This is a genomic window from Rhizobium sp. A37_96 (assembly GCF_053521765.1).
The window spans coordinates 224,363-278,353 of sequence record NZ_JBNWDS010000002.1 but is presented as its reverse complement, the minus strand read 5'-3'; the positions used below and the strand labels follow the sequence as shown (position 1 = coordinate 278,353).

Genomic DNA, 53,991 nt, shown 5'->3' with positions numbered 1-53,991 from the left:
TTGGCGAGCCGATCGCCGCGGCTTCCATAGCACAGGTCCATCCGGCCGAAGTCGATACGGCCGAAGGCCGCAAACGCGTCGCCGTCAAGGTGGTCAGGCCGGGCGTGCGCCAGCGCTTCTCCAACGATATCAAGGCGATGTATCTCGTCGCAGGGATGCAGGAGCGCTTCATGCCCTCCAGCCGCCGCCTTCGACCGGTGGAAGTGACGAAGACGCTCGAGCAGACCACGAAGGTCGAGATGGATCTGCGGCTGGAAGCGGCCGCGCTCTCCGAGATCGCCGAAAATACCGAGAAGGATCCGGGCTTCCGCGTTCCAAAGGTCGACTGGGAACGCACGGGCCGCGACGTCATCACCATGGAGTGGATCGACGGCGTGAAGATGTCCGACGTCGAGGGGCTGAAGGCCGCCGGGCACGATCTCAACGCGCTTGCCGACACGCTGATCCAGTCCTTCCTTCGCCACACCCTGCGCGACGGCTTCTTCCATGCCGACATGCATCCCGGCAATCTCTTCGTCGATCCCACAGGCATGATCGTCGCCGTCGACATGGGCATCGTCGGCCGCCTGGGAAACAAGGAACGCCGCTTCCTCGCCGAAATCCTCTACGGCTTCATCACCCGCGACTATATCCGGGTGGCCGAAGTGCATTTCGAAGCCGGCTATGTGCCTGCCCATCACAATACGGAGAGTTTTGCCCAGGCCATCCGGGCGATCGGCGAGCCGATCCACGGACAGCCGGCCGAAACCATCTCCATGGGCAAGCTTTTGACCCTGCTCTTCGAAGTGACCGAACTGTTCGATATGGAAACACGGCCCGAGCTCGTCATGCTGCAGAAGACCATGGTCGTGGTCGAAGGCGTGTCGCGGATGCTCAATCCGCGCTTCAATATGTGGAAGGCCTCGGAGCCGGTCGTCGGCGACTGGATCCGCACCAACCTCGGGCCGAAGCGGATCATGACCGATCTGCGCGATGGCTTGAAAGCGGCCGTGAAGCTTGCCGAGGCAGCGCCAGAGATCGCCGCCAAGACCGAAAAGTTCCATCACGAGCTGCTGCACATGAGCGAAAACGGCCTACGATTCGACCCGCAGACGGCGGAGGCGATCGGCAGGGCCGAAGCCAAACACAGCCGCTCCGGCCGTTTCGCGCTATGGATCATCGCGCTGGCGCTTCTCTACATCGCCTGGCATTTGAGCTGACCCGCAGAGCTTCCCCGCACCCATGCATCCGTGCGTGCCGCCGCCGCGGATGCATGGCGCCTTGCCATGCCTGCCTTTCGCCTCCACGAAGCTATATAACCCGACAAACACAGAGTTGCGCCACGGCCTGACTCGCCCCAGAATTCACGTCACACGCCACCCGTCAAGGTGTTCGCCATTTGGGATATCCCATTGGCGCTAAGGCTCGCATAGCCTTGCGAAAAAGGAGAACAACAGACATGGAGCGTCAGAAAGCCGGCATCGAACTGACCGGGCAACCCCTGGGGTTCAGCGACCTGGTGCGGATCGGCGCGGGCGCCGCGCTGCCATCGGCGTCGGAAAGCGGCATGGCGCGCGTGCGGCTAGCGCGGGGCATTCTCGAAAACACGATCCAGTCCGGCCTGCCGGTCTACGGCTCCACGACGGGCGTCGGCGCCATGAAGGATGTCGAGTGGTCTCCTGAGGATCTCGATGCGTTCAATCTCGGCCTCGTGCGCGCCCATCATTTCGGCACGGGCTCGCCCTTCTCCATGTCTGTCGTGCGCAATGCCATGGCGATTCGCGTCAATACGGCCCTCACCGGTCAGGTCGGTTGCTCGCAGGAATTGATCGAAGCTTATCTGCAGCTGCTTGGCACCGATGTCATTCCCGTCGTAAGGCGCACGGGCTCGATCGGCTGCGCGGATATCGGCCTGATGGGCCAGATCGGCGCGGTCCTGACCGGCGTCGGCGAGGCCGTCTATCGTGGCCGCCGCATGCAGGCTGCCGATGCGTTCGATGCCGCCGGCATCGCCCCGGTGCGGATGCTGCCCCGCGACAGCCTAGCCTCGCTCAGCGTCAACGCCGTCAGCTTCGCCGCCGCCGCCGAGACCACCCGCAACGCCGCCTCCTCGATCCGCGTGCTGCTGGCGACCGGCATGATGGCCGCCGGCGCGCTCGGCGCCTCGCGCGATCCCTGGATTTCCGTGCGCCATGTCGGCACCGCCCGCGAAGCCTTGATCGGCGCCTGGCTCTGCAACGCCTCGGAAGAATGGCCCTGGCCGGTCGCGACCCATGTGCAGGATCCGCTGAGCCTGCGCATGATGGCCCAGGTTTTCGGCGCCGTCATCGAGAACCTCCTGACGGCCGGGCACAAGATTCTCGCCGCCACCGGCCGCTCGGACGACAATCCCGTCATCGTCGACGGTCGCGTTATGACGTCCGGGGGGTCTCTTCCGCTCGATGTCACCGTGCTCCTGGAAGGCGCCGTCATCTGCATGGCCCATGCCGCGCGCAACGCCTTCAATCGCTGCGTCCTGCTCGGCAACGGCCAGCGGCGCGGCCTGCCCGTCAACCTCGTGCCGGAAGGCAAGATCGCCACGGGCTTCGGCCCGATCATCAAGCTTGCCGGCGAGATCTTTTCGCGCGTGCTTTCCATGTCCAACCCGGTCTCGGCGCAGTCTCTGGTCGTCGCGGGGGGAATGGAGGACGAAGCCGCCTTCCTGCCGCTTGTCATCGAGCGCTTCGAGCGGCAGATGCGGGCACTCAAGCGCCTGGCGGCTCTGGAAGCCCTGCTTTCGGCCCAGGCGATCGACATTCTCGGCGACAAGCCGGAGGGCGTGGCGCGCATGCTCTACGACGTCGTGCGCAAACATGCGGATTTCTATGTCGTCGACCGGCCCCTTTCGGCCGAAGTCGAGGCGATCGAAGAGGAACTTGCTTCCGAGGCCTTCGTCTCGGAAATGATCGCCCACAAGCCGATCCTCGCCTATGATGATTTCTTCGCGCTCGGCACGCTGGAGCGGGTCGAAGAGCGGCTCTATCACGACACCATCGCTATCTGAACCAACCGACGAGCGGAGAGACTGTACATGGCCGATTTCGATCTTGTTCTGCAAGGCACCGTGGTTTTGCCTGAACGCATCGTGGAAGCCGGCTACGTCGCCGTGCGTGACGGCAAGATCGCCGAGGTCGGCATCGGCGTGCCACCGGCGGCGCGCGAGAGGCATCTGCTCGGCAAGGCGCTGATCCTGCCCGGCGCCATCGATGCGCAGGTCCATTCCCTCTCCCAGAAGGATCAGGAGGATTTCATCTGGTCAACGCGCTCGGCAGCGGCAGGCGGCGTCACCACCATCGTCGACATGCCCTATGACGAAGGCAATCTCGTCTGCTCGGCAGCGGCGGTTAAGAAGAAGATCGACCATGCAGCCCCGCAGGCGCGCGTCGATTTTGCCCTTTATGGCACCATCGATCCGGAAGAAGGCCCGGCCCGCATCGCCGAAATGGTGGAAGCCGGCGTTTCGGCGTTCAAATTCTCCACCTTCGGCACCGATCCCAAGCGTTTTCCGCGCATTCCGCCCGCCCTGCTCGACGCCTGCTTCGGCGCGATCGCACCAACGGGCCTGACCGCGGGCGTCCACAACGAGGATGACGAAGCGGTCCGCACCTATATGGAGCAGGTCAAGGCCAGCGGCGTCACCGACTACCGCGCTCACGGCCTCTCGCGTCCACCGATCACCGAACTGCTCGCCATGCACACGATCTTCGAGACGGGCGCGGATACCGGCTGCCCGGCGCATGTCGTGCATTGCTCGCTCGGCCGCGGCTACGACATCGCCCGCGCCTATCGCCGCGACGGGTTCGAAGCGACGGTCGAATGCTGCATCCACTATCTGACGCTCGACGAGGAAAACGATGTGCGGCGTCTCGGCGGCAAGGCGAAAATTAATCCGCCGATCCGCCCGCGCGCCGAAGTGGAAACCTTGTGGCGCAAGGTGGCGGAAGGCAATGTCTGGCTGGTTTCGACCGACCACGTCAGCTGGTCGGAAGGCCGCAAGAACAATCCGGACATGCTGGCGAACTCTTCCGGCGTGCCGGGACTGGAGGTCATGGTGCCGCTCTTCGTCAAAGGCGCCCTGGAGCGCGGCGTGCCGCTCACCTGGGCTGCGAAGCTGATGGCGGAAAATCCGGCCAGACACTTCCGCCTCGATCATATCAAGGGCGCGCTGACCCCGGGCAAGGACGCCGACATCGTCGTGCTGGAACCGCGCGAAACGGTCTATGACGCAGCCGCAAGCGGCAACAACGTCGTCGGCTGGAGCCCGTATAACGGCATCCGCCTGCCCTGGACGGTTTCCGCCGCCTACCTTAGAGGCAAGCAGATCACCGAGGGACAGAAGGTGCTGGCCGAACCCGGCTCCGGCAGCTTCGTCCGCCCCTTGCCTCGCCAAGTTCTTGCCGGAGGAGCAGCCTGATGAACGAACCCAAGCGCCACAACCTGCCTGTCAACGCCGACCGCATCGCCGAGGATATCGATGCCCTGGCCGGCATCACCGATCCGGGCCACCCCTGGACACGCCGCGCCTTCTCGCCGCTCTTCCTGGAAGGACGTGCCTACATCGAGGCGCGCATGAAGGCGGCCGGGCTTACCACACGCATGGACGCCGCCGGCAATCTGATCGGCCGGCGCGAGGGCGCAAAGCCCGGCCTCGGCACGATTCTTGTCGGCTCTCATTCCGACACCGTTCCCGATGGCGGTCGTTTCGACGGCATCGCCGGCACGATTGCGGCGCTCGAAGTCGCGCGTTCCCTGAAGGATCGCGGCATCGAGCTTGATCATGATCTGGAGATCGTCGATTTCCTCGCCGAGGAAGTCAGCATCTTCGGCGTGTCCTGCATCGGCAGCCGCGGCATGACCGGGCAGATCCCCGAGGCGTGGCTTACCCGCGTGAGCGGCGACCGCACGCTTGCGCAGGGCATTGCCGAGGTCGGCGGCGACCCCTCCGTGCTGCTCGCTCAGAAACGCCCGGATCTCGTCGGTTTCCTGGAGCTGCATATCGAGCAGGGTCCGGTGCTGGAGGCCGAGAACAAGGATGTCGGCATCGTGACCGCCATCGCCGGCATTACCCGCATCGAAATCACCGTCGAAGGCCGCGCCGACCATGCCGGCACGACGCCGATGGACCGGCGCGCGGATGCGCTGGTGGCAGCGTCGCAGCTGGTGCTCGACATCCGGAGCCGCGCCGCCGAACAGGCAAAGACGCCGGGCCATTTCGCCGCGACCGTCGGCGAATTCCGCATCGAGCCGAATGCCGCCAACGTCGTGCCGTCCAAGGTGGTGCTGCTGATCGACGGCCGCGCCGAAATCCGCAGCGACATGGAGGATTTCCTGGCCTGGATCGACGGCGAGGTGAAGACCATCGCCGCCGATTATGGCGTGACGATCAACCCGCCGGTGCGCGTCTCCGACAACATGCCGACGCCGGGCGCTCCCGTGCTGCTCGAGACGCTCGAGCGCGCCTGCGACACGGTCGGCGCCAAGCATCGCCGCATGGCTTCCGGCGCCGGCCACGACACGGCCTGGATCGCCAAGGTGGCACCCGCCGCCATGATCTTCGTGCCCTGCAAGGAAGGCCGCAGCCATTGCGCCGAGGAATGGGCCGAGAATGACGACATCGCCATGGGTGCGGCCGTTCTTTTCGAAGCGGTGCGCGACATGGACAAGAACCTCAAACAGAACCGGGAGTAGTCAATGGGACGCGTACTCGTTGCCAAGGATGTGGAAGCGGCCGTCAAGGGCGGCTCCGTTTATGCCGCCGGCGGCGGCGGCTGGGCCGATCACGGCCGCATGCTCGGCTATGCGGCCGTCAATGTCGGCAAACCGGAGCTGGTGTCGATCGATGAGCTCAACGACAACGACTGGATCGCCACGGCAGCCGCCATCGGCGCGCCGGCCTCCACCACGCCCTGGGAAATGCAGGGCATCGACTACGTGAAAGCCGCGCAGCTGCTGCAGGACGAGCTCGGCGAGAAGCTTTCCGGCCTCATCATCGGCCAGAACGGCAAGTCCTCGACGCTGAACGGCTGGCTGCCGTCGGCCATCCTCGGAACGAAGGTCGTGGACGCGGTCGGCGATATCCGCGCCCATCCGACCGGCGACATGGGCTCGATCGGCATGGCCGGCTCGCCCGAACAGATGATCCAGACCGCTGTCGGCGGCAATCGCGCCGAGAACCGTTATATCGAGCTGGTCGTGAAGGGTGCGACGGCGAAGATTTCGCCGATCCTGCGCGCGGCATCCGACCAGTCCGGCGGTTTCATCGCTTCCTGCCGCAACCCGCTGCGCGCTTCTTACGTCCGCACGCATGCGGCGCTCGGCGGCATCTCCATGGCGCTCGCCCTCGGCGAAGCGATCATCGAGGCGGAAAAGAAGGGCGGCAGCGCCGTCATCGACGCCATCTGCAAGACGACCGGCGGCCATATCCTCGCCGAAGGCACGATCACCAAAAAGGATGTCGTCTACACGAAGGAAGCCTTCGATATCGGCACCATCACGGTCGGCAGCTGCGACAAGGCCGTCGTCATGCATGTGATGAACGAGTACATGGCCGTGGAAGATACCGGCGGCAAGCGTCTCGCGACCTTCCCCTCCGTCATCACCACGCTCTCGCCGGAAGGCGAGCCCTTGAGCGTCGGCCAGTTGCACGAGGGCATGAAGGTTTTCATCCTGCATGTGCCGATGGACATCATTCCGCTGTCTGCCAGCGTGCTCGACCCCACAGTCTATCCCTCCGTCGAGAAGGCCATGGGGATCGAGATCGCCAAATACGCTCTGGCCGGCAAGAAGAGCTAAGGGGCGCAGGAGGCTTGAATGGGCCGCGACGCCGGTCTCGAGGAATTGCTGCGAGAAGAGCTTGGGGAACGCCCCGGGCTCAGCGAGAAAGCGATGTTCGGCGGCTGGGCCTTTCTGCTCAACGGTCATCTCCTATGCGGCGCCCGTGACGACGGGATGCTGATCCGCCTCGGCAAGGGCAACGATGCCTGGGCGCTGGAACTGCCCGATATCAAACCAATGCTGTCGGGCAGCCGCGAAATACAGGGCTGGGTCCGCGCCGGACCGGGGGCCTATGGCAACGACATGCTGCACAAGCGGCTGCTTCTGGCCGCGCTGGACTTCGTCGAAAGCCTGCCGCCGAAATGAACGAGTATTCCTCTTCTCCCCAGCGGGGAGAAGATGTCCGAAGGACAGATGAGGGGGCCGAGCGACAAAAGAGCTAGCGGCTGAGCGAAAGCGAAGACGGGCATGTGCCGCGCCCCCTCATCCGGCCCCTTGGAACCACCAACAAAGAAAACAGGGAAGGGAATTTCCATGCCGAAAGCCAATCCACGTCATCCGAAATTCCCGATTCCGGGCGGCCCGGAGCTGCGCGCCAAGGGCTGGCGGCAGGAAGCGCTGCTGCGCCTGCTGGAAAACGTACTCTCGGTCGGCGAAGACCCGGATAATCTCGTCGTCTACGCAGCCCTCGGCAAGGCGGCGCGCAACTGGGCGGCGCACAAGGGCATCGTCAAGGCTCTGACCGAGATGGATGAGAACCAGACCCTGCTTATCCAGTCCGGCAAGCCGATCGGCCTCGTCCGCACGCATGACAAGGCGCCGCTCGTCATCATGGCGAACTGCAACATCGTCGGGCAGTGGGCGAAGGCCGAGGTGTTCTACGAGCTGCAGCGCAAAGGCCTGATCTGCTGGGGCGGCCTGACGGCCGGCGCCTGGCAATATATCGGCAGCCAGGGCGTCATTCAGGGCACCTACGAAATCTTCATGCGCATCGCCGAGCGCCGCTTTGGCGGCGATCTTTTCGGCCGTTTCGTGCTGACGGCCGGTCTCGGCGGCATGGGCGGCGCGCAGCCGCTCGCAGGCCGCATGGCCGGTGCGGCGATCCTCTGCGTCGATATCGATGCGGAGCGCGCCAGGAAGCGCCAGGAAATCGGCTATCTGCAGGAAATCGCCCCGGATCTCGATTCCGCGTTGGCAATGATCGATGCGGCTGTCAAGGAGAAGCGGGCGCTTTCCGTCGGCCTCGTCGGCAATGCGGCCGAAATCTATCCCGAGATTGCCCGACGCGGCATCGTGCCCGATATCGTCACAGACCAGACCTCGGCCCACGATCTCGTCTATGGCTATGTGCCGAAGGGCATGAACCTGCAACAGGTCAGAGATCTCCGCGAGGACGGCCAGGGCCAGCTCATGGCCGCCAGCCGCGCCTCGATCGTCGAGCATGTGAAGGCCATGCTGGACTTCCAGAAGAAGGGTTCGGAAGTCTTCGACAACGGCAACCTCATCCGTACCCAGGCGAAGGAAGGCGGCGTCGCCAACGCCTTCGATATCCCGATCTTCACCGAAGCCTATCTGCGGCCGCTCTTCTGCCGCGCCATCGGCCCGTTCCGCTGGATGGCCCTTTCGGGCGAGGAAAGCGATATCGCCCGCATCGACGATCTGCTGCTGGAAATGTTCCCCGACAACAAGATCATCACCAACTGGATCCGCCTCGCCCGCCAGCATGTGCCCTTCGAGGGGCTGCCGGCACGTATCGCATGGCTCGGCCATGGCGAGCGCACGGCGCTGGCCCGCCGCGTCAACGAGCTAGTGGCGGCCGGCGAGCTTAAAGGCCCGATCGCGTTTTCGCGCGACCACCTCGATGCCGGCGCCATGGCGCATCCGAACATCATGACCGAAGGCATGAAGGACGGCTCCGACGCTATCGCCGACTGGCCGCTGATCGACGCCATGATGCTCTGCTCGTCGATGGCCGATCTCGTCGTCGTTCATTCCGGCGGCGGCGGCTATGCCGGCTACATGACGAGCTGCGGCGTCACCGTGGTCGCCGACGGCACGCAAGCCGCCGACGAACGGCTCGACCATGCACTGACCAACGACACGGCGCTCGGCGTCATGCGCTATGCCGACGCCGGCTATGAGGAGGCGCTGGACGAAGTTGCGAAAAAGGACGTGCCCTATATCCGTTTGGGATAGGCGCATCTGTTATTCTCGACATCGAAAGACTATGGTCCCGGGCAATTCGAAACGACCTGTTTTACACGCAATTCCGGACGGAAAACCGCTACACACTTTTCCTGGAATTGCTTTGGAGAATTGCCCGTGATCCCCTGGACCTTGCTCGACACTGCGAAAATCCCCGGTGGCGGCGAGCTGCGCCTGAAACAACGCGGCCAGGAATTTTCCATCATGCTCGGCACCAACGAGCTGATGAACAGCCGGCTGAGCGGCTCGGAGCGCGCGCTTGCGACGCTTTCCTGCGATAAGATCAACGGCCGGAAGGCTCCGCATATCCTGATCGGCGGCCTCGGCATGGGCTTTACCTTGCGTGCGGCGCTCGGCGAACTCGCTACGGACGCCAAGGTGACGGTTGCGGAACTGGTTCCTGCCGTCGTCGCATGGGCGCGCGGGCCGATGGCAACGCTCTTTGATGGCTGCCTCGATGATCCGCGCGTTGCCATCCACGAAGGCGATGTCCGGCCGCTCATCCGTGCGAGCAAGGCGACCTGCGACGCCATCCTGCTCGACGTCGACAACGGTCCCGACGGCATCACGTCGGAGGCCAATGACGGCCTCTACGATTATCAGGGCTTGAAGGCGGCGCGCGATGCACTGCGCCCCGGCGGTGTGCTGGCAGTGTGGTCGTCAGGACCCGACGAGCGTTTCACGAAACGCCTGCGCGACAGTGGCTTTGCCGCCGAGGTGGTCCATACGCGGGCCAATGGCAAGACGGGTGCGCGTCACGTCATCTGGCTCGCCACAAAGTCGGGATCATAACGCCTCGAATTGAAATCGCTGCCCCCTTGCTATATATCAATGTCATATCTCAAGGGAGTCATGGCATGGACACTGCAAAGATTTTCTGGTCCGGCCGCTCGCAGGCCGTGCGCTTACCGAAGGAGTTCCGCCTCGATGGCGAGGAAGTGCGCATCCGCCGGCAGGGGAAGGCAATCATTCTGGAGCCGATCGCCGAGGATTGGGATTGGCTGGAAGCTGTTACAGGGCCGGTCGATCAAGACTTCGTAGAAGCCACCGAGGAGGAACCGGCCGAGCAGCAACACCTTGAGCTGGATATCTTCAAGTGAAGTACCTGCTCGACAGCAATGCCGTTATCGCTTTGATGAAGGGACATACCGGCTTCGTGAACGAGCTTCGCAGACACAAGCCGCAGGATTTCGCGGTTCCCTCTATCGTCATCCACGAATTATTCTATGGGGCCTATAAAGGACAGCGTACTGCCGAAAACCTTGCGCGCGTGGAAGCTCTGCAATTCGAGACGCTGGATTTCGATAGAGAAGATGCCCGCAGGGCTGGCGAGATTCGCGCATCTCTTGCTTCTCTCGGCACGCCGATCGGCGCCTATGACGTTCTGATCGCGGGACAAGCTGTCGCCCGCGATCTGATCCTGATTACGCGGAATGTCAGAGAGTTCGAGCGCGTTCACCAGTTGCGTTTCGAAGACTGGGAGTCGCTGCCGGACGGCTAAAGATACCGTGTTTCCTCCGGCGCGATCGAAGCGGTCGTCGCGGCCGTCGAAATAGCCGATGGGAAGGGTGGCAAGCTCCTCGTCGCTGGCATCGTCCAGGCAGCTGATGCTGATCGCATAGAACTTGCCGCCGAGCGCCGGATTTTCACCCCAGTTGAAGGAACTGATGCCGCAGTTCCTGCAGAAGAGATGATGCAGGATGCGCGGGCCGAACTGATATTCGCCGATGCTGTCTTCACCCGAGGTCAGGCGGAAATCGGCCGGTGTGGCAACTGCCAGCCAGTTGCGCTTCTTCTTGCAGATCGAGCAATTGCATTTGAAGGTGCCGCCCTGCAGGTCGAGATCGGCTTCGTAAGCGACGGCGCCGCAATGACAGCTTCCATGATAGGTCTTCTTCATCTCGCTCATCCTTCCCTTGAGGAGGCTTCCGCATAGGCGGCATATTTGTCGAGGGCCTGTTCCCAGCCGCCGGTCTGCAGCTTCAGTTCGGTATCGTCGGGTAGTTCGGCCTTGCGGAAGACGAGGCGCGTCTTCTCGCCGAGCTCATGGAATTCCACGGTGACCCGCATCGGATGCTCCGGCCTGCCCTCCGGGTTTTCCCAGGCGAAGGAAAAGACGAGGCGCTCGGGCGGGACGATCTCCAGATAGCGTCCGTGGCTCCAATACTCCCTGCCTTCCGGCGTGAGGATGCAGTGCCGCCAGGTGCCGCCTTCGCGCAGATCGACGGAAACGGATGGTGCAGTCATGTCTTGCGGCCCCCACCAGCGCATCAGGTGCTCCGGCTCCGTCCAAAGGCGAAACAGCAAGACGCGTGGCGCGGCAATCTCGCGGGTCAATACGATCTCACGCAGCGGTCCCCCACTGCCGCTGTTATTTGCCGGAGTCATCCGCTCCTCCCTTTTGCAATAGCGCCGCGTAGTCTTCCAGATGATCGAGATTATCGTTCCAGAACTGGCGATAGCTTTCGAGCCAGTCATCCACCTGCCGGAGCGGCTTGGGTTCCAGCCGGCAAGGCCGCCACTGCGCCTCCCTGCCCTTCGAGATCAGGCCAGCCTTTTCAAGCACCTTGAGGTGCTTGGATACAGCGACCAGCGACATGTCGAACGGTTGGGCAAGCTCGGAGACGGACGCCTCGCCGCTCGCCAGCCGCGCCAGGATCGCTCGACGGGTCGGATCGGCCAGGGCCGAGAGGGTCATGCTCAATGCGTCCATACGAATAATAAACCATGAAGTTAATTAACTTACAGGTTAAGTACAGGTCGATGGGCTGCATGTCAAGAAGCCTGTTCGGGGCCAAGCCTTAAAAGGGCGCGATCTGGCAGCGGGACGGTGTGATCTCAGGAGACGATGTTGGAGACTTCGATCAGATTGCTGTCCGGATCGCGGAAATAGACCGAAAGAATGGGGCCGGTCGCGCCGGTGCGGCGGACAGGGCCTTCTTCGATCGCGACACCCTCGGCCCGCAGATGGGCGATGATGCCGTCCAGCGGCGTGTCGCTGATGAAGCAAAGATCGGCCGAGCCCGGCGTCGGCCGCTCGGCCTTGGGCTCGAACTCATGCCCGGCGCGGTGCAGGTTGATCTTCTGATTGCCGAAGGTGAGAGCCTTGCGGCCTTCGCCGAAGGTTTCGATGCCCATGCCGAGAACGCGGGCGTAGAAATCGCAGCTCTCGTCGATGCTCGCAACCGTGAGCACGAGATGATCGAGATGGTCGATGCGGATCATGGCGGCCTCCGGCCTCAACGATGCGCCAGCCTGGCAACGGCAAGGGCGCTGACGAGACACAGTGCCAGCATGACGAGGATGAAGGCAACCACGGCATTCCAGCCATCGGCGAGCCAGAAATAGCCGCCGACCGAGCCGGCAATGCTGGAGCCGAGATAATAGGCGAGCAGATAGAGCGAGGAGGCATGGCCCTTGAAGCCGTGGGCCAGCCGTCCGACCAGCGCGCTGGCGACGGAATGGGTCATGAAGAAGCCGATCGTCACCAGAACGATGCCGAGAATGATGAGCGGCAGGGAGCTGGAAAGCGTCACCGCCGCGCCGAGCGCTGCGATCAGCACGCCCACCGGCAGCACGACGAAATGGCCGATGCGATCGCCGAGGAGACCGGCGGCCCAGGAAGCGACGATACCGAAAAGATAGGCGGTAAAGATCAGGCCAAGCTCGCTCTGGCTGAGGTCATAGGGATCGGCAACGAGACGGAAGCCGGCATAGTTATAGACCGTGACGAAGGAGCCCATGACGAGAAAGCCGATGGCAAACAGCAGAGGCAGCGCCGCATTGCCGAAATGGCCGCCCCAGGCCTTCGCATGGAAGGCGGCATCGAAGCCCTTGCGCGGGGTAAAGTTGCGCGACGGCGGCAGAAGATAGAGGAAGCCGATGGCGGCGATCAGGCCGAGAATGCCGACGGCGGCCAGCGCCGGCCGCCAGCTTAAGGATTCGGCGATTGTGCCCGTCACGACACGCCCGGCCATGCCGCCGAAGGCATTGCCGGCGATATAGAGACCCATGGCGCCGCCAAGGCCGCGCGGCTCGATCTCCTCGGCCAGATAGGTCATGGCGACGGCTGGCACGCCACCCAGAAGGAATCCCTCGAGCGCGCGGACGATAAGCAGCATGTGCCAGCTCGGCGACACCGAGCAGACGAGCGTACAGATGGCCGCGCCCAGCAGCGAGATGAACATCAGGCTGCGGCGGCCGAGACTTTCGGAAACGGCGGCCGCCCCGAAGATCGCAAAAGCCAGGAAGCCGGTCGAAAGCGAGAGCGACAGCGAACTTGCGGCGGGCGTAACACCGAAATCCTCGGCGAAGATCGGCATCAGCGGCTGCACGCAATAGAGCAGCGAGAAGGTGGCAAAGCCCGAGAGGAACAGCGCTATGGTCGCGCGGCGGAAGGCAGGCGTGCCGCGCGTGAGGAACTGGCGAGGCTCGGCCGGCGGCTCGTTCCTGACGAGCGTCAGTTCGGGACGGGAGGGGACTTCGGAAGCAGTGGTTTGCTGCTTGCTGGCGGCGCGGAACATCGGGGCATCCAACCTTTCTTGCCTTGAAATCTAGTCAGGTCAGCCTCATTAGTCCAATATATGGAACAGGCGATCTTGATAGCTTTTGGAGATAGCGATGGAGCTGCGTCATATCCGCTATTTTCTGGCGCTTGCGGAAGAAGGAAATTTCACCCGTGCCGCCGCCAATCTCGGTATCGGCCAGCCGCCGCTCAGCCAACAGATCCGTGATCTGGAAAACGAGGTGGGCGCGCAACTGTTTCACCGCGTACCGCACGGAGCGGAGCTGACAGCGGCCGGCGAGGCCTTTCTCGCCGAGGCAAGAACCGCCGTCGATGCCGCGGAAAAGGCAAAACTGGCCGCCCAGCGCGCCAATCGTGGCGAGATCGGCCGCCTGTCGCTCGGCTTCACCGCGTCCTCCGCCTTCAACACCATCGTCACGGCGACCATCCGCGAGTTTCGCGGTCACTGGCCCGAAGTGCGGCTTTCACTCACCGAGATGAACACCAATGCGCTGATGGAACGGCTGGTGCGCGGCGAGATCGACGCAGCCTTCATCCGGCCCGGCCTGGAAGATCCGCGCGACGTGCGCCTGAAGCGCTTTGCCGACGAGCCGATGCTGATCGCGCTGCCGGCGCATCACGCATTGGCGAAGAAGGAGCGCGTGCCGATCGCGGCATTGGCCGGCGAGCCCTTCATTCTCTTCCCGCGCATGGTCGGGCTCAGCCTCTATGACGATATCGTCGGGGCTTGCCGCGACGCGGGCTTCGAGCTCGTGGTGACGCAGGAGGCGCCGCAGATCCCCTCCGTCGTCAATCTCGTCGCAGCCAATCTCGGCGTTTCCATCGTTCCGGCGTCCATCGCGCAGATCAAGCTCGACGGCGTGGCCTATCGGCCGATCGACGGGCCGCCGGTCGTGGCGCGTCTCGGCCTTGCCAGCCTCAAGGCGCAGCGGTCGCCCGTCATCGCCAATCTGATGAACCTCATTGCGTAGTCGGACAGCTATCCGCTTTCACGCAATTCCGGGCGCAAACCATATCACGCTCTTGCTGGAATTACTCCCGCTCCCAATAGGGCGGGTCGCCGAATGCCTTCTTCAGATGGTCGGCGATGGCCCTGAGCTTTGCGGAGGGATTGCGCCCTTCGGGATGGGCCATGAAGATGAACTCCGGCTCCGGCCGGTAGCCGACATCGATCTCGACAAGCCGCCCTTCCCTCACCGAAGGCCCCGCGATGAAGGCCGGCAGCAATGCGATCCCCAGACCGGCAAGGGCCGCGTCGTGAATGACATCGCCATTGTTGACGCCGAATGCCAGTTTCCCCCTGATGACGGCGGCGCCGTCCGGCCCCTGGAACCGCCAATCCGCCACGCCGCGATTGGTGTAGAAAATACCGCGATGGTTCTCGAGATCGGATAGGGAAGCGGGCATGCCGTGGCGGCTCAGATAATCCGACGATGCCACAAGAAAGCGGCGGCTGCTGGCGAGCTTCCAAGCGACAAGGCGCGAGTCGGCAATCAGGCCATGGCGGATGATCGCATCATAGCCATCCGATGCGGCGTCGACGCGGCGATCGTCGAGATCGAGCGTCAGCTCGATATCCGGATGATCGGCGAGAAACGGATAGAGGGCCGGCCCGAGATGCATCCGGCCGAAGGTGACGGGTGCCGCAATGCGCAGCGGCCCCATCAGCGTGCCGCGCCGCTCGGCGAGATCGGCTGCGGCCTCGCGAACCTCCTGCGCGATGCGGATTGCCCGCTCCAGAAAAGCAGAGCCATCCTCCGTCAGGGTCAACTTGCGGGTGGTGCGATGCAGCAGGATAGCCCCCAGCGTCTTCTCCAGTTCCGACAGCCGCTCGCTGACGACGGATTTCGACAGGCGTAGCCGTCGCGCCGCCTCGCTGATCGATCCCGCCTCGGCGACGGCTACGAAAGCGACAATCCCGTCAATCTTCAACATCGTTCGGAAACTCCGAATTCGAATTCCACCATTCGCAGACTAATCCGAACGATGAATTCAGGCCATATGTTTCTCAACGGAAACAACGGAGGCACCGTCCTCCCAACCTTTGAGGAACAAGATCATGTCACGCCTGCAGAACAAGACCGCACTCATCACCGGCGGCACCAGCGGCATCGGCCTGGAAACGGCCCGCCAATTCATCGCCGAGGGCGCGCGCGTCGCAGTCACCGGCAGCAGCGCCGCCGGCATCGAAGCCGCCCGCAAGGAGCTTGGCGACAAGGCGCTCGTCATCCAGGCCGACGCCGGCAATGCCGAAGGTCAGAAGGCCGTGGCGGAAGCCGTCAAGAAAGCCTTCGGCCATCTCGACATTCTCTTCGTCAATGCCGGCATTGCGGAGTTCGGCCCGCTCGAACAATGGAGTGAGGCCGCGTTCGACAAGTCCATCGCCGTCAACGTGAAAGGCCCGTTCTTCCTGGTTCAGGCCCTGCTGCCCATCCTCTCCAATCCGGCCTCGATCGTTCTCAACACCTCGATCAACGCCCATGTCGGCATGCCGAATTCGAGCGTCTACGCACTGACCAAGGGTGCCTTGCTGACGCTTGCCAAGACGCTTTCGGGTGAGTTGATCGGACGCGGTATTCGCGTCAACGCGGTCAGCCCCGGCCCGATCGCAACGCCGCTCCACAGCAAGTTCGGTCTTTCGGAAGCCGATGCCAAGGCGATGGGCGCCCAGATCCAGAGCCAGATCCCTGCCGGCCGTTTTGGCAATTCGAGCGAGGTCGCCAAGGCGATCGTCTTCCTCGCCTCCGATGAATCCACCTTCACCGTCGGCAGCGAACTGATTATCGACGGCGGCATGAGCACGCTCTAAGCACAAAGCTTGCCCGCAAGCGTGAGCGCCATTGCGGCACGATCTTTCAGGGAGGAGAGGTCCCTCCTCCCTGAAACAATGGGCACTCAGAACATCGTATTGTTGTTCTTCGATGTCTCGGGGATCGGCTGCACCGAGTCCCAATGCTCCTGGATCTTGTTGTCCTCGACGCGGAAGATATCGACGATGGCGCTGCCACGGTCGCCCGGCTGGCGAACGGCATGGACGCGCAGGATCACGTAATCGCCATCGACCATCACGCGCTTGATCTCGCTCTTCGACTGCGGATAATTCTTCTTCAGGTATTCGATGAAGCCGCGCAGCCCTTCGGGGCCATCGGCCGCCATCGGATTGTGCTGGGTGTATTTGCCGAGATATTTGGAAGCCGCGTCGAAATCCTTGTCGTTCAGCGCCTTCTGGTAGAAATCCAGAACGATCTCCTTGTTCTTCTGCTCTTGCGGCGAATAGGCGCGCTCGGCAAAAGCCGGCATGGCGGCGGCCATGATTGGCAGGGCGATCATCGCGACTTTCATCAGTTTCAAGGCGTTACTCCTTCGATTGTTAACGTGTTCACTTTTGTCGAGACCGAAGGTTCCCGCAAATGACAAGTAGTTGATGCCGATGTGATGAGCCTCTGGAAATACCGGCGCGACGGGCCATTTGTGCTGTACTCAGCGACACGCCGGCCTCGAAGGACACATACCGCGATTGCCTATTATCCGCCAAAGGCTTAGGCTTGCAGCCAAAAGAACAGGCGACGGGTTCAGGCATGGTTCTCGCAGGCAAGCGCATCCTTCTCATCATCTCCGGTGGCATCGCGGCCTATAAGAGCCTCGATCTCATCCGCCGGCTGCGCGAGCGCGGCGCGAGCGTGCGGCCCGTCATGACGGCTGGCGCGCAGCAGTTCATCACGCCGCTTGCCGTCGGCGCGCTCGCCGCCGATCATGTGTTCACCGATCTGTTTTCACGGCAGGACGAGCAGGATGTCGGCCATATCCGGCTGGCGCGAGACTGCGACCTGGTTCTGATCGCGCCGGCAACGGCCGATCTGCTCGCCAAGATGGCAAACGGGCTCGCCGACGATCTCGCCTCGACCATACTGCTCGCCACAGATCGGCCCGTTCTGGCCGCACCGGCCATGAACCCGAAAATGTGGGCGCATCCGGCAACCAGGCGGAACATCGAGACGCTGCGCGGCGATGGAATTGCCTTCATAGGACCGATGAAAGGCGAAATGGCCGAAAGTGGCGAGGCCGGCGCGGGCCGCATGGCCGAACCGCTCGACATCGTCGCCGCCGCCGAACTGCGGCTGGATGACGGCGCCAAGCCGCTTGCCGGCAAGAAGGCCATCGTCACCTCGGGGCCGACGCACGAGCCGATCGACCCCGTGCGCTACATCGCCAACCGCTCGTCGGGACGGCAGGGCCATGCCATCGCGGCCGCACTTGCGGCCCTCGGCGCCGACGTCACCCTCGTTTCCGGTCCCGTCACCATACCCGATCCGGCCGGCCTGCATGTCGTCCATGTCGAACGGGCGGACGAAATGCGCGACGCCGTGCTTGCGGCCCTTCCGGCTGATATCGCCGTGATGGTGGCTGCGGTTGCCGACTGGCGCGTCGCATCCGCATCGGACCAGAAGATCAAGAAACATCCGGGCGAGTCGATCCCGACGCTGGCGCTCACGGAAAACCCGGACATATTGAAAACCGTCGGCCATCATACGCAACGGCCGAAGCTCGTCGTCGGCTTTGCCGCCGAAACGCAGGATGTCGAGAGCAATGCCCGCGCGAAGCTGGAGCGCAAGGGCGCCGACTTCATCGTCGCCAACGACGTCTCACCCGCGACCGGCATCATGGGCGGCACGCGAAACCGCGTGAAGATCATCAGCCATCACGGCGTCGAGCGGTGGCCCGACCTCGACAAGGATGAAGTGGCGGTACGGCTCGCCGCCCTCATCGCCGAGCAATTCAAGCAGGGATAGCGGTTGCCGGCTGGCGCTCGACGCGCGCACGCTCCTCCGGCTGGAAGGGCGAGACATGGACGCCGGTGTCGTCGATCATGACGGCGCTGCCATCGGGAATTTCGCGCCAGGCATCGACGTCGTCGTTCAGCGGTTCGGAAACCAGGCAATTGCCTGACCCGACGGGTGAGGCATAAAGCGTCGGCGCCTTGCGGTCTGTCGCGTAGCGTATGGCATAGAGCGACTTGCCGTCGGAAAAGGCGGCGGTGAAGCGCACCAGCACCGATCCGGTCAGATGCAGCGAAAGACCTTCGACGAAGCCGATGGTTTCCGCCATCGCGGCAATCGGATTGGCCGCCATGCCGAATTGCAGAGCGAGCAGGAAAAGAAGTTCCGAATCGGTCGTGCCGCTGCGGGCATGGAAGAGCCCGTCGTCGAGCATGGCTTCCATCGGCCGGCGCAGGCGGTCGAAATCGGAAATCTGGCCATTGTGCTGGAACGACCAGTTCTCGAAGACGAAGGGATGGCAGTTGTCGCGTCGCGTGCCGCCGCCGGTGGCCGCGCGGACATGGGCGAGGAAGAGCGGCGAGCGGATCTGCCGCGCCAGGCTCTTGAGATTGCAGTCGGACCAGGCCGGCAGGATATCGCGATAGCGGCCGGGTTCCGGCCGGTCGCCATACCAGGCGATGCCGAAGCCGTCGCCGTTGGTCGCCGTCTTGGCGCGCGTGGCGCAATGGGATTGCTCGATCAGGGAGTGGGCGGGCGAAGACACGAGCTCCTCCAGATAGAGGGGGTCTCCGCGATAGGCTGCCCAGCGACACATGCGTCTTTCACTCCGATTTCCCGCTGTCTTCCAGTCCCGCGGGAGAATGGCAAATCTTGGACGATTGTTTATGCGGAATGGGTAATAAAGTCTTAATTTTCCATCCCGCAGCGCGCAAAATGACAGATATGCGACGCTTCGTCCGATCACGTTTGACATCGCAGTATTTTCTTCGTGAGCCCGCAAGGACAGGGCCTTGCGCACAGATATGGCAAAGCCGAGCATTTCACTGCGACAAGAAGTGTGAAACTTCCTGACATCGAAGCTCTTGCATCGAGTCGAATTTGAGCTACGTTTATCTTGTCTGAAACGTAACGAAAGGAAGGTGATCCAATGTCTAGTGAGATTTCGGTCTTTGTATACGGCATGGAAATGGTCGTGAACGTTGCGAGGCAGCCCTCGCTCTGATCAACACCTTCCCGAAGCGTTTGCCGCTTCAGGCCAGTTACGGGCCAAAACTCATGGGGGGTCGCTTAAGGCGGCCCCTTTTGCATTCCTAGAGTCCGTGGCCGCCAATATGCCGGCGGTTCCAGAGGAGAGCCGCTCATCCTCTCCATGGCAATTTCGTTTTTTTCCTTGCCGAACGGGAAGAGCGCCTTAACTACCCCTGCATGTCTTCTCAGGAAAAGCCCGAGCAGGGTGACGCCAAACCGCGGCCGCTGAACGAACCGGCACTCACGGCACTCTCCTTGTATCCCCAGGATTGGGCCCTGTTCCTCGATATCGACGGGACCCTGCTCGATCTTGCCGAACGGCCGGAGGCGATCGTCGTACCCGACTATCTGCCCGGCGCGCTTCATGCCCTCTCCCGCCAGCTCGGCGGCGCCCTGGCGCTGGTGACCGGCCGCGCCATCGAGTTCGTCGATCCGCTCTTTGCCCCTTTCCGTTTTCCCGTCGCCGGCCTGCATGGCGCGGAACGGCGCGATGCGGGCGGAAGGCTGCGGCGCGCACATGTTCCCCCCGCCTTCCAGGAGATGAAGCAGGTCATCCGGCGCGAAGCTCTGGCCTGGCCCGGCGCCATCGTCGAGGACAAGGGGGCCGCGGTCGCGGTCCACTTTCGGCATGCGCCCGCAAACGAGGCCGAAATCGGCGAAGCCATGCAGCGCCATCTGGAGGACGCGGGGCCCGACTGGAGCCTTCAGCGCGGCAAGATGGTGATCGAAATCTGCCCTGCCCACGCCAGCAAGGGACATGCCGTCGAGGCATTCCTTGCCGAAGCGCCCTTCGAGGGGCGACGTCCGATCGCAATCGGCGACGACGTGACCGACGAGACGATGTTCGCCGCCGCCAACCGTCTCGGGGGCCAATCCGTGCGCATCGGCGATGCCAATGGAAAAACGCTGGCGCGTGCATCCATTGGCTCGCCTGCGCGTTTAAGAGACGTGCTGGGAACGCTCGTCAAGTAATCCGTCGATCAGTTCAGCGCCCGCCCAGCCTTCTCGAAAGGAAGAATCCGTGAGTCGTCTCATCATTGTTTCCAATCGCGTTTCCGTGCCCGATCACAAGGGCGCTGCAGCCGCCGGCGGCCTTGCCGTGGCGCTGCAAGCCGCCCTTGCCGAGCGTGGCGGCATCTGGATGGGCTGGTCCGGCAAATCCAGCGGCGAGGCCGAACCGGAGCCGCTGGAGATGACGCAGGACGGCAATATTACCTACGCCCTGACCGACCTGACGCAGACCGATGTCGAAGAATACTATCAGGGCTTTGCCAACCGCGTGCTCTGGCCGATCTGCCACTACAGGCTCGACCTTGCCGAATATGCGCGCAAGGAAATGACCGGCTATTTCCGCGTCAACCGCTTTTTTGCCCATCGGCTTGCGCCATTGATCGAGCCGGACGACATCATCTGGGTGCATGACTATCATCTCATTCCGCTGGCGGCGGAACTGCGGCAGATGGGACTGAAGAACCGGATCGGCTTCTTCCTGCACATTCCCTGGCCGCCGGCCGACGTCGTGCGGGCCATGCCGGTGCATGAGGAAATCATGCGCGGCCTTTCCTCCTATGATCTGCTCGGCTTCCAGACCGACCATGACCTTGAGAACTTCGCGGGCTGCCTGAAGCGCGAGGGCATGGGCATCGAGAAAAGCCCCGGGCATTTCAGTGCCCACGGCCACGATTTCCGCGGCGGCGCCTATTCGATCGGCATCGAAACGGCGGCCTTCGCCGCCTTCGCCCGCAAGGCCGCATCGCACAGCATGGTTCACAAGGCGCGGAAGAGCATCGAGGGCCGCGACCTCATTCTCGGCGTCGACCGGCTCGACTACTCCAAGGGCATCACGCAGCGCATCGACGCCTTCGAGCGTTTCATCACCAACAACCCCGCCCACCAGCGCAGCGTCACCTATTTGCAGATCACCCCGAAATCGCGCTCGGAAGTGCCGGAATACGAGGCCATGCAGCACGCCGTCGCCGAGCAGGCCGGCCGAGTCAACGGCGCCATCGGCACGGTCGACTGGGTGCCGATCCGCTATATCAACCGCTCGATCAGCCGGCCGATCCTGGCCGGTCTCTACAGGCTCGCCAAGGTTGGGTTGGTGACGCCGCTGCGCGACGGCATGAACCTCGTCGCCAAGGAATATGTCGTGGCACAGGATCCGGACGATCCCGGCGTGCTGGTGCTGTCGCAGTTTGCCGGCGCGGCGCGCAAGCTGCACGGCGCTCTGCTGGTCAATCCCTATGACGTCGATGGGACCGCCAACGCGTTGGCCCGTGCCGTCAACATGCCGCTGCAGGAACGGCAGGAACGCTGGCGCGGCATGATGGACTATCTGCTGGAGCACGACGTCCTGCACTGGTGCGAGACGTTTCTCGCAGATCTCACGGCGAAGTAGGCGATTGCGGCCGGGCGATGGCCGCTTCCGCCAGCAGCCATTGAGCCAGCCGCTCCGCGTGCGGGCTCGGCGCCGCCGGCGGCAGGAGCCAGTAGCCGCGCTCCGGCGCCTCCAGCATCGGACCTGCCCTCACCAGCGTACGTGCCGTGAGAAGCGAATCGACGAGCCCCATCCAGCCGAGCGCCACGCCTTGCTCGCCGAGCGCTGCCTGCACGACCAGGGAATAGGTGTTGAAGCGCAGGTCGCCACGGCCGGCATAGCTGTCGCGGGCAATGCCGAATGTCCCAAGATAGCTTTCCCAGTCGAACCACGGCGACGACATCTCGGAATCGAGATGGATGAGCGTGGCGCGCGCCAGCTGCGATGGGTCGGTGAACGGGCCATGGCGCTCGGCAAAACCCCTGGTGCAGATCGGCACGACCTTTTCCGGCAACAGCAACGTTGCTCCTGGACCGAATTCGTCTCGCGCCCCGAAGAAAACGGCAATGTCACCGCCCTCCGGCGCGCCACGATCCAGCCGCTGCGTGGCGACGATCTGAATATCCACTTCCGGATGGAGCAGCCGGAACGCATGCATGCGGGGGATCAGCCAGAGAGCGGAGAAGGCATAGTCCGTTCTGAGTCGGACCGAGGGGCGCGCCGCCTCGACGCGGAAGCTGCGCACCAGCGTATCGACGCCCCCGACCGCCTTCTCGACGATCTCGAACAGGCGCCGGCCCTCCGGCGAGAGCTGGACGCCGCGATGCTGGCGGCGAAACAGGGGCACGCCCATCTGCTCTTCGATGCGGCGGATCTGATAACTGACGGCCGGTTGGATCAAGCCGAGCACCGATGCGGCGGCAGACAGGCTGCCGGAGCGGCCCACCTCCTGAAAGATCCGTAGCCAGCCAAGATCGACAACACGTTCAGCCATAAAATTTCCTTTTGGCAGCCATCGAAAAATGCCTGCTTCACAGCGGGAACTCTAGTGATGTTCAATAAAATAATGCAATAGCAAGAGGGGGCTTTCATCATGCGCATGTCTGCAATGGGTCGGCTGGCCGATGGCGACGGCTGCGAGACCATCCGCATGCCGGACGCCTTGACGCCCTGGCCCGCCGGCGTCACCACTATGCACGGCATAGCCGCCATCGGCCTCTGATCTCCAAGGAAAACACTCCCATGTCCCGCCCGAATATCCTCATCCTCATGGTCGATCAGTTCAACGGGACGCTGTTTCCCGACGGCCCGGCCGATTTCCTGCATGCGCCGGTCCTGAAGGCTCTGGCGAAGCGCTCGGTACGCTTTGCCAACAGCTATACGGCAAGCCCGCTCTGCGCGCCGGCGCGGGCCTCCTTCATGTCCGGGCAGCTGCCGAGCCGCACGCGCGTCTACGACAATGCGGCGGAATTCTCCTCCGATATCCCGACCTTCGCCCATCACCTGCGCGCCGCCGGCTACCAGACGGCGCTGTCGGGCAAGATGCATTTCGTCGGCCCGGACCAGTTGCACGGCTTCGAGGAGCGGCTGACGACCGACATCTATCCCGCCGATTTTGGCTGGACGCCCGATTATACGAAGCCTGGCGAGCGCATCGACTGGTGGTATCACAATCTCGGCTCGGTGACCGGGGCCGGCACTGCCGAGATCACCAACCAGATGGAATATGACGACGAGGTCGCCTATCACGCCGTGCGCAAGCTTTACGATCTCTCCCGCGGGCAGGACGAGCGGCCCTGGTGCCTGACGGTCAGCTTCACGCATCCGCACGACCCTTACGTTGCCCGCCGCCGCTTCTGGGATCTCTATGAGGATTGCCCGGCGCTCGACCCGCAGGTTGGCGAAATTCCCTTCGATCAGCAGGACCCACATTCGCAACGGCTGATGAAGGCGTGCGATCACACCGCCTTCGATATCACCCCGGAGCAGATCCGCCGGGCGCGGCGCGGCTATTTCGCCAATATCTCCTATGTCGACGAGAAGATCGGCGAGATTCTCGAAACGCTCGAGCGCGGCCGCATGGCCGACAACACCATCATCCTCTTCGTTTCGGACCATGGCGACATGCTCGGCGAGCGCGGCCTCTGGTTCAAGATGAACTTCTTCGAAGGCTCCGCCCGCGTGCCGCTGATGATATCGGCCCCCGGCTGGCAGCCGAAGCGGATCGACCAGCCGGTCTCGACGCTCGACGTGACGCCGACGCTGGCGGCGCTTGCCGGCATCGACATCGCATCGCTGCGCCGCTGGACCGACGGCGAGGATTTGGGGCCTCTGGCTCTCGGCACCGGAAGCCGCAGCCCGGTGCCGATGGAATACGCCGCGGAAGGCTCCGAAGCGCCGCTCGTGGGCCTGCGCGACGGCCGCTACAAGCTGACCCTTTGCGAGAAGGACCCGCCCATGCTCTTCGACATCGAAAAGGATCCGAAGGAGCTGACCAATCTGGCCGGCGACCCGGCCCACGCCGAAACCCTGCGACGGCTGACGGCGCAGGCCAAGGAGCGCTGGAACCTCGAAAGCTTCGACGCCGCCGTGCGCGAGAGCCAGGCGCGGCGGTGGGTCGTCTACACGGCCCTGCGCAACGGTGCCTACTATCCCTGGGACTATCAGCCGCTGCAGAAAGCCTCGGAGCGGTACATGCGCAACCACATGGACCTCAACGTGCTGGAGGAGAACCAGCGTTTCCCCCGAGGCGAATAGCGGCGAACAGGATTTCGGTAGCCCATCGCCGGTTGAGGCGGTATTGTCGCGCCGGTCACAAGGGAGAAATATCCATGAAAATCAGCGCAAGAAACCGCCTCAAGGGCAAGGTCGTCGAAATTACCAAAGGTGCGACGACCGCGCATGTCCGCATCGACATCGGAAACGGCTCGATCGTCACCTCCTCGATCACCAACGAGGCGGTGGACGAACTCGGCCTGACGGTGGGCGCCTCCGCCTATGCCGTCATCAAGGCATCCGACGTCATGGTCGCGGTCGACTGATCTTCGAGCGGGCATGATCCCTGTCGAGGGAGTGCCCGGAGCAATCCTCGAATTGCCCTATGCCTTCTGGCAATAATGCGCCGTCTCGCCGTCGCCGGTCTGGAAATCCCCGGACTGCGGCGGCGCGATCGGCTTGAAGAGCGTGCGGTCCGGCTTGAGATCGAGCAACGGCGTGCCATCCAGGCAATCGAGGCCTCGGACGAGCAATACATTCCCCTCGACGGCTTCCAGCTTGGCGATGGATGTGCCGATGGGGTTGGGCCGCACCGGCGACCGCAGCGAGAATGTGCCGTGTACCTTGCCGTTGCGAGCCGGGCTCTGCAGCACGAGATCCCGGCGGGAGCGGTCCAGCCAGTAAAGAATCTCCAGCCGCTCGAAAGCCTCGACCCCTGTTAATGCCAGCACCCAGGGCTCAAAAATCTCGATGCGGCAGATCGGGCCGTCATGCCGGCCCTGGCGCGGCGTTTCCATGCGCGAGGTCCAGGGCGTCGAGATACGGCCGATGAAGACAAGGCCGGCATCCGAAGCCGAGGGCGGCTCGACCGCCACTTCGTTTTCGCGAATTTCGTTTTCCCGAACCATGAGTGCCTTCCTTGTCAGCGCGGTTACTTCATGCCCTTCAGCAGTGCCGCCAGCTGATCATCGGTCAGATCGACCTGATAGAACAGCTTGTAGAATTCCTTCACATCCTCGGCGAAATCGCTGCGGAAGAGCTTTGGATAGAGCAGCTTCTCCATCCAGCGCACGGCGAGCAGCCGGTTGACGCCGGGCGGAGAATCGAACCAGCCGAAGGGCAGCGACGGCGGCACGAAGATCTTGCCGTCCTTGACGGCCTTGATGCCTGCCCATTGCGGATCGCTCCTCACCGAGGCGGCGAAAGCGGGGCTATCGGCAATGATGATATCCGGGTTCCAGCCGACGACCTGCTGCGGCGTCACCTTCGTCAGCCCGCCCTTGCCGGCGGCAGCGGCGACGTTCATCGTGCCGACGGCATCGAGGATTTCCAGATTGATCGAGCCGGAAAGGCCCGTTTCCAGCCCGTCGGCGCCACGTCCGTAATAGACGCGCGGACGCGGATCGTTCGGCAGCGTCGCCAGCTTGTCGTTCAGATCCTTGATTGCCGAATCGGCATAATCCGCAAGTTTGTTGGCGCGGTCCTCGACACCGATCAGCGCGCCGACATCGCGAAGCGTATCGGCGGTGCGGGCAAAGCTGCCATCGACAAGAACGTAAGGAATATGCGTTTCGGCCTGAACCTTGTCGGCCAAAGCCTTGTAGGTGGGATCGACCGTGCCGGCATCGAGGATGATATCGGGCTTGGCATCCGTGACCGCCTGTGAACCGATCGTTCCGTCCTTGCCGGTCAGCCGCCCGATGGTCGGCAGCGCCCGCACCGACGGCATCAGATAGGCCTTGGCGGCATCGTCGGGAGCATGAACCCAGCCCACAAGCTTTTCGGGCGCCAGCACATAGACCAGCACGGTGGCGGGTGGGCCGGCGACCAATATGCGGTCGATCTTGTCCGGCACCGACACCGTGCGTCCCGCCGCATCGGTGATGATTCGCGCCTCGGTCGATACCGGCAGAAGCCCGGCGAACGCCAGAGCAAGAACCGCAAGAAATTTCATCATGAAAGCCGCCCGCTATCACCCAATGGATCTCGGGGTGGCACTATGGCATAGCGCTATATTGGATGGAACATCACGAAGGCACTATTCCGAAACGAAACGTAGCCGAAACGATCACGCCGCCTTGACGGCGTGATATTCCTTGATCGCGACCATCTTGATAGCCGGATAACGTTCCGCCTCGTAGCGCAGCGAGAAGCCGTCCTGCGCGAGGAAGACCGGATCGCCGTCAAGGTCGCGGGCGATATCGCCGCGCCGGGCGGTGACGAACTTTTCGAGGTCGGCGGTCTGATCGGCCGAAATCCAGCGGCAAACGGAGAAGCGCGACATTTCGAAGGAAACCGGCAGGCCGTATTCGGCCATCAGCCGCTCCTTCAGCACGTCGAGCTGGAGGGCGCCAACCACGCCGACGATGGCGGGCGAGCCGTCTTCCGGCGAAAACAGCTGCACGACGCCCTCTTCCGCCATCTGCTGCAAAGCTTCCTTGAGCTTCTTCGCCTTCATGGCATCCTCGAGCCGCACGCGGCGGAGAATTTCCGGCGAGAAGTTCGGCACACCCTGGAAGACGAGCGATTCGCCTTCGGTCAGCGTGTCGCCGATACGCAGCGTACCGTGGTTCGGAATGCCGACAACGTCGCCGGCATAGGCGGTATCGGCAAGCTGGCGCTGCGAGGCGAAGAAGAACTGCGGCGCGGTCAGGCCGAGCTGCTTGCCGGTGCGCGACAGCCGCGCCTTCATGCCGCGCTCCAGCTTGCCGGAGCAGATGCGCGCGAAAGCGATGCGGTCGCGATGGTTCGGGTCCATGTTGGCCTGGATCTTGAAGACGAAGGCCGTCATCTTGTCGTCGGTGGCGTGAACAGTCCTGACATCGGCGACCTGGTCGCGCGGCGGCGGCGCGAATTCGCCGAGCGCGTTGATGAGATCGCGTACGCCGAAGTTGCGCAGCGCGGAACCGAAGAAGACCGGCGTCATATGACCTTCAAGGAAGGACTCCCTGTCGAAGGGACGGCAGGCCTCGATCGCAAGCTCCGTCTCGTCGATGAAGGCCTTGCGCTCGTTTTCCGGCAGCCTGTCGGCAACGCTCTGCGGGCCATTCACCGGCGTCGCGTTGACCTCGGTGTCGGAGCCGCGAACGGTATTGGAGGCCAGATGATAGGAACCGCAGAAGGTCTTGGAACGGCCGATCGGCCAGGTGATCGGCGCGGTGTCGAGCGCCAGCTTCTCTTCCACCTCATCGAGGATCTCGAAAGGATCGCGGCTTTCGCGGTCCATCTTGTTGATGAAGGTGATGATCGGGATATCGCGCATGCGGCAGACTTCGAACAGCTTCAGCGTCCGCGGCTCGATGCCCTTGGCGGCGTCGATGACCATGACGGCGGCGTCGACGGCCGTCAGCGTGCGATAGGTGTCGTCGGCGAAGTCTTCGTGGCCGGGCGTGTCGAGAATGTTGAAGACGTTGCCTTCATATTCGAAGGTCATGACCGAAGTCACGACCGAGATGCCGCGCTCGCGCTCGATCTTCATCCAGTCGGAGCGCGTCTGCATGCGATCCTTCTTCGCCTTGACTTCGCCGGCAAGCTGAATGGCGCCGCCGAACAGCAGCAGCTTTTCGGTGAGCGTCGTCTTGCCCGCATCCGGGTGGGCGATAATAGCAAATGTACGGCGGCGGGAAACCGCCTCGGCGAGACTTTCGGCCATGCATGTGAATCCTGTGAATTGCGGCCGTATCTAGCGATTTAAACACTCAATTGCAATTGACTCCGGCGTTCGGGCGCAAACTATTGAAGCATGACCATTCACACCGATCCGCGACCGCCCCTGAATCTCATCCGCCTGCCGCATGGCGAAGGCCTAGAGCTGCCCGCCTACCAGACCAGGGGTGCTGCCGGCATGGACCTATGCGCCGCAGTCGACGACGATGCGCCGCTGACGATCCTTCCCGGCAAGCGGGATCTCGTTCCCACCGGCTTCATCTTCGAGGTTCCGGAGGGTTACGAAGCGCAGATCCGCCCACGCTCCGGCCTCGCCTTCAAGCACGGCGTCACCTGCCTGAATTCGCCCGGCACGATCGACAGCGACTATCGCGGCGAAGTAAAGGTGCTGCTGATCAACCTCGGTGAGGAGCCGTTCGAGATCACCCGCGGCATGCGCATCGCGCAGATGGTCGTCGCCCCTTCAATTCAGGTCCGCATCTTCGAGACGACCGAGGCAAGCGAGACCAAGCGTGGAGCAGGCGGTTTTGGCTCGACCGGCGTGTGATGCCAGGGCTTGTCCAAGCGCATGAGCTGACCCTGCGCCAGGATTATTTCGGCGACTCCGCTGCATGGAAGGGCCTTGTCGACCTGCTGCAGGACACGTTCTCGATCGACGTCGCCATCCAGGATCGATTTGGCGGTCCGGATCCTACCAGCATGCCGTTCGGCTATTTCGATGACGACGGCCGCTGCGTCGCCAATTTAAGCGCCTTTTCAATGCCGCTGATCGTCAACGGCCGCGTCATCAAGGCGGCAGGCTATCAATCCGGCGCTGTGCGGCCGGAGTGGCGCGGACGCGGCCTTTACCGCGACCTCATGCAGCGCGCCTTTGCGCGAACCGCAGCCGAGGGTTACGAGCTCGATATCCTGCTCACCGACAAGCCTGCATTGTATGAGCGCTACGGCTTTCGCAGCCTGCCGCAGCATGTCTTCGTCGCGCGGATGCCAACGCCGCAGAAATCCGGCTCAACCGCCCGGCAGCTCTGCTTGGAGGCGCCGGACGATCTGCGCCTGGTCCGGACACTGCTGCAAAACCGACAGCCGGTCTCCGCCCAGTTTGCCGTTGTCAGGCAGATGGAAATGTTTCTGCTGAACGCCTGCTTCAATTCCGCGATCCGCCTGACCGCACTCTCGGGCAACGCGGTCATTGCGTGGACGTTCGATGGCGAGACCTTGTGGCTTCTCGATATAGCGGGAACGGCCATTCCGCCCCTGGCGACCATCCTGTCCGCGCTCGATGTCGAACCCGATCGTATCGAGATCTGCTTTTCGCCGGATCGACTGGATTGCGACGTATCGCTGCAGCCCTATGAAGGTTACACGGTGCTGATGGTGCGCGGCAAAGCGGCGGACGAGATCGCCGGGCCGCTCATGCTGTCACCGATGGCGGAATTCTAGCGCCGTCTGGCGGCTCATGGATTTTCTTCACGACTGCAGGCCGTTGTTTTCAAGCAATTCCGGACGGAAAACCGCTGTGCATTTTTCCTGAAACTGCGCTAACGCGACAGCGGCGGCAGCCGGCGCTTGACCGGTGTCGCCTTTATCATCGACGTATTCGTCTCGGCGCGCTCGGTGATCTTGTCCAAAATGCCATCGAGTTCGCCCATGGAGCGCACCACCAGGCGGCCGATGAAGCAATCGTCGCCCGTGACCTTATCGCATTCGATGAATTCCGGCGTCTCCTGAATGATCCGCTCGACGACATGAAGCTGGCCGGGCAGAGGGCGGACGCGAACGATCGCCTGCAGGGGATAACCGATCGCCTCGGGCGCAATATCGACCGTAAAGCCGGAGATGATGCCGCGCTCTTCCAGCCGGCGGAGCCGTTCCGCCGCGCTCGGCGACGACAGGCCGGCCGCTTCCGCCAGTTCTTTCAGCGATATTCTGGCATTGCGCGCCAGTGCCTCCAGCATCCTTTGATCGATTTCATCCAGCCCCAGGGGCGCATTAGGGACACCCATATTTCAACCTCATTTAATTAGGCCGCGAAATCATATTGCCTCACTAAACCTATATCACTGCATATGACGCCGCAATATGATTGGCTTCGACGGATGGGAGCCAAGGCAATGAACGAGACAAGACGCGGCACGGTGGAAATGACGGCGGCGATGCTGATTTCAGGCACGATCGGCTGGTTCGTGCTGATGTCGGGGCAGGCCGTGACGGGCGTCGTCTTCTGGCGCTGCTTCTTCGGCGCGCTGACGCTGCTCGTCGTTTGTGCGGCCATGGGCCTGCTGCGCCCCGGCATCCTCAACCTCAGGACATTCTCCATCGCGGTCGGCGGCGGCATTGCCATCGTCCTCAACTGGCTGCTGCTTTTCGCAGCCTATTCGCACGCCTCCATCTCCATCGCCACGACCGTCTACAATACCCAGCCTTTCATGCTGCTGGGGCTCGGCGCGCTGTTCCTCGGCGAACGGATCACCCTCACCAAGCTCTTCTGGCTCGCTCTTGCCTTTGCCGGCATGGCGGTCATCGTGGAAGGCAAACCGGCCGAGGCGGCGGGCGCCGGAAGCTATGCGACCGGCATCCTGCTTTCGCTCGGCGCCGCCTTCTTCTATGCGCTGGCGGCCATCGCCGCGAAGTGGCTGAAGGGCACGCCGCCGCATCTGATCGCGCTCATCCAGGTTTCGACGGGCATCCTGATGCTCGCGCCCTTCACCGATTTCTCGGCGGCCCCGCAGGATGCCGGCGGGTGGTCGATCCTCGTCACCATGGGCGTCGTGCATACGGGCCTGATGTATGTGCTGCTCTACGGCGCCATCCAGAAGCTGCCGACGCATCTGACCGGCGCGCTGTCCTTCATCTATCCGATCGCCGCCATCGTGGTCGATCGCTTGGCCTTCGGCCATGTGCTCGGCATCGCGCAGATCGCCGGCGCCATTATCATCCTGGCGGCCGCGGCTGGGATGAATCTCGGCTGGACGATCTCGCTGCCCCGGCATAAGAACGGCCATCTTTCCAAGGGAACCGCCGAATGATCACCTGCTACCTGCGTTATGTCATCGACCCCTACAAGCTTGCCGAGTTCGAGCACTACGCCAAGCTCTGGATTCCGCTGGTCAACCGGCTGGGCGGCACGCATCACGGCTATTTCCTGCCGCATGAAGGCGCCAACAACATCGCATTGGCGCTCTTCAGCTTTCCAAGCCTTGCCGCCTATGAAGACTATCGAAAAAGAATGGCCGACGATGCGGAATGCCGCGCCGCGTTTGCCTATGGCGAGGAGACGCGCTGCATCGTGAGCTACGAACGCAGCTTCATGCGGCCGGTCTTCTGAAACCTACTTAGCCGGGTTCGGACAGGCCTCGGACCGACCGTCGAGACCTTCGGCCATCCTTTCGAACGTCGCTCCCGACCCGGCTTTGCTACCGCCGATACGCAGCACATAGAGGCTGTCGAAATCCTTGCCATGCCACTTCGGCACCGCCTTGGCATCGCCGCCATTCTCGCTCATCAGCTGGCGGGCGAGATCGACGATCTGCTTGTGCTCCCAGGCGACGAAGATCAACTTGCCGGCATAATCCGGCTTCTTCAGCTCGGCTTTCAGATCATCGATGTCGTCGTAGCCAAAGCTGGTATCGACCGGCAGCCCGAGCGCGATGGCTGTGGGTTCGATGGTCGCAAGCGGGCGGATGTAGTCGTAGGAAACCCCGGAATCCTTCTTTCGCTTCGATGGATCCGGCGCGAAAATCGCCGCCGGGCCGCCGAACAACCGCGTCAGCACCGGCGGCAGGGCCAGAGCGCGATTGAGGCCCTGGCAGCTGAGCTGGCCGAGCCCTGCCTCCGGCTTCTCTCCATGGCGCAGGAAAACGATCGTGCGCGCACCGGTTTCAGCCGCCGAAACGATCGGCGCCGAGCTCGAAAGCGAAGCGAATGCCAGAAGGCTGGCGGCGAGCGCCTGTGAAGCGTTCCGTCTCAACGTTGCGCCTCGAAAGCCATGCGAACGGCAAGCCCGGCCAGCACCGTGCCCATCAGCCAGCGCTGCACCAGCGCGAAGGACGGCCGGCGCACGAAAAACAGCGCGACGGAACCGGCCGTCAGCGCAAAAATCGCATTGAAGGTCAGGCTGACGGCGATATGGACGAAGCCGAAGATGACGGACTGCGTGAAAACGCTGCCGGCGGCAGGATCGATGAACTGCGGCAGCAGCGAGAGATAAAGCACGGCGACCTTCGGATTGAGCAGGCTGGTGACGAGCCCCATGGAGAAAAGCCGGCGCTTGCTGTCCTTCGGCAGCTCGCGCACCTGGAAGGCGGAACGGCCGCCAGGCTTCAGCGCATTCCAGGCCAGCCAGGCCAGATAGGCGGCACCCGCCAGCCGCAAGGCGTCATAGGCGAAGGGCACGGCGAGAACGAAAGCGGTGATGCCGAGGGCAGCCGACAGCATGTAGAAGACGAAGCCGCAGGCGACGCCGCCGAGAGAAATCAGCCCGGCCGCGGGACCCTGCGAGATCGATCGCGACACCAGATAGATCATGTTCGGGCCGGGTGTCAGCACCATGCCGAGTGCGATCAGAGCGAAGGCGATCATGCTGGTCAGATGCGGCATAAAGCCTCCGGCGGCGGGAAGATCAGAACGCAATCTCGCTGGAAGCAGCGATCCTGATTTCATGGGGCCCGGCATCGAAACCGTCAAGCAGCATATTGTGATGGGTGACAATCTCCTCGAAGCTCAGCCTGCCCATATCGGCCGTGGTGTGCCCGTCGGAAATCAGCGTCACGTCGAAACCGAGCGAAACGGCGCGGCGCACGGTCGTATCGACGCAGAATTGCGTCATGCAGCCGCCGACGAAAAGATGAGTGACGCCACGCGCCCGCAACCGCGCCTCCAGATCCGTCTCGAAGAAGGAATCGCAGCTCGTCTTGTGCACCACGACATCGCCGGCCTCGGGCGCGATTTCCCGGCGAAGCTGCCAGCCTTCGCTGCGCTTGACCAGACGGTGCCCCGGATTGCCGTCATGCTGGACGATGAAGGCCGGAACCCCGGCGGCGCGGGCGCTGTGCTTCAGCGCCGCGAGCTTGGCAACGACCGTCTCCAGCGCGGCATCGATCGCCGGCTGGCGATCCGGCGTGCCGAGGCCCGTCAGGATAGAGTTCTGAAGATCGATCAGGAGCAACGCAGAAGTCATGATATCCTTGGGCAAAGCAGTTTCGACGCGCCGTTAACACCTTGGTAATATGTTCCCGGTGCCGGCGCAATCGCTTGAAAACGCAAAGGTGGTGCGATAGAGCAAGCACCATCTGTGGAGGAATTCTTCATGACGCTCGCGACGCTGCTCGCGTATTGCGGCGCCCTCTTCATCGCAGCCGCCATTCCCGGCCCAGGCGTCACGGCGATTGTGGCGCGCGCCCTTGGCTCCGGCTTTCGCGAGACCTTCTTCATGGGCCTCGGCCTCGTGCTCGGCGACACCATCTATCTGACGGCCGTCATCCTCGGCCTTGCCTTCGTGGCGCAGGCTTTTACCGAAGTGTTTATCGTCATCAAGATCGCCGGCGCCCTCTATCTCGGCTATATCGCCTGGAAGCTCTGGACCGCGGGCCTGCTGGCGGCCGATATCGCCGCGAAGAAATCGAAGAGCGCCGGCATGTCCTTTCTCTCCGGCCTGCTGGTAACGCTCGGCAACCCCAAAACCATGCTTTTCTATGTCGCGCTCGTGCCGACGCTGATCGATATCGGCAGCATCGGCCTGCGCGAATATGCGACCCTGGTGGCTGCGACCTTCGTCATTCTCCTGATCGTTCTTGTCCCCTATATGCTGCTCGCCGCCCGGGCTCGAACCTTGCTCAAGAAGCCGAAAGCGCTGCAGATCCTGAACCGGGTCGCGGCCAGCATCCTCGCCGCCACGGCCGCCTTCATCGCGGCGCGCGCGGCCTGAAAAAAACTTCCCCAAAGCAGCCTTTCGAGAGATTCTTTTCTCACGCGCCGCAAGTGGGGAATGTGCGTGCACTCTGGTTTCCGCAAGCATTTGATCCTATTGTCACCGCACAATTCAAATGTAGGGAGAGCTACCCATGTCCGACACCCGCAAACCCGGCCGCGGCCGCGTCTATGCCTCGATCACCGAGACCATCGGCGATACGCCGATCGTCCGCCTCGACAAGCTGGCGAAGGAGAAGGGCGTCAAGGCCAACCTCCTGGCAAAGCTAGAGTTCTTCAATCCGATCGCCTCCGTGAAGGACCGTATCGGCGTCGCCATGATCGAGAGCCTTGAATCCCAGGGCAAGATCGCGCCCGGCAGAACCGTGCTGATCGAGCCGACCTCGGGCAATACCGGCATCGCGCTTGCCTTCGCCGCCGCCGCCAAGGGCTACCGGCTGATCCTCACCATGCCGGAGACCATGTCGATCGAGCGCCGCAAGATGCTGGCGCTGCTCGGCGCCGAGCTGGTGCTGACCGAGGGGCCGAAGGGCATGAAGGGCGCTATCGCCAAGGCGGAGGAACTGGCCTCGACGCTGCCGGACGCCATCATTCCGCAGCAGTTCGAAAACCCGGCCAATCCGGAAATCCACCGCAAGACGACGGCGGAGGAAATCTGGAACGACACCAACGGCAAGGTCGATATCTTCGTTGCCGGCATCGGCACGGGCGGCACGATCACCGGCGTCGGCCAGGTGCTGAAGGCCCGCAACCCCGACGTCAAGGTCATCGCCGTCGAGCCGACGGACTCGCCCGTGCTTTCCGGCGGCAATCCCGGCCCGCACAAGATCCAGGGCATCGGCGCCGGCTTCGCACCGAAGATCCTCGACACCCATGTCTATGACGAGGTGGTCACCGTCAGCAATGAAGAGGCATTCCAGCAGGCGCGGCTCGTGGCCAAGCTCGAAGGCGTGCCTGTCGGTATCTCCTCGGGTGCCGCGCTGACGGCGGCGATCAAAGTCGGCCAGCGCCCGGAGAATGAAGGCAAGACCATCGTCGTCATCATCCCGTCCTTCGCCGAACGCTATCTTTCGACGGCGTTGTTCGAGGGTCTGGGCGGCTGAGGCTGCCGATCACCGATTTGACTTGGAAAGGGGTGCTGCGGCGCCCCTTTTTCATTCGGGCGCGGCTCAGGTCTGACGATAGCTCAAACCGTGGCTGGCGCAGAAGCCTTTCGGATCGAACCTGCTCCAGACCGTGCCCCAGGGAAACACAAGTCCGCCGTCCGTCAACTCGGTCTGGAACATGGCGACCAGAATGCGGCGCACGAATTTGATCTCCTGGTTGATCGCCTGCTGCGTCGGCCAGCCCTCCTCGATGGTCGCGCCCGGCAGGGAGACACCCCAATGGGCGCTGACCAGTTTCCGCTCGTAAAGGCACAGCGAAAGCCCGGCGGGCTGTTTTCCGAAGGTCAGGCCACGAAGCTGCAGCCACTCGTAGCCGTTCTGCAGATCGCGCAAGCCGCCCAGCCATTGCGAAGCGAGCGCCTCGATATTTGATTTTTCCTGTAACGCCACGAGTCGAAGCCTGTCGCCGATACATATTGCGCCACTGGCGGGATCGATGGTCAGTTCTGCAGTCATGCGGTGAGCGGCGTTCCGGTTCGATCGACAGCCTCGCAAGCTTGCCGGCTCTGGCGCCGGCAGGCAAGCCGGAGACCTGACGATGGATAGGGTTCAGGCATGCGCAGCCAACCGTTCGCCGGCTACGCGGTAGGAAATGGCTTCGGCAAGATGGATGCGCCCGACCGTCGGCTTGTCGTCCAAATCGGCAAGGGTGCGCGCCACCTTGAGAATGCGGTGATAGCCTCGGGCGGAGAACTTCATCTTCTCGGCCGCGTCCCGCAGCAATTGCAGGCCGGCGGCATCCGGCTCGGCGATGGTTTCGATCATTGCGGTCGAGCAGCGGGCGTTGGTGGCGATGTCCTTCATGCCGGCGCTTTCGAAACGCTCGCGCTGCCTTTCGCGGGCACGGGCGACGCGCAGAGCCACATCGGCGCTCTTTTCCGCCGTGGCTGGCCGGATCAGGTCGGCGGCGGATACGGCCGGCACGTCGATGCGGATATCGATGCGATCCAGCAAGGGACCGGAAATGCGGCCCTGGTAGTCGGAGGCGCAGCGTGGCCCACGGGCGCAGGTATGACCCGGTTCGCCGGCCATGCCGCAGCGGCACGGGTTCATCGCCGCCACGAGCTGGATGCCGGCAGGGTAGGAAACGCGGTGGTTTGCCCTGGCGATGACGCATTCGCCGGTTTCCAGCGGCTGGCGCAGCGCATCGAGCGCCTGCGGCGAAAACTCGGGCAGTTCGTCGAGAAACAGAATACCGTGATGGGCGAGCGAAGCTTCTCCCGGCCTGGCACGCAGGCCGCCGCCGACCAAGGCGGCCATGGTGGCGGAGTGATGCGGTGCGCGATAGGGGCGCCGATCGGAGAGTTTGCCGCCGGAAAGCTGGCCGGCAATCGAATGGATCATCGACACCTCAAGCAGCTCGTTCGTCGACAAAGGCGGCAGGATCGACGGCAGGCGCGAGGCGAGCATCGACTTGCCGGAACCGGGCGGTCCGACGAAAAGCAGATTGTGGCCACCGGCCGCTGCCACTTCCAAGGCCCTCTTGGCGCTTTCCTGCCCCTTGATATCGGCAAGATCCGGCAAATTGGCGGCATTGGCGCGGACTGATGGCTCCGGCCGCGACAGGACCTGCGTGCCACGAAAATGGTTGGCGAGCGCGATCAGGCTGCGCGGCGCCAGAATATCGATCTCCTTGCCGGCCCAGGCGGCTTCCGGCCCGCTTTCGGCGGGGCAGATCAACCCCTTGCCCATGGCATTGGCGGCAATCGCCGCAGGCAGCGCTCCGGCAACGGGCGCGATCGTGCCGTCGAGATTGAGTTCGCCGATAACGGTATAGGACGACAGGGCGTCCGCGGGGATAGCTCCAAGTGCTGCCATCAACCCGAGCGCGATCGCAAGATCGAAGTGGCTACCTTCCTTGGGCAGATCCGCCGGCGCGAGATTGACCGTGACTTTCTTCGGCGGCAAGGCGAGACCGGAGGCATGAAGCGCTGCCTGAACCCGCTCCCGGCTTTCGGCAACAGCCTTGTCCGGCAGGCCGACGATATGCATCAGCACCTTGCCGGGTGCGATCATCACCTGCACTTCGACGGGCACGCCCTCAATGCCTTGAAACGCAACCGTGCTGACGCGCGCTACCATCCCGTACCCTCATCCAACGCGTTTGCCGCTATTAATTCTTCACAGCAGACCATGGGTTGCAACGTGGCAGAAAAAATGAAATGAAACAAGAACAATAAAAGAACAAAGGGGCGATTTTCACATTTGGGGGCAAATTATGAGACTTGCGATATCGCTATCCCTTCTGATGGCCGTCTTTCTCGGCGGCTGCCAGTCGATCGATGGCGCGGATAATCTGGAAAAGGGCATCCCCTATCAATTGAGCGCCAAGGAAACGGCTGCGGTGGAAAAGGGTTTGCGCGAACAGCTTCCTTACGAGGGCCTTCTGCTTTTTGGGCCTATGGCGGCTTCCAAGAACAGCAAGGGCCATGTCAGCGTCTGCGGCACCATCACCGCCATGGGCGGCTATGGCGGCATCGCAAACAAGCGGCCTTACGTGGGTATGATGGTCAACGTGAAGCCGCTTTTCGGCTTCGTGCCGATCGTCATCGCGGACGACAGTGTGACGGGGCAGTCAGCGGTAATCCTGACCTGCCGCCGCATGGGCATAGCGATATGATTCACGTTACGGCGAGAGCAAACGACCCCTCGCCGATCTATAGCGAAGACAGCCTTCAGGCCCGCTTGGACTCGATCGCATCCCACAGCAGGCTGGCGATATCGGCGCCGCCGAAGCGCTTCACTTCGCGAATGCCGGTCGGCGACGTCACGTTGATCTCGGTCATGTAGTCGCCGATGACGTCGATGCCGACGAGAAGGAAGCCGCGCTCCTTCAGGGCCGGACCGATGCGGGCGCAGATTTCCTGCTCGCGCGCCGTCAGCTCGGTGGCTTCCGCACGGCCGCCGACATGCATGTTGGAGCGGGCATCGTGTTCGGCCGGCACGCGATTGATCGCGCCGACGGCCTTGCCATCGACGAGGATGATGCGCTTGTCGCCCTTGCGCACGTCAGGCAGGTATTGCTGGGCAATGAAGGGCTCGCGGAAGAGTTGGCCGAACATTTCGAGCAGGGACGAGAGATTGCGGTCGTCGCGCGTCGAATGGAAGACGCCGGCGCCGCCATTGCCGTAGAGCGGCTTCAGGATGATATCGCCCATCTCCTCGCGGAAGCGGCGGATTTCGCCGGCATCGCGGGTAATCAGCGTCTTCGGCATCAGATCGGCGAATTCGGTGACGAAGATCTTTTCCGGCGAATTGCGCACCCAGGCCGGATCGTTGACGACAAGCGTCTTCGGGTGGATGCGCTCGAGAAGGTGTGTCGAGGTGATGTAGGCCATGTCGAAGGGCGGGTCCTGACGCAGCAGCACCACATCCATGGTCGAGAGATCGACGCGCTCGGGCTCGCCGAGTTCGAAATGGTCGCCCTTGACGTCGCGCAGGATCATCGGCTCGACGGAGGCGTAGACCTTGCCGTCGCGCATGCTCAGCCGCTCGGGCGTGTAGTGGAAGAGCTTGTAGCCGCGGTTCTGGGCCTCGAGGCTCATGGCGAAGGTCGAGTCGCCCGCGATGTTGATGCCCCGGACATGGTCCATCTGGACCGCAACATTCTTGATACCAGCCATAGTCAGCCCTCGCTCGAATTTGCGGACAGATGTAGGTCGGCCCGCCTTCAAACGCAACGGCTATTCAACAGCGTCCGCGGGGCCATGCCGCACTCAGGCGGCGAGACCCTGGCTGCCGCTGCCCTGTCGGACAAGATCGCGCAGGCGATAAGCGATGGTCAGAGGCTTCGGGAACGGCTTGCGGCAGAAGGCGACCTTGCGCAGGTAGCGATCGATGCGCCATGTCGCCCAGGTGCCCCCGGCGAAATAGGCGACGTCGCCGGCGCTGAGCGTGCGTTCGACACCGTCTTCCGTGGTGATATGCACCTCGCCTTCGAGGATCATCACCGTTTCGTCCCAGCCGAAATACCAGCGAAACTCGCCCGCCGTGCAATCCCATAGCGCGGTCATCGCGGCATCGTCCTGCCCGCGCGAATGCTCGGCGATGCGGGCAACAGGATCGCCTGACAGGATCCAGGACGGTTCGATAGGCGAAGGCTTCATTTCCATTTCGTCGCTGGCGCCGGCCACGAAGCTTTTCGACTGCGGCATCGCGACGACGACCGGGACGGCACGCGCGGCAAAGGCCGCCATGCTCGCCAACATTACTTTCAAGACCATGCAATCCCCCAATTCCATGCGCGTCTGCGATCTCATCGCATGGAAGGGGTAACGGCACGGTTCATGAAATCCGGCGCATTTTAACGATTGCAAAAATCAGGCGGAAAAACCGTCGATTGTGCAGATGACCATGTCGTGATCCGACAGCGGCTTGTCCTCTTCATTCAAGGAGGTAACGAGGTGGCTTTCGCCGATCTTCAAGCCGCGGCTCACGAACCAGTCGAGCTTCATGGCACGATCGGGAAAGCGCGTGATCAGGCTCGGGCGCGTGCTCGTCTGATCGAGCGGGCCGCCATGGCATTCGAAGCCGCGGCCCTCGGCCATGGCAAACAGCGTATCGGTCGAGAAATCGCCGCCCGTGTGGTTGCCGGTATTGAGGTCGCCGCCGATCAGGATCGGCAGACCCGGCGCGAAGGCTTCCACAGCGTCGATCAATGCCGACATCTGCCGCTCGCGATAGGCAGCGGTTGCAACGCTCTCGAGGTGAACCGAGACGGCAACGAAAGGACCGGCTTCGGTCTCGACGATGGCGCCGACGGCGCAACGATCGCCGATGCGCGGCTGTTCGTTGCTGTCGTTGAACCAGACAGCGTTGCCCGGCAGACGGAAAAGGAAAGCAGCCCTCAGCGCAACGGAGGCCATGAGCGCATTGCCGTGAAAGCCCTTTTCGTTGAAATCGTCGCGGCAGAAGGAATGCTCGATTTCCGAACCGAGGCTCAGTTCGAGGAACTCGACGCCATAGGCATAGTTCATATCGAGCTCGGCGGCGATGACGGCAGTCGGATCGCGCTGCTCGGTGCGGGCCATGCCTTCATCCATTTCCGACAGCAGAACCAACGGCGCAGCGGTCGCGCGCAGCTTGGCCGCACTTTCCTCGGGGAACAGGCAGCGCTCGAGATTCCAGGCAGCGACCGTGAAGGGGAAGGTCAAGGCCTCGGTCTTGGCTTCGGCCCCGCCGACGCGCACCGTATTCATGCAGGCGAGCGCCGCCAGCGTGTCGGCATGAATGGCCGGGGTCTTTTCAAGCGAAACGAAGCTTCTGCGCTCTTCCTGCGAGGGAATGGCGAAGGCGGAAACGGTATTGCGGATCATGATGCGGCCTGTCGAAACGAGATTATGAGCGCCGGTGGAAAAATCGTAAGCGCGGGTCGCCCGGCAATAGGCTGATTTTGTGACGGCCCTGTAACGCCGCGCTCAAAACGCGTCCGGAAAATGCCGCGGCCAGCGGCCGGGCAGCATGGCGACAATGTCATAGCGTTGCGACAGGCGGGCAAAGTCCGGTTGCCGGGCGAGCCACTGGTCGCTGGCGGCACGGATGCGTTTCTGCGAGGAAAAGGAAACGGCGTCGATCGCCTCCTGCGCATCCCGTCGCGATTTGACTTCCACGAAGACGGCGAGATCGCCCTTGCGGGCGACGATATCGATTTCGCCGAGCTTTGTGCGATGGCGGATCGCCAGGATGCGGTAGCCTTTGAACATCAGGAAGGCCGCGGCGAGATATTCGGCGACATGGCCACGCCGCCATGCCTTTTGCCGCTTCAGCCTTGCGCCTGCGTCAGGCTTCGTATCAGCCATGGCGCTCCTTCATGTCGAGCAGGCGCTGGTAGAGCTCCTTGCGCGGCAAGCCAGTCAGGCGCGCGGCTTCGGCTGCGGCCTTGGCGGTCGGCATCGTCCCCGCAAGATCGGCCAGAACAGCGTCGACATCGGCCTCTGTCGCAACGCTTTCCGCCGGCGGGCCGACGAGCCAGACGATCTCGCCCTTCACATTGTCAACGGCATCATAGAACGCGGCGAGTTCGGAAAGCGTGCCGCGGCGGAACTCCTCGAAGGTCTTCGTCAGCTCGCGGCAGACGGCGCCGGCTCGCTCGCCCCCAAGCACATCGGCGGCGGCGGCAAGCGTGGCGGCGATGCGGTGCGGCGATTCAAAGAAGATGAGAGTTGCAGGAATGCCCGCGAGCTCGGCCAGCCTGTCGCGCCGGCCCTTGTCCTTGGCGGGCAGGAAACCGGCGAAGAAGAAGGCGTCGTTCGGCAGCCCGGAACCGACGAGGGCTGCGAGCGGTGCCGAAGCGCCGGGAATGGGAACAACCTTGTATCCCGCCTCGATCGCCTGCGTCGCCAGCCGGTAGCCGGGATCGGAGACGAGCGGCGTGCCGGCATCCGACACCAGCGCCACCGAACGGCCGGCTTCCAGCGCCTGCAGCAGCCGAGGGCCCGCCTCGTCGGCATTGTGCTCATGATAGGCATAGGGCTTGTTCTGGATGCCGTAGCGATCGAGCAGGACGCGGGTGACGCGGGTGTCCTCGCAGGCGAGAACGTCCGCACCGGCCAGCGTCTCCAGCGCCCTCAAGGTGATGTCGCCGAGATTGCCGATCGGCGTGGCGACGAGGTAGAGAGCCGGTTCGAGGGGACGGGCCGGAATCTGGTTGTTATGCAGACGGAAGCTGCGCGCCCCGCCGCTGGATTGGTCTTCGTTCATGCCGGTCCTGAATTCACTTCGGATTCACCGCCTTTATGGGCGAGGCACGGGCCGACGGCAAGAGCGGCGCAATTCCTGTGGAGCATTGTCACCCAAATGTCGAATTGCCGCTTGGCAAATCGCCTAAGCCTCTTGCATTCGGATGGAGAAGTCTGCCAAGTTGCCCGTCCAATCTTTCGGGCCTCGTCCGAAAACATGTCGCTCGGGCGCCTCGGGCCGCCCGGCAAGTCACGGTCGAAAGCGGTAGCATCCATGCGTATTACAATTGAGCGGTCGAACCTCCTGAAATCGCTGAACCACGTCCACCGCGTGGTCGAGCGTCGCAACACGATCCCGATCCTGTCCAACGTGCTGCTGAAGGCCGATGGCACGAGCCTCGACATGAAGGCGACCGACCTCGACCTCGAAATCACAGAGGCGACGCCCGCCAACGTCGAGCAGGCCGGCGCCACCACCGTACCGGCGCATCTGCTCTACGACATCGTCCGCAAGCTGTCCGACGGATCGGAAGTGCTGCTTGCCACGAACACGGACGGCAGCTCAATGACGGTTGCTTCGGGCCGCTCCAAGTTCTCGCTGCAGTGCCTGCCGGAGTCGGATTTCCCGGACCTCACCGCCGGCAGCTTCAGCCATTCCTTCAAGCTGAAGGCGGCGGATCTGAAGATGCTGATCGACCGCACGCAGTTTGCGATTTCCACCGAGGAAACGCGCTATTATCTCAACGGCATCTTCTTCCACACGATCGAAAGCGATGGCGACCTGAAGCTGCGCGCCGTCGCCACGGACGGGCATCGCCTCGCCCGCGCCGACGTCAGCGCGCCTGCGGGCTCCGAAGGCATGCCTGGCATCATCATCCCGCGCAAGACGGTGGGTGAACTGCAGAAGCTGGTGGATTCGCCGGATACGATCGTGACCGTCGAGGTTTCCGATGCGAAGATTCGCCTGACGATCGGCTCCATCGTCATGACCTCGAAGCTGATCGACGGGACCTTCCCGGACTATCAGCGCGTCATCCCGACCAACAACGACAAGGAAATGCGGGTCGATTGCCAGACCTTCGCACAGGCCGTCGACCGCGTATCGACGATCTCGTCGGAGCGCGGACGCGCCGTGAAGCTGGCTCTGTCGGACGGGCAGTTGCTGCTGACGGTCAACAACCCGGATTCGGGCAGCGCAACGGAAGAAGTCGCCGTCGGCTACGAGATGGATCCGATGGAAATCGGCTTCAACGCCAAGTACCTGCTCGACATCACCGCGCAGCTCTCCGGCGATGCGGCCGTGTTCCTGCTGGCGGATGCCGGCTCGCCGACGCTTATCCGCGACACGGCCGGCGACGATGCCCTTTATGTCCTGATGCCGATGCGCGTCTAAAGCATGATGCCGAAAAGCGTGAGCGGTTTTCGGACGGCATCATGCTCTACTTTCTTGATTTGAGAGCCGGATGATTTCAGGTCGGGCAGACCTGAAATCATCCGGCTCTGGCGAAACCAAAGCGCCCTTTCATGCGTTAATTCAACGCGAGGGCGCTTTTATTTGGTCCTTTGTCGATTGCGACATTTTCTCTTGTTATTGCGTCATCACATTGCAAGATCTTAGAGAAGCGATATGTAAGTCGCGACCGTAACATCTGGTGGGGGAAAGCATGGCGCTGCGTCTCAAGGAACGGCTAGGCAAGAAATTCGACGAAGAGATCCGTTTCTTCAAGGGCATGATGCAGGGACCGAAGACGGTTGGGTCGATCGTTCCCACCTCGTCCATAACGGCCCGCAAGATGGCGAGCGTCATCAACATGCAATCCGGCCTGCCGGTGCTGGAGCTCGGGCCGGGAACGGGAGCGATCACCAAGGCGATCCTGGCGCGCGGCGTCGAACCGCAAAATCTGGTCGCCATCGAATATTCCACCGATTTTTACAATCACCTCGGCAAGCTTTACCCCGGCGTACACTTCATCAACGGCGACGCCTTCGATCTCGACAAGACGCTCGGCGTGCTGCGAGGGCAGACGTTCGATTCCGTCATCTCCGGCATCCCTCTCCTTAATTTCCCGATGAAGGCGCGCGTGGCACTGCTGGAAAGCCTGCTGGACCGTATGCCGCCCGGCCGGCCGGTGGTGCAGATTTCCTACGGCCCGGTTTCGCCGATCATCGCCCGGCCGGATCGCTACCATATCCGCCACTTCGATTTCATTGTCCGCAATATTCCGCCGGCCCAGCTCTGGGTCTACAGCCGCGGCTGAGACAATCCATGTACGCTCTTTATATTACGCACCCGCAGGTGCGCATCGATCCGGACGTCCCCGTGCCGGAATGGGGACTTTCCGAGATCGGCGCCGCAAGGGCGCGCGTGGCCGCCATGACCCCATGGGCGCGCCAGCTTGGCCTGATCGTATCGAGCGGCGAGCGCAAGGCGATAGAGACGGCGGAAATCCTGGCGGCCACGAGCGGCACGCCGATCGACGTCATCGAGGCCATGCACGAAAACGACCGCAGCGCCACGGGCTTCCTGGCCCCGCCGGAATTCGAGAAGGCGGCGGACTGGTTCTTTGCCAACCCGCATGAAAGCTTCAAGGGCTGGGAACGCGCCATCGACGCACAGGCAAGGATCGTTTCCCATGTCGAGGCCGTGCTCTCGCGACACGATCCCGAAACGCCGATCGCCTTCGTCGGCCATGGCGGCGTCGGCACGCTCTTGAAGTGCCATATTGAGGGAAAGCCGATCGCGCGGCAGGGCGATCAACCGCCCGGCGGCGGCAATCTTTTCTGTTTCGATCTTGCGAAGCGTGCCGTCTCATGCGACTGGACACCCATGGAAGACTGGATGGGATGGGCTTGATATGACCGCACGCGACCGCTTGATCGTTGGACTGGATGTTCCAAACCTTCAGGAGGCCGAAAAAGTGGTCGGCGCCCTCGGTGACGATATCCTCTATTACAAGATCGGCTATCAGCTCGCCTTTGCCGGCGGCCTGGAGTTCGCCCGCGATCTCGCCGCCAGCGGCAAGAAGATCTTTCTCGACATGAAGCTGCTCGACATCGACAATACCGTGGCCTCCGGCGTGGAGAACATCGTCAAGATGGGCATGTCGATGCTGACGCTGCACGCCTATCCGAAAGCGATGAAAGCGGCTGTCGAAGCCGCCAGGGGGTCGGACCTCTGCCTGCTCGGCGTCACCGTGCTGACGTCGATGGACGAAGGCGACCTGATTGCCGCCGGCTATGAATACGATCCGCATACGCTGGTGCTGCGCCGGGCCGAACAGGCGCATCTCGCCGGCATGGGCGGCATCGTCTGCTCGGCGGAGGAATCCGCCGCGGTCCGCAAGATCATCGGCCCCGACATGGCGCTGGTGACCCCCGGCATCCGGCCGGCCGGCAGCGACAAGGGCGACCAGAAGCGGGTGATGACGCCTGCCGCCGCCATCAAAGCCGGCTCCAGCCACCTCGTCGTCGCTCGGCCCATCGTCAAGGCAGCCGATCCGAGACAAGCCGCACGCGCCATCCTCGCCGAGATGGACGCCGCACTCTAAAACGACCACAACAGCAGGGAGGCAGATATGGCAAAGGGATATTGGATCGCGCGCGTGGATGTCCGCGACCCGGAGCGCTACAAGGACTACGTTGCCGCCGCCAAGCCGGCCTTCGAGAAATACGGCGCGAACTTCCTCGCCCGGGGCGGTGCGTTCACGCCGCTCGAGGGACAGGCGCGCGGCCGTAACGTCGTCATCGAGTTTCCGTCGCTGCAGCACGCCGTCGATTGCTACAACTCGCCGGAATACCAGATCGCCGCCAAAATCCGCCAGCAGGTGGCCGACGCGGAAATGGTCGTCGTCGAGGGGGTTTGAACCCTTTGAAAACGCGACGCTGCAACGCAGCGCGATAGCACTTCACCTCGGCGCGCGGATCGGCTAAGACGAAACCAGATCAGCCCAATCAAAGCCTTTCGAGGAGCCTGCCATGACCCTGTCCAACCTCCCGCCGCTCGTGACCGTGTTTGGGGGATCAGGTTTCATCGGGCGGCACGTCGTGCGTTCGCTCGCCAAGCGCGGTTATCGCATCCGTGTCGCCGTACGCCGTCCCGATCTTGCCGGTTTTCTGCAACCGCTCGGCAATCTCGGCCAGATTTCGATCGTTCAGGCCAATGTGCGCTACCGCAACTCCATCGACCGCGCCGTCGAAGGGGCGCAGCATGTCGTCAACTGTGTCGGCATCCTGACCGCAAGCGGCCGCAACACCTTCGAAGCCGTGCAGGAATTCGGCGCCAGGGCCATCGCGGAAGCCGCACGCGGCGTCGGCGCGTCGCTGACGCATATTTCGGCGCTCGGCGCCGATGCCAATTCCCCTTCGACCTATGCCCGCACCAAGGCCCGCGCCGAAACGGCGATCCACTCGATCAAGCCGGATGCCATCATCCTGCGCCCCTCGATCGTCTTCGGACCGGAAGACGAGTTCTTCAACAAGTTTGCCGACATGTCCCGCACGGCGCCGTTCCTGCCGCTGATCGGCGGCGGCAACACGAAGTTCCAGCCCGTCTATGTCGAAGACATCGCCGAGACGGTTGCGCGCAGCGTCGATGGCAAGCTGAAGGCCGGCACGACCTATGAGCTCGGCGGCCCGGAAGTGCTGTCCTTCCGCGAATGTCTCGAGACCACGCTTTCGGTCATCAACCGCAAGAAGGCGCTCGTCTCCATTCCTTTCGGCCTTGCCTCGCTGATCGGCTCCATTGCTTCGCTGGTGCCTCTCGTCAAGCCGCCGATCACCGCGGACCAGGTCACCCTGCTGAAGAGCGACAACGTCGTTTCCAAGCAGGCGGAGGCCGAAGGACGCACCCTGAAGGGCATCGGCCTGCTGCCGACACTGCTCGTCTCGGTGCTCCCGTCCTATCTCGTGCGCTATCGCCCGCAGGGTCAGTTCACCGGCTCAGGCAAGGCCGCATAACGATTCGGCCGCTTGCGCAGACCAGACGCCGCCCGGCCCTGCCGAGCGGCGTTTTTTATTGCTTCTCGGGAACGGGAATGGCTCTGCGGGACGCTGGCAAAGCCCCGTCATTCACAGCTCAGCGTTGCTCAAAAGACGCACTGCGGAAATAGTAGCATTAACGTCAAATTTAATATGAACATTTATTGCTATTGCTCATTCCACTGACTAACACAGCCGCGCGTCTCAGGCTTGGACAATGAACCGGTCCGCGGCGCGCTTCACACTTCTGCGGAAAGGCATTCTTCGATGGGCAAGTCTATCGCGCTTTTGTTTGCGTGCGCGGCACTGGTGATTCTCGCTGGCTCTTTTGTAGCCCGCGGCAGCATCGCCTCGGTAAAGGGCGAATGTGCGCCGACCTATGGCGTCGACCCTTGCACGACCGGCTCTATCGACGCTTCCTCCTCGAATTGATCGAGCATGAAAAAGGCCGGTTTTCACCGGCCTTCATTCTATCGGCGATTGCGACGTCAAACACGTCGCATCAGGGCGATCCGCGTCAGCCGAAATAAAGTGCGATCAGGCCGACCGTGCCGACGGCAATGCGCCACCACGCAAAGGGGGCGTAGCCACGACGGGACACGAAGTCGAGCAACGCGCGCACCACCAGCAATGCCGAGATGAAAGCCATGACGAAGCCGATGACGATCAGCAGGCCCTGATCCATGCTGAGGTCGTGACGGCTCTTCCAGAGATCCAGCGCAAAGGCGCCCGCCATCGTCGGCATGGCGAGGAAGAAGGAGAACTCGGCAGCCGAGCGCTTGTCGGCTCCGAGCAGCAGGGCGCCGACGATGGTGGAGCCGGAGCGCGACGTTCCGGGGATCATCGCCAAGCACTGGAAGAAGCCGATCTTGATTGCCATCGGCCAGGAGAATTCATAGGCGCTGGTATATTTCGGCTTGAACTGGATCTTGTCGATGACGAGCAGGACGATGCCGCCGAGGATCAGCGAGACACAGATGACCTTCGGCGAATCGAACAGCACCGTCTTGATGAAATCATGCGCCAGCGCGCCGATCACGGCAGCCGGCAGGAAGCCGAACAGGACAGCCAGAACGAAGTGGCGAGCCTTGACGCTGACGGGGAGCGCCTTGGCGATCTGAACGAGGCGATTGAAATAGACAAGCAGGATGGCGAGAATCGCACCGAGCTGGATCAGAACGTCGAAAGTGGCGGCTTCCTTGAAGCCGAGAAAATGTCCGAGCAATATCAGATGGCCGGTGGAAGAGACGGGAATGAACTCCGTAAGCCCCTCCACAAGGCCCAAAACCAGCGCGATAATAATTTGTTCAGCCATATCGTGTCCTTTGTCAAACGGCAGGGCGGCCCGATTCGCTTGTGCAAACTAGGCCAAGATCCTATAGCTTCAACCGATGACAAATGACTAGGGCCGCAGAATAGCGACCCCAAAAACTCCGTAACACCCATCAGAAACACCCGAGTACCAATGCCGACGCTGTATCACCACCCGATGTCATCTTCCTCACGGTTCGTTCGTCTGATCCTGACCGAGTACGGTTATCAGACGGAACTGATAGAGGAGCAGACCTGGGAGAAGCGCCGCGACTTCCTGGCGCTCAATCCCGCCGGAACCCTGCCTGTCTACGTTGACGACAGCATGCGGGCTCTCTGTGGTGCGACTGTCATCTCCGAATATCTCGACGAAACGCACGGGGTCCTGAAGCGCGACCGCCGGCTTCTGGCCGAAGATCCGTTCCAGCGCGCCGAAATCCGCCGGCTGACGGAATGGTTCATGCAGAAGATGGAACAGGACGTGACGCGGCCTCTGACGCGCGAGCGTGTCTTCAAGCTGCAGATGACCGCCGACCAGGGCGGCGGCGCGCCCGATTCCAAGGTGATGCGCATGGCGCGCAGCAATATCCGCCAGCACATGAAGTATCTCTCCTGGCTGGCGGGCTCGCGGCAGTGGCTTGCCGGCGAGCGGCTGAGCTATGCCGATCTCGCGGCGGCGGCTTCGATTTCCGTGCTCGACTATCTCGGCGAGATCGACTGGACGGAATCGCCGATCGCCAAGGAGTGGTATCAGCGCCTGAAATCGCGCCCCTCCTTCCGGCCGATTCTGGCGGAGCGCGTGCGTGGCGTCACGCCGGTTTCGCACTACGCCGATCTGGATTTCTAGAGCGCGTTCGCTTCTTCGAACAGCGAAAGCGCTCTATCTTTTTTTCACACAATTCCGGACGGAAAACCGCTAACGCACTTTTCCTGGAATTGCTCTGACGAGGGCTCGATATGCCCGATGATCATGAAGCGGAAAAAGCTCTGAAGCGACGACATACGTTGACGGCCTTCCTGCGCGAGGAAGCGCGCGCTCAGGGTTTCGATCTCTGTCGCATCACGAGGCCGGACGCCATTCCCGAGGCCGCCGTCCGGCTCGGCCAGTTTCTCGACCATGACTATCACGGCACCATGAGCTGGATGGAGGAGACGCGTGACCGCAGAGGCGACCCGCGCGTGCTCTGGAGCGAAACCCGCTCCATCGTCGTCTTCGGCCTCAATTACGGTCCTGACGAAGATCCGCGCGGCATCCTGGAGAAGAAGGACAAGGCGGCGATATCCGTCTATGCGCGAAACCGCGACTATCACGACGTCATCAAGGGGCGGCTGAAGGAGATCGCCACCCGTTTCGCCGCGCGCTCGAAGGAAGACGTCAAGGTCTTCGTCGATACGGCGCCGGTCATGGAGAAGCCGCTGGCGGGTGCCGCGGGCCTCGGCTGGCAGGGCAAACATACGAACCTCGTCAGCCGCGCCTTCGGATCCTGGCTCTTTCTCGGCTCGATGTTCACGACGGCCGATCTCGAGCCGGATCAGCCGGAGATCGACCATTGCGGCTCCTGCCGGGCCTGTCTCGACGCCTGCCCGACAGCAGCTTTCCCCGCCCCCTATCAGCTTGATGCGCGCCGCTGCATTTCCTATCTGACCATCGAGCACAAGGGGCCGATCGATCCGCAGCTCCGGCCGCTGATCGGTAACCGCATCTACGGCTGCGACGATTGCCTTGCCGCCTGCCCCTGGAACAAGTTCGCAAGCGCCGCCTCGGAAATGAAGCTGGTCGCGCGGGAGGATCTCAAGGAGCCGTCAATCGCCTTTCTGCTTGATCTCGACGATGCGACGTTCCGCACTTTCTTCAGCGGCTCGCCGGTCAAGCGCATCGGGCGCGACCGCTTCATTCGCAACGTGCTGATCGCGGCCGGCAATTCCGGCGACCGGTCCCTTATAGAAAGAAGCCGCGAACTGGCGGGAGATCCCTCGCCTGTCGTGCGCGGCATGGCCGTCTGGGCGCTGTCGCGGCTCATGACGGCTGGCGAGTTCCGAGCATTTGCGGCACAAAGGCATGAGGAAGCGGACGAAGAGGTTCGCGCGGAATGGACATTGGCGGGAGTTCTATAATGCATGTGATGATTTTCGGCTGCGGCTATTCGGGAACAGCCATCGCCAAGGCTTTCGCCGGCTCCGGCATTCGCATCACGGGAACCACCCGCTCGGCCGACAAGGCGGAATTGCTGAGGAAGGAAGGCATCGAATCCTTCGTCTTCGACGGCGAGACGCTCGATCCGGCTTTGGCCGCGGCGATGACATCGGCAACGCATCTGGTGCAATCGATCGCGCCGGGCAAGTCCGGCGATCCGCTGCTGCGGCTGGCGCAGCTCAATCTGCGGGCGCTGATGCCGAAGCTGGAATGGATCTGCTACCTCTCGACCGTCGGCGTCTATGGCGACCACAAGGGCGCCTGGATCAGCGAGCAGACGTCGCTGCATCCGATCGCCGATCGCTCGGTCGAGCGGGTCGAGGCTGAGGACGGCTGGCTGCGCGTCGGCATCAGGCTCGATCTTCCCGTCGCCGTGCTGCGGCTTTCCGGCATTTACGGCCCGGGCCGAAACGCCTTCTGCAATCTGGAAAAGGGAACGGCCCGCCGGCTCATCAAGGCGAACCAGGTGTTCAACCGCATCCGTGTCGAGGATATCGGCGGCTGCGCCCGTTTCCTGTCCGATCGCAGGCTCGGCGGCATATATAATGTCACCGATGACGAGCCCGCTCCGCCGCAGGATGTCGTCACCGAAGCCGCCCGCCTGATGGACATCGAGCCTCCGCCCGAGCAACCTTTCGAAACCGCGGAGCTCACCCCAATGGCACGCTCCTTCTACGGCGAGAACAAGCGCGTTTCGAACGCGAAATTGCGGGCGCTCGGCTTCCCCTTCCGCTACCCTGAGTACCGGATGTCGCTTGCCGAACTCTGGTCCTCAGGGCGGTGGCGCGGCTGACGAAGCGGCATCCACGCCAAGCGAAATCGCACGAAAATTCCTACTTAACCGGATACCCTAGTTCATTTTACTCCGCATTTAAGGTTAACGACCTCTAAATTTGCACAAATGCGGCAGCAATTATGGCAAAGCTGGAAAATTATTTTCCCGGTTTTTGTGATCCTTCGCGTTGCCTCGTGCCGGTGAGAAAAATCGTTCCATTTTTAACTGATTTTATTAGGTTTTTTCCACAATCAAGCAAACCCGCTGATTAGCGATAGTATTTGCACCGGATCACAAATGTTACAGACCGTAACATTCCGTGATTAAGCGTGGCACTTTTTCGCCATTTTTGGCCCGATTTAAGCCTCCGCCGCCTACCCAAGGCGCAAGTTCAATAGCTTGAGGGAAAAATCGGTTTGAAGAAAATCGCACGTTCTTTGGCGATCGCCGCAACTATATCCGCCTCCTTTGCTGTCGTTTCGACGCCGGCGTCTGCATCCGCTGGCTGCGGAGGTGCTTCATGGTACGGAGGAAGCTCCCGAACTGCTTCAGGGGAACGTATGAGTTCCGGAAATCTTACTGCAGCCCATCGTTCGCTTGCCTTCGGCACGCGTCTGAGGGTCACCAACAAGCATAACGGCCGCAGCGTCGTCGTCCGCATCAACGACCGTGGTCCTTTCATTCGCGGACGCGTTCTCGACCTCTCCCGCGCCGCCGCGCAGAACATCGGCATGGTCGCCTCCGGTACGGCCAGCGTCTGTTACGAGGTCATCGCCTCGAAGTAACGGCCGACCGGCCGGAACGACCGGCAAATCGGCATGACGCTTGCTCTCTCCGTCAATCGCGGCTACCACGCGGTTGAGACGTCTCAACAATCCGCCGCCATGTGCTTTATTCGAGCGGATTGATGAGCTGTCAGCGATTTTTGTAGGGCGCGGACTTCCTGGTACACCGAATGGGTTCGGGGTCATGCGCAAGCGGGAGAGTGGTGAATGCGTCTGGGCGGCCGATTGCAGGGGGCCATCGAAGTTCTTGCCGATATTGAAGCGCGCAAGCGACCGGTGGCCGATGCCCTGAAGGATTGGGGCCTTGCCCATCGCTTCGCCGGTTCCGGCGACAGGGCCGCGATCGGCAACATCGTTTATGACGCCCTGCGCATGCGACTTTCCCATGCATGGCTGATGGGAGACGACAGTCCGTCCGCGCTTGCCCATGCCGTCCTCTTTCGCCAATGGGGCCTGACGCCCGAGGCGTTGGCTGCCGAGCTCGACGGCGATAAATTCGCCCCGGAAGCGCCGAGCGCCGAAGCACTGGCCGCCTTTGCCGCCCGCAAGCTCGAAGACGCGCCGCGTTACGTCCAGGGCGATATCCCCGAATGGGTCGAGCCTTCCTTCCAGCATGCATTCGGCGATGGCTGGCTTTCCGAAGCGCAGGCCCTCTCCGAACGCCCGACGCTCGACCTTCGCGCCAATGCCTTGAAAGCCGACCGCGCCAAAGTCGTAAAGGCGTTGGAGCGCGCGGGCGCGCAGGCCTCTAAAATCGCCCGTTTCGGCATCCGCATCCCCGCCGGAGAAGGCGCATCCCGTCTTCCTAACGTCACCGCCGAACTTTCGTTCCAGAAGGGCTGGTTCGAAGTACAGGACGAGGGCTCGCAGATCGTCGCCGATCTCGTGCTGCCCGAGGAGGGCGATCAGGTTCTCGACTATTGCGCCGGCGGCGGCGGCAAGACGCTCGCCATGTCGGCTGCCATGCACAACAAGGGCCAGGTTCATGCCTATGACAGCGACCGGCGGCGGCTGGCGCCGATCATCGAGCGGCTGAAGCGCGCCGGCACCCGAAATGTCCAGGTCCATGACGAACGCAACGGCCTGCTTCAGCTGCGTGGCAGGTTCGACAAGGTGCTGGTCGATGCGCCCTGCACCGGCACCGGCACCTGGCGGCGCCGGCCCGACACGAAATGGCGGCTGACGCAGAAGAACCTCGACGAGCGCACCAGCCAGCAGCAGGAAGCCTTGGCGCAGGCCGGCGAATTCGTCCGGCCGGGCGGCGCGCTGCTTTACGTCACCTGCTCGGTTCTGCCGGAAGAGAACGAAGTGCAGGTGAACCGCTTTGCCGCGCAAAATCCGGACTTCGAGATCACCGAGACGCTGAGCTCCTGGGAAAAGCTGTTCGGCAAGGACGCGCCGCTGCCTCGTTCCTCGGACGGCAGGACCATTACGCTGACGCCGGCCTCCACCGATACGGATGGCTTCTTCTTCTGCCGCCTGCAGCGCAGAAGATAGGGCGGAATCCATTCGCCCGCCTTTTTGATCTGCATTCCTGCTTTTTCAAGCAAAACCGTTCCGCTCCCAAGGGCAAAGCCAATAACTCTGTGTCTTATAATTATTCTAAACTAGAGCATTTGACACAAGTTTGTTTTTCATACATGACACAAAATGCCAAGTTTTGACGGTGCCCCGGCTGTCATAGGAGAGGAACATGAAACTGAAGATCAATATTGGCGCCGCGCTTGCGGTGGCCGTTGTCACGTCTGCCGCATACAGCCTGCCGGCTCTCGCAGCCGCTCCTGAGCCGGCCGCCGTCATCAAGCATTACGCCGAGCTGGCACACGCCAAATATCAGGACTCGCTGACGACGGCGAAGGCACTCGACAAGGCCATCGACGCTTTGCTCGCCAACCCCAGCGACAAGACGCTGAAGGCGGCGCGCGCAGCCTGGAT

General features: G+C 62.6%; 60 protein-coding genes and 1 pseudogene (2 of these 61 only partly in view). 37 read left to right on the top strand and 24 right to left on the bottom strand.

The genetic code is table 11. From position 1 onward, the window contains the following. The 10 genes from ubiB to ACQZ6J_RS07755 form a co-directional block, all read left to right on the top strand. Window positions 1–1,199, top strand: the 3' portion of a protein-coding gene (gene ubiB / locus ACQZ6J_RS07800) for a 2-polyprenylphenol 6-hydroxylase (protein WP_163984898.1). Its footprint begins 376 nt before the window's first position; the window shows 1,199 of its 1,575 coding nt (coding positions 377–1,575); the start codon falls outside the window, past its left edge; it ends in the stop codon at window positions 1,197–1,199. Window positions 1,200–1,438: 239 nt separating this feature from the next. Further along, window positions 1,439–3,022: an aromatic amino acid lyase gene (locus ACQZ6J_RS07795; protein ID WP_449083189.1), complete on the top strand. Its 1,584-nt coding sequence runs from the start codon at window positions 1,439–1,441 to the stop codon at window positions 3,020–3,022. Between the two features lie 27 nt (window positions 3,023–3,049). Further along, entirely contained in the window at window positions 3,050–4,432 is a 1,383-nt protein-coding gene (locus ACQZ6J_RS07790) for a dihydroorotase (RefSeq protein WP_163984900.1), read from the top strand. Continuing rightward, window positions 4,432–5,706, top strand: a complete 1,275-nt coding sequence (locus ACQZ6J_RS07785) for a Zn-dependent hydrolase (protein WP_449083187.1) — start codon at window positions 4,432–4,434, stop codon at window positions 5,704–5,706. The genes ACQZ6J_RS07790 and ACQZ6J_RS07785 overlap by 1 nt, the downstream gene beginning before the upstream one ends. A gap of 3 nt (window positions 5,707–5,709) precedes the next feature. Continuing rightward, the gene (locus ACQZ6J_RS07780) at window positions 5,710–6,810 is read left to right on the top strand and encodes a DUF917 domain-containing protein (RefSeq protein WP_449083185.1); all 1,101 of its coding nucleotides are present in this window, start codon (window positions 5,710–5,712) and stop codon (window positions 6,808–6,810) included. An 18-nt stretch (window positions 6,811–6,828) separates the two neighbouring features. Continuing rightward, complete coding sequence (locus ACQZ6J_RS07775; protein ID WP_449083183.1) at window positions 6,829–7,158, top strand: TfoX/Sxy family protein; 330 nt, start codon at window positions 6,829–6,831, stop codon at window positions 7,156–7,158. A gap of 168 nt (window positions 7,159–7,326) precedes the next feature. After that, complete coding sequence (locus tag ACQZ6J_RS07770; protein ID WP_449083181.1) at window positions 7,327–8,988, top strand: urocanate hydratase; 1,662 nt, start codon at window positions 7,327–7,329, stop codon at window positions 8,986–8,988. Between the two features lie 126 nt (window positions 8,989–9,114). After that, window positions 9,115–9,789 carry a spermidine synthase gene (locus tag ACQZ6J_RS07765; protein ID WP_449083179.1) on the top strand — a complete coding sequence of 225 codons (675 nt, stop codon included), beginning with the start codon at window positions 9,115–9,117 and terminating at the stop codon, window positions 9,787–9,789. A gap of 65 nt (window positions 9,790–9,854) precedes the next feature. Beyond that, window positions 9,855–10,097, top strand: a complete 243-nt coding sequence (locus tag ACQZ6J_RS07760; RefSeq protein WP_449083177.1) for an antitoxin — start codon at window positions 9,855–9,857, stop codon at window positions 10,095–10,097. Next, the gene (locus ACQZ6J_RS07755; RefSeq protein WP_449084149.1) at window positions 10,094–10,498 is read left to right on the top strand and encodes a PIN domain-containing protein; all 405 of its coding nucleotides are present in this window, start codon (window positions 10,094–10,096) and stop codon (window positions 10,496–10,498) included. Before ACQZ6J_RS07760 ends, ACQZ6J_RS07755 begins: the two co-directional genes overlap by 4 nt. Before the next feature lie 33 nt (window positions 10,499–10,531). Here ACQZ6J_RS07755 and ACQZ6J_RS07750 read toward each other — a convergent pair. The 5 genes and pseudogenes from ACQZ6J_RS07750 to ACQZ6J_RS07730 all read right to left on the bottom strand — a co-directional run. Next, window positions 10,532–10,897 (bottom strand): annotated as a pseudogene (locus tag ACQZ6J_RS07750) (GFA family protein); the annotation flags it as partial. 5 nt (window positions 10,898–10,902) lie between these two features. Beyond that, a complete protein-coding gene (locus ACQZ6J_RS07745) occupies window positions 10,903–11,385 on the bottom strand; it encodes an SRPBCC family protein (protein WP_449083175.1) in 483 nt (160 codons plus the stop codon). Further along, the gene (locus ACQZ6J_RS07740; protein ID WP_449083173.1) at window positions 11,369–11,710 is read right to left on the bottom strand and encodes an ArsR/SmtB family transcription factor; all 342 of its coding nucleotides are present in this window, start codon (window positions 11,708–11,710) and stop codon (window positions 11,369–11,371) included. The genes ACQZ6J_RS07745 and ACQZ6J_RS07740 overlap by 17 nt, the downstream gene beginning before the upstream one ends. 125 nt (window positions 11,711–11,835) lie before the next feature. After that, the gene (locus ACQZ6J_RS07735; protein WP_449083171.1) at window positions 11,836–12,222 is read right to left on the bottom strand and encodes a VOC family protein; all 387 of its coding nucleotides are present in this window, start codon (window positions 12,220–12,222) and stop codon (window positions 11,836–11,838) included. A 14-nt stretch (window positions 12,223–12,236) separates the two neighbouring features. Beyond that, window positions 12,237–13,520, bottom strand: a complete 1,284-nt coding sequence (locus ACQZ6J_RS07730) for an MFS transporter (protein WP_449083169.1) — start codon at window positions 13,518–13,520, stop codon at window positions 12,237–12,239. Between the two features lie 97 nt (window positions 13,521–13,617). On the opposite strand from ACQZ6J_RS07730, the gene ACQZ6J_RS07725 reads away from it, so the two are divergent. After that, window positions 13,618–14,493, top strand: a complete 876-nt coding sequence (locus ACQZ6J_RS07725; protein ID WP_449083167.1) for a LysR family transcriptional regulator — start codon at window positions 13,618–13,620, stop codon at window positions 14,491–14,493. A 61-nt stretch (window positions 14,494–14,554) separates the two neighbouring features. On the opposite strand, the gene ACQZ6J_RS07720 is transcribed toward ACQZ6J_RS07725, so the two are convergent. Further along, complete coding sequence (locus tag ACQZ6J_RS07720; RefSeq protein ID WP_449083165.1) at window positions 14,555–15,457, bottom strand: LysR family transcriptional regulator; 903 nt, start codon at window positions 15,455–15,457, stop codon at window positions 14,555–14,557. A gap of 124 nt (window positions 15,458–15,581) precedes the next feature. Between ACQZ6J_RS07720 and ACQZ6J_RS07715 the strand changes: the two genes are divergently transcribed. Further along, on the top strand, window positions 15,582–16,331 hold the full coding sequence (locus tag ACQZ6J_RS07715) for an SDR family oxidoreductase (RefSeq protein WP_163984915.1): 750 nt from the start codon (window positions 15,582–15,584) through the stop codon (window positions 16,329–16,331). Window positions 16,332–16,417: 86 nt separating this feature from the next. On the opposite strand, the gene ACQZ6J_RS07710 is transcribed toward ACQZ6J_RS07715, so the two are convergent. Next, window positions 16,418–16,864, bottom strand: coding sequence for a nuclear transport factor 2 family protein (locus ACQZ6J_RS07710; protein WP_204326255.1), 447 nt, complete (start codon window positions 16,862–16,864; stop codon window positions 16,418–16,420). Between the two features lie 236 nt (window positions 16,865–17,100). On the opposite strand from ACQZ6J_RS07710, the gene coaBC reads away from it, so the two are divergent. After that, window positions 17,101–18,312, top strand: coding sequence for a bifunctional phosphopantothenoylcysteine decarboxylase/phosphopantothenate--cysteine ligase CoaBC (coaBC, locus tag ACQZ6J_RS07705; RefSeq protein ID WP_449083162.1), 1,212 nt, complete (start codon window positions 17,101–17,103; stop codon window positions 18,310–18,312). Here the strand turns inward: coaBC and ACQZ6J_RS07700 are convergent. Further along, a complete protein-coding gene (locus ACQZ6J_RS07700) occupies window positions 18,299–19,114 on the bottom strand; it encodes a class II glutamine amidotransferase (protein ID WP_449083160.1) in 816 nt (271 codons plus the stop codon). The genes coaBC and ACQZ6J_RS07700 overlap by 14 nt on opposite strands. Window positions 19,115–19,725: 611 nt before the next feature. Here ACQZ6J_RS07700 and otsB point away from each other — a divergent pair. Together otsB and otsA are read left to right on the top strand one after the other, a co-directional pair. Continuing rightward, complete coding sequence (otsB, locus tag ACQZ6J_RS07695) at window positions 19,726–20,520, top strand: trehalose-phosphatase (RefSeq protein WP_163984919.1); 795 nt, start codon at window positions 19,726–19,728, stop codon at window positions 20,518–20,520. Window positions 20,521–20,569: 49 nt separating this feature from the next. Next, window positions 20,570–21,946 (top strand): alpha,alpha-trehalose-phosphate synthase (UDP-forming), encoded by a 1,377-nt coding sequence (gene otsA, locus ACQZ6J_RS07690; protein WP_449083158.1) that lies wholly within the window; start codon window positions 20,570–20,572, stop codon window positions 21,944–21,946. Here otsA and ACQZ6J_RS07685 read toward each other — a convergent pair. Continuing rightward, window positions 21,933–22,859, bottom strand: a complete 927-nt coding sequence (locus ACQZ6J_RS07685) for a choline sulfate utilization transcriptional regulator (protein WP_449083156.1) — start codon at window positions 22,857–22,859, stop codon at window positions 21,933–21,935. The genes otsA and ACQZ6J_RS07685 overlap by 14 nt on opposite strands. Before the next feature lie 99 nt (window positions 22,860–22,958). Here ACQZ6J_RS07685 and ACQZ6J_RS07680 point away from each other — a divergent pair, with 99 nt between their 5' ends. The 3 genes from ACQZ6J_RS07680 (at window position 22,959) to ACQZ6J_RS07670 (ending at window position 24,906) form a co-directional block, all read left to right on the top strand. Beyond that, on the top strand, window positions 22,959–23,087 hold the full coding sequence (locus tag ACQZ6J_RS07680; protein ID WP_449083154.1) for a hypothetical protein: 129 nt from the start codon (window positions 22,959–22,961) through the stop codon (window positions 23,085–23,087). A 20-nt stretch (window positions 23,088–23,107) separates the two neighbouring features. After that, window positions 23,108–24,622: a choline-sulfatase gene (gene betC, locus ACQZ6J_RS07675; RefSeq protein WP_449083152.1), complete on the top strand. Its 1,515-nt coding sequence runs from the start codon at window positions 23,108–23,110 to the stop codon at window positions 24,620–24,622. 74 nt (window positions 24,623–24,696) lie between these two features. Further along, entirely contained in the window at window positions 24,697–24,906 is a 210-nt protein-coding gene (locus ACQZ6J_RS07670) for a TOBE domain-containing protein (RefSeq protein ID WP_004108310.1), read from the top strand. Window positions 24,907–24,963: 57 nt separating this feature from the next. Here ACQZ6J_RS07670 and tsaA read toward each other — a convergent pair whose 3' ends face one another. The 3 genes from tsaA to ACQZ6J_RS07655 form a co-directional block, all read right to left on the bottom strand. Then, window positions 24,964–25,488: a tRNA (N6-threonylcarbamoyladenosine(37)-N6)-methyltransferase TrmO gene (gene tsaA / locus ACQZ6J_RS07665; RefSeq protein ID WP_449083150.1), complete on the bottom strand. Its 525-nt coding sequence runs from the start codon at window positions 25,486–25,488 to the stop codon at window positions 24,964–24,966. A gap of 23 nt (window positions 25,489–25,511) precedes the next feature. Beyond that, window positions 25,512–26,537, bottom strand: a complete 1,026-nt coding sequence (locus ACQZ6J_RS07660) for an iron ABC transporter substrate-binding protein (RefSeq protein ID WP_449083148.1) — start codon at window positions 26,535–26,537, stop codon at window positions 25,512–25,514. Between the two features lie 111 nt (window positions 26,538–26,648). Beyond that, entirely contained in the window at window positions 26,649–28,232 is a 1,584-nt protein-coding gene (locus tag ACQZ6J_RS07655; RefSeq protein WP_163984925.1) for a peptide chain release factor 3, read from the bottom strand. A gap of 90 nt (window positions 28,233–28,322) precedes the next feature. Between ACQZ6J_RS07655 and dut the strand changes: the two genes are divergently transcribed. Then, a complete protein-coding gene (gene dut / locus ACQZ6J_RS07650) occupies window positions 28,323–28,793 on the top strand; it encodes a dUTP diphosphatase (protein WP_163984926.1) in 471 nt (156 codons plus the stop codon). Then, a complete protein-coding gene (locus ACQZ6J_RS07645; RefSeq protein ID WP_449083145.1) occupies window positions 28,793–29,686 on the top strand; it encodes a GNAT family N-acetyltransferase in 894 nt (297 codons plus the stop codon). Before dut ends, ACQZ6J_RS07645 begins: the two co-directional genes overlap by 1 nt. Before the next feature lie 98 nt (window positions 29,687–29,784). Here ACQZ6J_RS07645 and ACQZ6J_RS07640 read toward each other — a convergent pair whose 3' ends face one another. Next, complete coding sequence (locus ACQZ6J_RS07640; RefSeq protein WP_163984928.1) at window positions 29,785–30,249, bottom strand: Lrp/AsnC family transcriptional regulator; 465 nt, start codon at window positions 30,247–30,249, stop codon at window positions 29,785–29,787. Between the two features lie 108 nt (window positions 30,250–30,357). Between ACQZ6J_RS07640 and ACQZ6J_RS07635 the strand changes: the two genes are divergently transcribed. Both ACQZ6J_RS07635 and ACQZ6J_RS07630 read left to right on the top strand, forming a co-directional pair. Beyond that, a complete protein-coding gene (locus ACQZ6J_RS07635) occupies window positions 30,358–31,272 on the top strand; it encodes a DMT family transporter (protein ID WP_449083143.1) in 915 nt (304 codons plus the stop codon). Next, window positions 31,269–31,571 (top strand): NIPSNAP family protein, encoded by a 303-nt coding sequence (locus tag ACQZ6J_RS07630; RefSeq protein WP_449083141.1) that lies wholly within the window; start codon window positions 31,269–31,271, stop codon window positions 31,569–31,571. Before ACQZ6J_RS07635 ends, ACQZ6J_RS07630 begins: the two co-directional genes overlap by 4 nt. Before the next feature lie 3 nt (window positions 31,572–31,574). Here the strand turns inward: ACQZ6J_RS07630 and ACQZ6J_RS07625 are convergent, their stop codons facing one another. Genes ACQZ6J_RS07625 through ACQZ6J_RS07615 form a run of 3 tightly spaced genes read right to left on the bottom strand, consistent with a single transcriptional unit; the run spans window position 31,575 to window position 33,422 of the window. After that, the gene (locus tag ACQZ6J_RS07625) at window positions 31,575–32,213 is read right to left on the bottom strand and encodes a hypothetical protein (protein ID WP_449083139.1); all 639 of its coding nucleotides are present in this window, start codon (window positions 32,211–32,213) and stop codon (window positions 31,575–31,577) included. Continuing rightward, on the bottom strand, window positions 32,210–32,842 hold the full coding sequence (locus ACQZ6J_RS07620) for a LysE family translocator (protein WP_163984932.1): 633 nt from the start codon (window positions 32,840–32,842) through the stop codon (window positions 32,210–32,212). Before ACQZ6J_RS07620 ends, ACQZ6J_RS07625 begins: the two co-directional genes overlap by 4 nt. 22 nt (window positions 32,843–32,864) lie before the next feature. Then, window positions 32,865–33,422 (bottom strand): cysteine hydrolase family protein, encoded by a 558-nt coding sequence (locus tag ACQZ6J_RS07615; protein ID WP_449083136.1) that lies wholly within the window; start codon window positions 33,420–33,422, stop codon window positions 32,865–32,867. A gap of 129 nt (window positions 33,423–33,551) precedes the next feature. On the opposite strand from ACQZ6J_RS07615, the gene ACQZ6J_RS07610 reads away from it, so the two are divergent. Together ACQZ6J_RS07610 and cysK are read left to right on the top strand one after the other, a co-directional pair. After that, window positions 33,552–34,169 carry a LysE family translocator gene (locus ACQZ6J_RS07610; RefSeq protein ID WP_163984934.1) on the top strand — a complete coding sequence of 206 codons (618 nt, stop codon included), beginning with the start codon at window positions 33,552–33,554 and terminating at the stop codon, window positions 34,167–34,169. Between the two features lie 136 nt (window positions 34,170–34,305). Continuing rightward, window positions 34,306–35,274 (top strand): cysteine synthase A, encoded by a 969-nt coding sequence (cysK, locus tag ACQZ6J_RS07605; protein WP_163984935.1) that lies wholly within the window; start codon window positions 34,306–34,308, stop codon window positions 35,272–35,274. A gap of 66 nt (window positions 35,275–35,340) precedes the next feature. On the opposite strand, the gene ACQZ6J_RS07600 is transcribed toward cysK, so the two are convergent. Further along, window positions 35,341–35,793 (bottom strand): hypothetical protein, encoded by a 453-nt coding sequence (locus ACQZ6J_RS07600; RefSeq protein WP_449083134.1) that lies wholly within the window; start codon window positions 35,791–35,793, stop codon window positions 35,341–35,343. Between the two features lie 93 nt (window positions 35,794–35,886). Further along, entirely contained in the window at window positions 35,887–37,419 is a 1,533-nt protein-coding gene (locus tag ACQZ6J_RS07595; RefSeq protein ID WP_449083132.1) for a YifB family Mg chelatase-like AAA ATPase, read from the bottom strand. Between the two features lie 136 nt (window positions 37,420–37,555). On the opposite strand from ACQZ6J_RS07595, the gene ACQZ6J_RS07590 reads away from it, so the two are divergent. Continuing rightward, window positions 37,556–37,957 (top strand): hypothetical protein, encoded by a 402-nt coding sequence (locus tag ACQZ6J_RS07590; protein WP_449083130.1) that lies wholly within the window; start codon window positions 37,556–37,558, stop codon window positions 37,955–37,957. 55 nt (window positions 37,958–38,012) lie between these two features. Here ACQZ6J_RS07590 and gshB read toward each other — a convergent pair whose 3' ends face one another. The 5 genes from gshB to rsmI form a co-directional block, all read right to left on the bottom strand. After that, window positions 38,013–38,960 (bottom strand): glutathione synthase, encoded by a 948-nt coding sequence (gene gshB / locus ACQZ6J_RS07585; RefSeq protein ID WP_163984939.1) that lies wholly within the window; start codon window positions 38,958–38,960, stop codon window positions 38,013–38,015. Window positions 38,961–39,053: 93 nt separating this feature from the next. Beyond that, the gene (locus ACQZ6J_RS07580) at window positions 39,054–39,560 is read right to left on the bottom strand and encodes a cupin domain-containing protein (RefSeq protein ID WP_204326227.1); all 507 of its coding nucleotides are present in this window, start codon (window positions 39,558–39,560) and stop codon (window positions 39,054–39,056) included. Window positions 39,561–39,656: 96 nt separating this feature from the next. After that, window positions 39,657–40,652, bottom strand: a complete 996-nt coding sequence (locus ACQZ6J_RS07575) for an endonuclease/exonuclease/phosphatase family protein (protein ID WP_449083127.1) — start codon at window positions 40,650–40,652, stop codon at window positions 39,657–39,659. Between the two features lie 102 nt (window positions 40,653–40,754). Further along, window positions 40,755–41,135, bottom strand: coding sequence for a YraN family protein (locus ACQZ6J_RS07570; protein WP_449083125.1), 381 nt, complete (start codon window positions 41,133–41,135; stop codon window positions 40,755–40,757). Further along, on the bottom strand, window positions 41,128–42,036 hold the full coding sequence (rsmI, locus tag ACQZ6J_RS07565) for a 16S rRNA (cytidine(1402)-2'-O)-methyltransferase (protein WP_449083123.1): 909 nt from the start codon (window positions 42,034–42,036) through the stop codon (window positions 41,128–41,130). Before rsmI ends, ACQZ6J_RS07570 begins: the two co-directional genes overlap by 8 nt. A gap of 252 nt (window positions 42,037–42,288) precedes the next feature. Here rsmI and dnaN point away from each other — a divergent pair, with 252 nt between their 5' ends. From dnaN to ACQZ6J_RS07535, 6 genes are all read left to right on the top strand, one after another. Then, on the top strand, window positions 42,289–43,407 hold the full coding sequence (dnaN, locus tag ACQZ6J_RS07560; RefSeq protein ID WP_163984944.1) for a DNA polymerase III subunit beta: 1,119 nt from the start codon (window positions 42,289–42,291) through the stop codon (window positions 43,405–43,407). A 271-nt stretch (window positions 43,408–43,678) separates the two neighbouring features. Beyond that, window positions 43,679–44,272 carry a phospholipid N-methyltransferase PmtA gene (gene pmtA / locus ACQZ6J_RS07555; RefSeq protein ID WP_163984945.1) on the top strand — a complete coding sequence of 198 codons (594 nt, stop codon included), beginning with the start codon at window positions 43,679–43,681 and terminating at the stop codon, window positions 44,270–44,272. A gap of 8 nt (window positions 44,273–44,280) precedes the next feature. Continuing rightward, complete coding sequence (locus tag ACQZ6J_RS07550; protein WP_449083120.1) at window positions 44,281–44,868, top strand: histidine phosphatase family protein; 588 nt, start codon at window positions 44,281–44,283, stop codon at window positions 44,866–44,868. A gap of 1 nt (window position 44,869) precedes the next feature. Further along, window positions 44,870–45,562 (top strand): orotidine-5'-phosphate decarboxylase, encoded by a 693-nt coding sequence (gene pyrF / locus ACQZ6J_RS07545; protein WP_449083118.1) that lies wholly within the window; start codon window positions 44,870–44,872, stop codon window positions 45,560–45,562. Between the two features lie 27 nt (window positions 45,563–45,589). Then, window positions 45,590–45,877 carry a DUF1330 domain-containing protein gene (locus tag ACQZ6J_RS07540; protein ID WP_015338538.1) on the top strand — a complete coding sequence of 96 codons (288 nt, stop codon included), beginning with the start codon at window positions 45,590–45,592 and terminating at the stop codon, window positions 45,875–45,877. A gap of 112 nt (window positions 45,878–45,989) precedes the next feature. Continuing rightward, window positions 45,990–46,970, top strand: a complete 981-nt coding sequence (locus ACQZ6J_RS07535; protein ID WP_449083115.1) for a complex I NDUFA9 subunit family protein — start codon at window positions 45,990–45,992, stop codon at window positions 46,968–46,970. 538 nt (window positions 46,971–47,508) lie between these two features. On the opposite strand, the gene ACQZ6J_RS07530 is transcribed toward ACQZ6J_RS07535, so the two are convergent. Next, the gene (locus ACQZ6J_RS07530) at window positions 47,509–48,306 is read right to left on the bottom strand and encodes an undecaprenyl-diphosphate phosphatase (RefSeq protein ID WP_449083113.1); all 798 of its coding nucleotides are present in this window, start codon (window positions 48,304–48,306) and stop codon (window positions 47,509–47,511) included. Window positions 48,307–48,456: 150 nt separating this feature from the next. Here ACQZ6J_RS07530 and ACQZ6J_RS07525 point away from each other — a divergent pair, with 150 nt between their 5' ends. The 6 genes from ACQZ6J_RS07525 to ACQZ6J_RS07500 form a co-directional block, all read left to right on the top strand. Beyond that, entirely contained in the window at window positions 48,457–49,149 is a 693-nt protein-coding gene (locus ACQZ6J_RS07525; RefSeq protein ID WP_163984949.1) for a glutathione S-transferase family protein, read from the top strand. Between the two features lie 110 nt (window positions 49,150–49,259). Then, a complete protein-coding gene (queG, locus tag ACQZ6J_RS07520) occupies window positions 49,260–50,417 on the top strand; it encodes a tRNA epoxyqueuosine(34) reductase QueG (RefSeq protein ID WP_449083111.1) in 1,158 nt (385 codons plus the stop codon). After that, window positions 50,417–51,289, top strand: a complete 873-nt coding sequence (locus tag ACQZ6J_RS07515; RefSeq protein ID WP_449083109.1) for an SDR family oxidoreductase — start codon at window positions 50,417–50,419, stop codon at window positions 51,287–51,289. Before queG ends, ACQZ6J_RS07515 begins: the two co-directional genes overlap by 1 nt. 398 nt (window positions 51,290–51,687) lie before the next feature. Next, entirely contained in the window at window positions 51,688–52,056 is a 369-nt protein-coding gene (locus ACQZ6J_RS07510; RefSeq protein WP_163984952.1) for a septal ring lytic transglycosylase RlpA family protein, read from the top strand. 207 nt (window positions 52,057–52,263) lie between these two features. After that, entirely contained in the window at window positions 52,264–53,553 is a 1,290-nt protein-coding gene (locus ACQZ6J_RS07505) for an RsmB/NOP family class I SAM-dependent RNA methyltransferase (protein ID WP_449083106.1), read from the top strand. 196 nt (window positions 53,554–53,749) lie between these two features. Beyond that, window positions 53,750–53,991 carry the start of an imelysin family protein gene (locus ACQZ6J_RS07500; protein WP_163984954.1) on the top strand. Its footprint extends 1,048 nt past the window's final position, so only the first 242 of its 1,290 coding nucleotides appear in the window; its start codon is at window positions 53,750–53,752; its stop codon lies off the right edge, out of view.

Bases quoted from the DNA above. Each gene is read 5' to 3' on its own strand.
- ACQZ6J_RS07590 (WP_449083130.1), top strand. From the start codon at position 37,556: ATGAGACTTGCGATATCGCTATCCCTTCTGATGGCCGTCTTTCTCGGC.
- ACQZ6J_RS07725 (WP_449083167.1), top strand. From the start codon at position 13,618: ATGGAGCTGCGTCATATCCGCTATTTTCTGGCGCTTGCGGAAGAAGGA.
- betC (WP_449083152.1), top strand. From the start codon at position 23,108: ATGTCCCGCCCGAATATCCTCATCCTCATGGTCGATCAGTTCAACGGG.
- ACQZ6J_RS07630 (WP_449083141.1), top strand. From the start codon at position 31,269: ATGATCACCTGCTACCTGCGTTATGTCATCGACCCCTACAAGCTTGCC.
- ACQZ6J_RS07525 (WP_163984949.1), top strand. From the start codon at position 48,457: ATGCCGACGCTGTATCACCACCCGATGTCATCTTCCTCACGGTTCGTT.
- coaBC (WP_449083162.1), top strand. From the start codon at position 17,101: ATGGTTCTCGCAGGCAAGCGCATCCTTCTCATCATCTCCGGTGGCATC.
- ACQZ6J_RS07540 (WP_015338538.1), top strand. From the start codon at position 45,590: ATGGCAAAGGGATATTGGATCGCGCGCGTGGATGTCCGCGACCCGGAG.
- ACQZ6J_RS07730 (WP_449083169.1), bottom strand. From the start codon at position 13,520: ATGTTCCGCGCCGCCAGCAAGCAGCAAACCACTGCTTCCGAAGTCCCC.
- ACQZ6J_RS07575 (WP_449083127.1), bottom strand. From the start codon at position 40,652: ATGATCCGCAATACCGTTTCCGCCTTCGCCATTCCCTCGCAGGAAGAG.
- queG (WP_449083111.1), top strand. From the start codon at position 49,260: ATGCCCGATGATCATGAAGCGGAAAAAGCTCTGAAGCGACGACATACG.
- ACQZ6J_RS07635 (WP_449083143.1), top strand. From the start codon at position 30,358: ATGAACGAGACAAGACGCGGCACGGTGGAAATGACGGCGGCGATGCTG.
- dnaN (WP_163984944.1), top strand. From the start codon at position 42,289: ATGCGTATTACAATTGAGCGGTCGAACCTCCTGAAATCGCTGAACCAC.
- ACQZ6J_RS07770 (WP_449083181.1), top strand. From the start codon at position 7,327: ATGCCGAAAGCCAATCCACGTCATCCGAAATTCCCGATTCCGGGCGGC.
- ACQZ6J_RS07570 (WP_449083125.1), bottom strand. From the start codon at position 41,135: ATGGCTGATACGAAGCCTGACGCAGGCGCAAGGCTGAAGCGGCAAAAG.
- ACQZ6J_RS07775 (WP_449083183.1), top strand. From the start codon at position 6,829: ATGGGCCGCGACGCCGGTCTCGAGGAATTGCTGCGAGAAGAGCTTGGG.
- pyrF (WP_449083118.1), top strand. From the start codon at position 44,870: ATGACCGCACGCGACCGCTTGATCGTTGGACTGGATGTTCCAAACCTT.
- ACQZ6J_RS07720 (WP_449083165.1), bottom strand. From the start codon at position 15,457: ATGTTGAAGATTGACGGGATTGTCGCTTTCGTAGCCGTCGCCGAGGCG.
- ACQZ6J_RS07600 (WP_449083134.1), bottom strand. From the start codon at position 35,793: ATGACTGCAGAACTGACCATCGATCCCGCCAGTGGCGCAATATGTATC.
- ACQZ6J_RS07700 (WP_449083160.1), bottom strand. From the start codon at position 19,114: ATGTGTCGCTGGGCAGCCTATCGCGGAGACCCCCTCTATCTGGAGGAG.
- ACQZ6J_RS07620 (WP_163984932.1), bottom strand. From the start codon at position 32,842: ATGCCGCATCTGACCAGCATGATCGCCTTCGCTCTGATCGCACTCGGC.
- gshB (WP_163984939.1), bottom strand. From the start codon at position 38,960: ATGGCTGGTATCAAGAATGTTGCGGTCCAGATGGACCATGTCCGGGGC.
- ACQZ6J_RS07660 (WP_449083148.1), bottom strand. From the start codon at position 26,537: ATGATGAAATTTCTTGCGGTTCTTGCTCTGGCGTTCGCCGGGCTTCTG.
- ACQZ6J_RS07550 (WP_449083120.1), top strand. From the start codon at position 44,281: ATGTACGCTCTTTATATTACGCACCCGCAGGTGCGCATCGATCCGGAC.
- ACQZ6J_RS07740 (WP_449083173.1), bottom strand. From the start codon at position 11,710: ATGGACGCATTGAGCATGACCCTCTCGGCCCTGGCCGATCCGACCCGT.
- ACQZ6J_RS07505 (WP_449083106.1), top strand. From the start codon at position 52,264: ATGCGTCTGGGCGGCCGATTGCAGGGGGCCATCGAAGTTCTTGCCGAT.
- ACQZ6J_RS07645 (WP_449083145.1), top strand. From the start codon at position 28,793: ATGCCAGGGCTTGTCCAAGCGCATGAGCTGACCCTGCGCCAGGATTAT.
- dut (WP_163984926.1), top strand. From the start codon at position 28,323: ATGACCATTCACACCGATCCGCGACCGCCCCTGAATCTCATCCGCCTG.
- cysK (WP_163984935.1), top strand. From the start codon at position 34,306: ATGTCCGACACCCGCAAACCCGGCCGCGGCCGCGTCTATGCCTCGATC.
- ACQZ6J_RS07780 (WP_449083185.1), top strand. From the start codon at position 5,710: ATGGGACGCGTACTCGTTGCCAAGGATGTGGAAGCGGCCGTCAAGGGC.
- ACQZ6J_RS07735 (WP_449083171.1), bottom strand. From the start codon at position 12,222: ATGATCCGCATCGACCATCTCGATCATCTCGTGCTCACGGTTGCGAGC.
- ACQZ6J_RS07670 (WP_004108310.1), top strand. From the start codon at position 24,697: ATGAAAATCAGCGCAAGAAACCGCCTCAAGGGCAAGGTCGTCGAAATT.
- ACQZ6J_RS07595 (WP_449083132.1), bottom strand. From the start codon at position 37,419: ATGGTAGCGCGCGTCAGCACGGTTGCGTTTCAAGGCATTGAGGGCGTG.
- ACQZ6J_RS07610 (WP_163984934.1), top strand. From the start codon at position 33,552: ATGACGCTCGCGACGCTGCTCGCGTATTGCGGCGCCCTCTTCATCGCA.
- ACQZ6J_RS07640 (WP_163984928.1), bottom strand. From the start codon at position 30,249: ATGGGTGTCCCTAATGCGCCCCTGGGGCTGGATGAAATCGATCAAAGG.
- ACQZ6J_RS07535 (WP_449083115.1), top strand. From the start codon at position 45,990: ATGACCCTGTCCAACCTCCCGCCGCTCGTGACCGTGTTTGGGGGATCA.
- ACQZ6J_RS07580 (WP_204326227.1), bottom strand. From the start codon at position 39,560: ATGGTCTTGAAAGTAATGTTGGCGAGCATGGCGGCCTTTGCCGCGCGT.
- ACQZ6J_RS07715 (WP_163984915.1), top strand. From the start codon at position 15,582: ATGTCACGCCTGCAGAACAAGACCGCACTCATCACCGGCGGCACCAGC.
- ACQZ6J_RS07615 (WP_449083136.1), bottom strand. From the start codon at position 33,422: ATGACTTCTGCGTTGCTCCTGATCGATCTTCAGAACTCTATCCTGACG.
- ACQZ6J_RS07685 (WP_449083156.1), bottom strand. From the start codon at position 22,859: ATGGCTGAACGTGTTGTCGATCTTGGCTGGCTACGGATCTTTCAGGAG.
- tsaA (WP_449083150.1), bottom strand. From the start codon at position 25,488: ATGGTTCGGGAAAACGAAATTCGCGAAAACGAAGTGGCGGTCGAGCCG.
- ACQZ6J_RS07790 (WP_163984900.1), top strand. From the start codon at position 3,050: ATGGCCGATTTCGATCTTGTTCTGCAAGGCACCGTGGTTTTGCCTGAA.
- ACQZ6J_RS07745 (WP_449083175.1), bottom strand. From the start codon at position 11,385: ATGACTCCGGCAAATAACAGCGGCAGTGGGGGACCGCTGCGTGAGATC.
- ACQZ6J_RS07530 (WP_449083113.1), bottom strand. From the start codon at position 48,306: ATGGCTGAACAAATTATTATCGCGCTGGTTTTGGGCCTTGTGGAGGGG.
- ACQZ6J_RS07680 (WP_449083154.1), top strand. From the start codon at position 22,959: ATGCGCATGTCTGCAATGGGTCGGCTGGCCGATGGCGACGGCTGCGAG.
- ACQZ6J_RS07785 (WP_449083187.1), top strand. From the start codon at position 4,432: ATGAACGAACCCAAGCGCCACAACCTGCCTGTCAACGCCGACCGCATC.
- ACQZ6J_RS07710 (WP_204326255.1), bottom strand. From the start codon at position 16,864: ATGAAAGTCGCGATGATCGCCCTGCCAATCATGGCCGCCGCCATGCCG.
- ACQZ6J_RS07795 (WP_449083189.1), top strand. From the start codon at position 1,439: ATGGAGCGTCAGAAAGCCGGCATCGAACTGACCGGGCAACCCCTGGGG.
- ACQZ6J_RS07515 (WP_449083109.1), top strand. From the start codon at position 50,417: ATGCATGTGATGATTTTCGGCTGCGGCTATTCGGGAACAGCCATCGCC.
- ACQZ6J_RS07760 (WP_449083177.1), top strand. From the start codon at position 9,855: ATGGACACTGCAAAGATTTTCTGGTCCGGCCGCTCGCAGGCCGTGCGC.
- pmtA (WP_163984945.1), top strand. From the start codon at position 43,679: ATGGCGCTGCGTCTCAAGGAACGGCTAGGCAAGAAATTCGACGAAGAG.
- rsmI (WP_449083123.1), bottom strand. From the start codon at position 42,036: ATGAACGAAGACCAATCCAGCGGCGGGGCGCGCAGCTTCCGTCTGCAT.
- ACQZ6J_RS07655 (WP_163984925.1), bottom strand. From the start codon at position 28,232: ATGGCCGAAAGTCTCGCCGAGGCGGTTTCCCGCCGCCGTACATTTGCT.
- otsB (WP_163984919.1), top strand. From the start codon at position 19,726: ATGTCTTCTCAGGAAAAGCCCGAGCAGGGTGACGCCAAACCGCGGCCG.